This window comes from Pseudomonas sp. UME65 (assembly GCF_014170225.1).
GTDB classification, from domain to species: Bacteria; Pseudomonadota; Gammaproteobacteria; order Pseudomonadales; family Pseudomonadaceae; genus Aquipseudomonas; species Aquipseudomonas protegens.
Genome location: NZ_LZZQ01000004.1, coordinates 393382 through 446538 on the forward strand (window position 1 = coordinate 393382; position 53157 = coordinate 446538).

At 60.5% G+C, this 53157-nt stretch carries 61 protein-coding genes, 5 tRNA genes and 2 pseudogenes (1 of these 68 only partly in view); 49 read left to right on the top strand and 19 right to left on the bottom strand.

Features of this window, described 5'->3' with window-relative positions; genetic code table 11:
- The 12 genes from truA to A9971_RS02955 all read left to right on the top strand — a co-directional run.
- On the top strand, window positions 1-25 hold the final stretch of the coding sequence (truA, locus tag A9971_RS02900) for a tRNA pseudouridine(38-40) synthase TruA (protein WP_011060382.1). It extends 800 nt beyond the left edge of the window; 25 of the gene's 825 nt are visible here — the last part of the coding sequence; its start codon lies beyond the left edge, outside the window; its stop codon occupies window positions 23-25.
- Between the two features lie 61 nt (window positions 26-86).
- A complete protein-coding gene (locus A9971_RS02905; protein ID WP_011060383.1) occupies window positions 87-719 on the top strand; it encodes a phosphoribosylanthranilate isomerase in 633 nt (210 codons plus the stop codon).
- A 259-nt stretch (window positions 720-978) separates the two neighbouring features.
- Window positions 979-1899, top strand: coding sequence for an acetyl-CoA carboxylase, carboxyltransferase subunit beta (gene accD / locus A9971_RS02910; protein WP_019094939.1), 921 nt, complete (start codon window positions 979-981; stop codon window positions 1897-1899).
- Window positions 1896-3203 carry a bifunctional tetrahydrofolate synthase/dihydrofolate synthase gene (folC, locus tag A9971_RS02915; RefSeq protein WP_015634905.1) on the top strand — a complete coding sequence of 436 codons (1308 nt, stop codon included), beginning with the start codon at window positions 1896-1898 and terminating at the stop codon, window positions 3201-3203. Before accD ends, folC begins: the two co-directional genes overlap by 4 nt.
- Window positions 3187-3846 (top strand): SPOR domain-containing protein, encoded by a 660-nt coding sequence (locus A9971_RS02920; protein WP_015634906.1) that lies wholly within the window; start codon window positions 3187-3189, stop codon window positions 3844-3846. The genes folC and A9971_RS02920 overlap by 17 nt, the downstream gene beginning before the upstream one ends.
- A 98-nt stretch (window positions 3847-3944) precedes the next feature.
- Entirely contained in the window at window positions 3945-4502 is a 558-nt protein-coding gene (locus tag A9971_RS02925; protein ID WP_011060387.1) for a CvpA family protein, read from the top strand.
- A gap of 41 nt (window positions 4503-4543) precedes the next feature.
- The gene (gene purF, locus A9971_RS02930; protein ID WP_011060388.1) at window positions 4544-6049 is read left to right on the top strand and encodes an amidophosphoribosyltransferase; all 1506 of its coding nucleotides are present in this window, start codon (window positions 4544-4546) and stop codon (window positions 6047-6049) included.
- Window positions 6050-6085: 36 nt separating this feature from the next.
- Window positions 6086-7297 (top strand): O-succinylhomoserine sulfhydrylase, encoded by a 1212-nt coding sequence (locus tag A9971_RS02935; protein WP_015634907.1) that lies wholly within the window; start codon window positions 6086-6088, stop codon window positions 7295-7297.
- Window positions 7294-8070, top strand: coding sequence for an SDR family oxidoreductase (locus A9971_RS02940; RefSeq protein WP_072451526.1), 777 nt, complete (start codon window positions 7294-7296; stop codon window positions 8068-8070). The genes A9971_RS02935 and A9971_RS02940 overlap by 4 nt, the downstream gene beginning before the upstream one ends.
- A 154-nt stretch (window positions 8071-8224) precedes the next feature.
- Window positions 8225-8300 (top strand) — tRNA-Val (locus tag A9971_RS02945).
- Window positions 8301-8359: 59 nt separating this feature from the next.
- Window positions 8360-8436: transfer RNA gene (locus A9971_RS02950), tRNA-Asp, on the top strand.
- Window positions 8437-8538: 102 nt separating this feature from the next.
- Window positions 8539-8615: transfer RNA gene (locus tag A9971_RS02955), tRNA-Asp, on the top strand.
- Between the two features lie 8 nt (window positions 8616-8623).
- On the opposite strand, the gene A9971_RS02960 is transcribed toward A9971_RS02955, so the two are convergent.
- Window positions 8624-8809, bottom strand: coding sequence for a hypothetical protein (locus tag A9971_RS02960; RefSeq protein WP_183000827.1), 186 nt, complete (start codon window positions 8807-8809; stop codon window positions 8624-8626).
- Window positions 8810-8822: 13 nt separating this feature from the next.
- Window positions 8823-10106 (bottom strand): FAD-binding oxidoreductase, encoded by a 1284-nt coding sequence (locus A9971_RS02965; RefSeq protein ID WP_011060391.1) that lies wholly within the window; start codon window positions 10104-10106, stop codon window positions 8823-8825.
- Between the two features lie 187 nt (window positions 10107-10293).
- On the opposite strand from A9971_RS02965, the gene A9971_RS02970 reads away from it, so the two are divergent.
- A tRNA-Val gene (locus A9971_RS02970) sits at window positions 10294-10370 on the top strand.
- Between the two features lie 145 nt (window positions 10371-10515).
- Here the strand turns inward: A9971_RS02970 and catB are convergent.
- The 3 genes and pseudogenes from catB to A9971_RS02985 all read right to left on the bottom strand — a co-directional run bounded on the left by catB (window position 10516) and on the right by A9971_RS02985 (window position 13044).
- Window positions 10516-11151, bottom strand: a pseudogene (gene catB / locus A9971_RS02975) (type B chloramphenicol O-acetyltransferase).
- 142 nt (window positions 11152-11293) lie between these two features.
- The gene (prfH, locus tag A9971_RS02980; protein WP_041120596.1) at window positions 11294-11911 is read right to left on the bottom strand and encodes a peptide chain release factor H; all 618 of its coding nucleotides are present in this window, start codon (window positions 11909-11911) and stop codon (window positions 11294-11296) included.
- On the bottom strand, window positions 11911-13044 hold the full coding sequence (locus A9971_RS02985; RefSeq protein ID WP_015634911.1) for an RNA ligase RtcB family protein: 1134 nt from the start codon (window positions 13042-13044) through the stop codon (window positions 11911-11913). The genes prfH and A9971_RS02985 overlap by 1 nt, the downstream gene beginning before the upstream one ends.
- A 274-nt stretch (window positions 13045-13318) precedes the next feature.
- Between A9971_RS02985 and A9971_RS02990 the strand changes: the two genes are divergently transcribed.
- From A9971_RS02990 to A9971_RS03015, 6 genes are all read left to right on the top strand, one after another.
- Window positions 13319-13639, top strand: a complete 321-nt coding sequence (locus tag A9971_RS02990) for a helix-turn-helix domain-containing protein (RefSeq protein ID WP_011060395.1) — start codon at window positions 13319-13321, stop codon at window positions 13637-13639.
- 88 nt (window positions 13640-13727) lie between these two features.
- On the top strand, window positions 13728-14078 hold the full coding sequence (locus A9971_RS02995) for a hypothetical protein (RefSeq protein ID WP_077933738.1): 351 nt from the start codon (window positions 13728-13730) through the stop codon (window positions 14076-14078).
- A gap of 343 nt (window positions 14079-14421) precedes the next feature.
- A complete protein-coding gene (locus A9971_RS03000; RefSeq protein ID WP_011060397.1) occupies window positions 14422-15051 on the top strand; it encodes a lytic polysaccharide monooxygenase auxiliary activity family 9 protein in 630 nt (209 codons plus the stop codon).
- 45 nt (window positions 15052-15096) lie between these two features.
- Window positions 15097-16563, top strand: a complete 1467-nt coding sequence (locus A9971_RS03005; RefSeq protein ID WP_015634913.1) for a glycosyl hydrolase family 18 protein — start codon at window positions 15097-15099, stop codon at window positions 16561-16563.
- Window positions 16564-16726: 163 nt separating this feature from the next.
- The gene (locus tag A9971_RS03010) at window positions 16727-17188 is read left to right on the top strand and encodes a DUF2214 family protein (protein ID WP_041752738.1); all 462 of its coding nucleotides are present in this window, start codon (window positions 16727-16729) and stop codon (window positions 17186-17188) included.
- 79 nt (window positions 17189-17267) lie between these two features.
- Entirely contained in the window at window positions 17268-17708 is a 441-nt protein-coding gene (locus A9971_RS03015) for a VOC family protein (protein WP_053157365.1), read from the top strand.
- 238 nt (window positions 17709-17946) lie between these two features.
- On the opposite strand, the gene csrA is transcribed toward A9971_RS03015, so the two are convergent.
- Window positions 17947-18141: a carbon storage regulator CsrA gene (csrA, locus tag A9971_RS03020; protein WP_007920550.1), complete on the bottom strand. Its 195-nt coding sequence runs from the start codon at window positions 18139-18141 to the stop codon at window positions 17947-17949.
- Between the two features lie 265 nt (window positions 18142-18406).
- Here csrA and A9971_RS03025 point away from each other — a divergent pair, with 265 nt between their 5' ends.
- Window positions 18407-18757 carry a hypothetical protein gene (locus A9971_RS03025; RefSeq protein WP_011060401.1) on the top strand — a complete coding sequence of 117 codons (351 nt, stop codon included), beginning with the start codon at window positions 18407-18409 and terminating at the stop codon, window positions 18755-18757.
- A gap of 51 nt (window positions 18758-18808) precedes the next feature.
- On the opposite strand, the gene A9971_RS03030 is transcribed toward A9971_RS03025, so the two are convergent.
- From A9971_RS03030 to A9971_RS03040, 3 genes are all read right to left on the bottom strand, one after another.
- Entirely contained in the window at window positions 18809-19498 is a 690-nt protein-coding gene (locus tag A9971_RS03030) for an endonuclease (RefSeq protein ID WP_011060402.1), read from the bottom strand.
- A gap of 4 nt (window positions 19499-19502) precedes the next feature.
- Window positions 19503-19772: a DUF1654 domain-containing protein gene (locus A9971_RS03035; protein WP_183000828.1), complete on the bottom strand. Its 270-nt coding sequence runs from the start codon at window positions 19770-19772 to the stop codon at window positions 19503-19505.
- 187 nt (window positions 19773-19959) lie between these two features.
- Entirely contained in the window at window positions 19960-21048 is a 1089-nt protein-coding gene (locus tag A9971_RS03040) for an asparaginase (protein ID WP_011060404.1), read from the bottom strand.
- Between the two features lie 338 nt (window positions 21049-21386).
- Here A9971_RS03040 and A9971_RS03045 point away from each other — a divergent pair, with 338 nt between their 5' ends.
- The 8 genes from A9971_RS03045 (at window position 21387) to A9971_RS03080 (ending at window position 29086) form a co-directional block, all read left to right on the top strand.
- Complete coding sequence (locus tag A9971_RS03045; RefSeq protein ID WP_011060405.1) at window positions 21387-21836, top strand: hypothetical protein; 450 nt, start codon at window positions 21387-21389, stop codon at window positions 21834-21836.
- A gap of 272 nt (window positions 21837-22108) precedes the next feature.
- Complete coding sequence (locus tag A9971_RS03050) at window positions 22109-23065, top strand: sugar ABC transporter substrate-binding protein (protein ID WP_183000829.1); 957 nt, start codon at window positions 22109-22111, stop codon at window positions 23063-23065.
- A 57-nt stretch (window positions 23066-23122) separates the two neighbouring features.
- A complete protein-coding gene (locus tag A9971_RS03055) occupies window positions 23123-24676 on the top strand; it encodes a sugar ABC transporter ATP-binding protein (protein ID WP_183000830.1) in 1554 nt (517 codons plus the stop codon).
- Entirely contained in the window at window positions 24673-25647 is a 975-nt protein-coding gene (locus A9971_RS03060; protein WP_011060408.1) for an ABC transporter permease, read from the top strand. The genes A9971_RS03055 and A9971_RS03060 overlap by 4 nt, the downstream gene beginning before the upstream one ends.
- A gap of 3 nt (window positions 25648-25650) precedes the next feature.
- A complete protein-coding gene (locus tag A9971_RS03065; protein ID WP_011060409.1) occupies window positions 25651-26673 on the top strand; it encodes a LacI family DNA-binding transcriptional regulator in 1023 nt (340 codons plus the stop codon).
- Window positions 26674-26697: 24 nt separating this feature from the next.
- The gene (gene rbsK / locus A9971_RS03070; protein WP_183000831.1) at window positions 26698-27615 is read left to right on the top strand and encodes a ribokinase; all 918 of its coding nucleotides are present in this window, start codon (window positions 26698-26700) and stop codon (window positions 27613-27615) included.
- The gene (rbsD, locus tag A9971_RS03075) at window positions 27612-28016 is read left to right on the top strand and encodes a D-ribose pyranase (RefSeq protein ID WP_183000832.1); all 405 of its coding nucleotides are present in this window, start codon (window positions 27612-27614) and stop codon (window positions 28014-28016) included. The genes rbsK and rbsD overlap by 4 nt, the downstream gene beginning before the upstream one ends.
- 41 nt (window positions 28017-28057) lie before the next feature.
- Complete coding sequence (locus tag A9971_RS03080; RefSeq protein WP_011060412.1) at window positions 28058-29086, top strand: nucleoside hydrolase; 1029 nt, start codon at window positions 28058-28060, stop codon at window positions 29084-29086.
- A gap of 33 nt (window positions 29087-29119) precedes the next feature.
- Here A9971_RS03080 and A9971_RS03085 read toward each other — a convergent pair whose 3' ends face one another.
- Window positions 29120-29332, bottom strand: a complete 213-nt coding sequence (locus A9971_RS03085; RefSeq protein ID WP_011060413.1) for a hypothetical protein — start codon at window positions 29330-29332, stop codon at window positions 29120-29122.
- A gap of 165 nt (window positions 29333-29497) precedes the next feature.
- Between A9971_RS03085 and A9971_RS03090 the strand changes: the two genes are divergently transcribed.
- Complete coding sequence (locus tag A9971_RS03090) at window positions 29498-29803, top strand: hypothetical protein (RefSeq protein ID WP_053150270.1); 306 nt, start codon at window positions 29498-29500, stop codon at window positions 29801-29803.
- Between the two features lie 161 nt (window positions 29804-29964).
- A complete protein-coding gene (locus tag A9971_RS03095) occupies window positions 29965-30276 on the top strand; it encodes an I78 family peptidase inhibitor (RefSeq protein ID WP_053150273.1) in 312 nt (103 codons plus the stop codon).
- Window positions 30277-30346: 70 nt separating this feature from the next.
- Here the strand turns inward: A9971_RS03095 and A9971_RS03100 are convergent, their stop codons facing one another.
- Together A9971_RS03100 and A9971_RS03105 are read right to left on the bottom strand one after the other, a co-directional pair.
- A complete protein-coding gene (locus A9971_RS03100) occupies window positions 30347-30559 on the bottom strand; it encodes a cold-shock protein (RefSeq protein WP_003179963.1) in 213 nt (70 codons plus the stop codon).
- A 292-nt stretch (window positions 30560-30851) separates the two neighbouring features.
- Window positions 30852-31151: a hypothetical protein gene (locus A9971_RS03105; RefSeq protein ID WP_011060416.1), complete on the bottom strand. Its 300-nt coding sequence runs from the start codon at window positions 31149-31151 to the stop codon at window positions 30852-30854.
- A gap of 384 nt (window positions 31152-31535) precedes the next feature.
- On the opposite strand from A9971_RS03105, the gene thrS reads away from it, so the two are divergent.
- The 9 genes from thrS (at window position 31536) to A9971_RS03150 (ending at window position 39000) form a co-directional block, all read left to right on the top strand.
- Window positions 31536-33458, top strand: coding sequence for a threonine--tRNA ligase (gene thrS / locus A9971_RS03110; protein WP_011060417.1), 1923 nt, complete (start codon window positions 31536-31538; stop codon window positions 33456-33458).
- Window positions 33458-34009 (top strand): translation initiation factor IF-3, encoded by a 552-nt coding sequence (gene infC, locus A9971_RS03115; RefSeq protein ID WP_169893379.1) that lies wholly within the window; start codon window positions 33458-33460, stop codon window positions 34007-34009. Before thrS ends, infC begins: the two co-directional genes overlap by 1 nt.
- Window positions 34010-34069: 60 nt before the next feature.
- Window positions 34070-34264, top strand: a complete 195-nt coding sequence (gene rpmI, locus A9971_RS03120) for a 50S ribosomal protein L35 (protein WP_002553160.1) — start codon at window positions 34070-34072, stop codon at window positions 34262-34264.
- Between the two features lie 30 nt (window positions 34265-34294).
- Window positions 34295-34651 carry a 50S ribosomal protein L20 gene (gene rplT / locus A9971_RS03125; RefSeq protein ID WP_011060418.1) on the top strand — a complete coding sequence of 119 codons (357 nt, stop codon included), beginning with the start codon at window positions 34295-34297 and terminating at the stop codon, window positions 34649-34651.
- A 110-nt stretch (window positions 34652-34761) separates the two neighbouring features.
- Window positions 34762-35778, top strand: a complete 1017-nt coding sequence (gene pheS, locus A9971_RS03130; RefSeq protein WP_011060419.1) for a phenylalanine--tRNA ligase subunit alpha — start codon at window positions 34762-34764, stop codon at window positions 35776-35778.
- 35 nt (window positions 35779-35813) lie between these two features.
- Window positions 35814-38192: a phenylalanine--tRNA ligase subunit beta gene (gene pheT / locus A9971_RS03135; protein ID WP_183000833.1), complete on the top strand. Its 2379-nt coding sequence runs from the start codon at window positions 35814-35816 to the stop codon at window positions 38190-38192.
- A gap of 3 nt (window positions 38193-38195) precedes the next feature.
- On the top strand, window positions 38196-38498 hold the full coding sequence (ihfA, locus tag A9971_RS03140; protein WP_002553164.1) for an integration host factor subunit alpha: 303 nt from the start codon (window positions 38196-38198) through the stop codon (window positions 38496-38498).
- Window positions 38479-38835 (top strand): MerR family transcriptional regulator, encoded by a 357-nt coding sequence (locus A9971_RS03145; protein ID WP_007920509.1) that lies wholly within the window; start codon window positions 38479-38481, stop codon window positions 38833-38835. The genes ihfA and A9971_RS03145 overlap by 20 nt, the downstream gene beginning before the upstream one ends.
- An 88-nt stretch (window positions 38836-38923) precedes the next feature.
- A tRNA-Pro gene (locus A9971_RS03150) sits at window positions 38924-39000 on the top strand.
- Window positions 39001-39089: 89 nt separating this feature from the next.
- On the opposite strand, the pseudogene A9971_RS03155 reads toward A9971_RS03150, so the two are convergent.
- Window positions 39090-39372, bottom strand: a pseudogene (locus tag A9971_RS03155) (integrase); the annotation flags it as partial.
- 318 nt (window positions 39373-39690) lie between these two features.
- On the opposite strand from A9971_RS03155, the gene A9971_RS03160 reads away from it, so the two are divergent.
- From A9971_RS03160 to A9971_RS03175, 3 genes are all read left to right on the top strand, one after another.
- Complete coding sequence (locus A9971_RS03160; protein WP_141679899.1) at window positions 39691-40023, top strand: hypothetical protein; 333 nt, start codon at window positions 39691-39693, stop codon at window positions 40021-40023.
- 418 nt (window positions 40024-40441) lie between these two features.
- Entirely contained in the window at window positions 40442-40750 is a 309-nt protein-coding gene (locus A9971_RS03165; protein ID WP_065363492.1) for a DUF2513 domain-containing protein, read from the top strand.
- Between the two features lie 156 nt (window positions 40751-40906).
- Window positions 40907-42042 (top strand): IS3 family transposase gene (locus A9971_RS03175; protein WP_220803016.1). Its coding sequence is split into 2 segments (ribosomal slippage): window positions 40907-41159 and window positions 41159-42042, totalling 1137 coding nucleotides; the frame shifts between segments, so codons are not numbered across the junction.
- Window positions 42043-42325: 283 nt separating this feature from the next.
- Here the strand turns inward: A9971_RS03175 and A9971_RS03180 are convergent.
- The 3 genes from A9971_RS03180 to A9971_RS03190 form a co-directional block, all read right to left on the bottom strand.
- Entirely contained in the window at window positions 42326-42535 is a 210-nt protein-coding gene (locus A9971_RS03180; protein WP_011060426.1) for a hypothetical protein, read from the bottom strand.
- Between the two features lie 107 nt (window positions 42536-42642).
- Entirely contained in the window at window positions 42643-42927 is a 285-nt protein-coding gene (locus A9971_RS03185; protein WP_183000905.1) for a hypothetical protein, read from the bottom strand.
- 59 nt (window positions 42928-42986) lie between these two features.
- Window positions 42987-43715 (bottom strand): helix-turn-helix transcriptional regulator, encoded by a 729-nt coding sequence (locus tag A9971_RS03190; protein WP_011060427.1) that lies wholly within the window; start codon window positions 43713-43715, stop codon window positions 42987-42989.
- Window positions 43716-43824: 109 nt separating this feature from the next.
- On the opposite strand from A9971_RS03190, the gene A9971_RS03195 reads away from it, so the two are divergent.
- Entirely contained in the window at window positions 43825-43995 is a 171-nt protein-coding gene (locus tag A9971_RS03195) for a Com family DNA-binding transcriptional regulator (protein WP_072444854.1), read from the top strand.
- Window positions 43996-44239: 244 nt separating this feature from the next.
- Complete coding sequence (locus A9971_RS03200) at window positions 44240-45082, top strand: putidacin L1 family lectin-like bacteriocin (RefSeq protein ID WP_011060428.1); 843 nt, start codon at window positions 44240-44242, stop codon at window positions 45080-45082.
- 110 nt (window positions 45083-45192) lie between these two features.
- On the opposite strand, the gene A9971_RS03205 is transcribed toward A9971_RS03200, so the two are convergent.
- The gene (locus tag A9971_RS03205) at window positions 45193-45744 is read right to left on the bottom strand and encodes a GNAT family N-acetyltransferase (RefSeq protein WP_015634926.1); all 552 of its coding nucleotides are present in this window, start codon (window positions 45742-45744) and stop codon (window positions 45193-45195) included.
- 254 nt (window positions 45745-45998) lie between these two features.
- On the opposite strand from A9971_RS03205, the gene A9971_RS03210 reads away from it, so the two are divergent.
- The gene (locus A9971_RS03210) at window positions 45999-46919 is read left to right on the top strand and encodes a hypothetical protein (RefSeq protein ID WP_227454134.1); all 921 of its coding nucleotides are present in this window, start codon (window positions 45999-46001) and stop codon (window positions 46917-46919) included.
- A gap of 100 nt (window positions 46920-47019) precedes the next feature.
- Entirely contained in the window at window positions 47020-47718 is a 699-nt protein-coding gene (locus tag A9971_RS03215; RefSeq protein ID WP_183000906.1) for a pentapeptide repeat-containing protein, read from the top strand.
- On the opposite strand, the gene A9971_RS03220 is transcribed toward A9971_RS03215, so the two are convergent.
- Window positions 47719-48636, bottom strand: coding sequence for a LysR family transcriptional regulator (locus A9971_RS03220; protein ID WP_011060434.1), 918 nt, complete (start codon window positions 48634-48636; stop codon window positions 47719-47721).
- A 95-nt stretch (window positions 48637-48731) separates the two neighbouring features.
- Here A9971_RS03220 and A9971_RS03225 point away from each other — a divergent pair, with 95 nt between their 5' ends.
- From A9971_RS03225 to A9971_RS03235, 3 genes are all read left to right on the top strand, one after another.
- The gene (locus A9971_RS03225) at window positions 48732-49958 is read left to right on the top strand and encodes an MFS transporter (RefSeq protein WP_011060435.1); all 1227 of its coding nucleotides are present in this window, start codon (window positions 48732-48734) and stop codon (window positions 49956-49958) included.
- A 2-nt stretch (window positions 49959-49960) separates the two neighbouring features.
- A complete protein-coding gene (locus tag A9971_RS03230; RefSeq protein WP_011060436.1) occupies window positions 49961-50785 on the top strand; it encodes a hypothetical protein in 825 nt (274 codons plus the stop codon).
- A gap of 102 nt (window positions 50786-50887) precedes the next feature.
- Window positions 50888-52123 carry an MFS transporter gene (locus tag A9971_RS03235; RefSeq protein WP_011060437.1) on the top strand — a complete coding sequence of 412 codons (1236 nt, stop codon included), beginning with the start codon at window positions 50888-50890 and terminating at the stop codon, window positions 52121-52123.
- A 71-nt stretch (window positions 52124-52194) separates the two neighbouring features.
- On the opposite strand, the gene A9971_RS03240 is transcribed toward A9971_RS03235, so the two are convergent.
- A complete protein-coding gene (locus A9971_RS03240) occupies window positions 52195-53130 on the bottom strand; it encodes a LysR substrate-binding domain-containing protein (protein ID WP_011060438.1) in 936 nt (311 codons plus the stop codon).
- Window positions 53131-53157: the final 27 nt, after the last annotated feature.

The following is a 53157-nucleotide window of genomic DNA, read 5'->3' on the forward strand; positions in this document are numbered from 1 at the left end:
CGGATTCTCGGAACTTGACGGCTGACGCCCGGAAAAGCATTTGCTACCATCCGGGACTTTCCGGATTTGCCCCCGAGGTTCATGACATGCCAGCTGTTCGCAGCAAGATCTGCGGGATTACCCGCATAGAAGATGCGTTGGCAGCAGTGGCGGCGGGGGCCGATGCCATCGGCCTGGTGTTCTATGCCAAGAGCCCGCGGGCGGTGAATGTGCAGCAGGCGCGGGCAATCATCGCCGCCTTGCCGCCGTTCGTGACCAGCGTCGGCCTCTTCGTCAATGCCAGTCGTTGCGAGCTGGGGGAGATTCTCGACGCCGTACCGCTGGACTTGCTGCAGTTTCATGGCGATGAGTCGGCGGCTGATTGCGAGGGCTATCACCGGCCCTATATCAAGGCGTTGCGGGTCAAGGCCGGGGATGACATCGCGGCGGCCTGCCTGGCCTATCCGCGGGCCAGCGGGATTCTGCTGGATACCTATGTCGAAGGCGTGCCGGGTGGAACCGGCGAGGCGTTCGACTGGTCCCTGGTTCCTCAGGGGCTGAGCAAGCCGATCATTCTTGCCGGTGGCCTCACGCCAGATAACGTGGCGGCAGCCATCGCCCGGGTGCGCCCGTATGCGGTGGATGTCAGCGGCGGGGTGGAGCAGGGCAAGGGCATCAAGGACCCGGCAAAGATTCAGGCATTTATGCAGGCAGTGCGTCGCAGCAACGAGTCGATGTGACGGCTGGCAGTCTGCCGCCGTCCATAACACCACTGTACAAAACAGGCAGGCGTCGCCTTCAGGCGGGGTCGGAATCGAGTGGCAACCGCTCTGGAGTGGGTTGTCGGGATGGCTGAGGAAAGGTTCGTTGCAGGCAGGTCGAGCCCGGTGCTGACCGCGGCAGCGAACTGATCATCGCCGCACACATGAATTTAGCTCAAGGGCATACGCGGGGCTGCGAACCAGAGCGTTCGGGCCGCCGGTACTGGAGAAAGAAAGCATGAGCAACTGGTTAGTAGACAAACTGATCCCTTCGATCATGCGTTCCGAGGTGAAGAAAAGCTCGGTGCCTGAAGGTCTTTGGCACAAGTGCCCATCCTGCGAGGCGGTGCTCTATCGTCCGGAGCTGGAAAAGACCCTGGATGTTTGCCCCAAGTGCAACCACCACATGCGCATCGGTGCGCGTGCCCGTATCGATATCTTCCTCGACGCCGAAGGCCGTGCCGAACTGGGCGCTGACCTGGAGCCAGTGGACCGTCTGAAGTTCCGCGACGGCAAGAAGTACAAGGACCGCCTGACCGCTGCGCAGAAGCAGACCGGCGAGAAAGATGCGCTGATCTCCATGAGTGGCACCCTGCTGGGCATGCCGGTGGTGGTCTCGGCTTTCGAATTTTCCTTCATGGGGGGCTCCATGGGCGCCATCGTCGGCGAGCGTTTCGTGCGCGCCGCCAACTACGCCCTGGAAAACCGCTGCCCGATGATCTGCTTCTCCGCCTCCGGTGGTGCGCGGATGCAGGAAGCCCTGATCTCTCTGATGCAGATGGCCAAGACCTCCGCGGTACTGGCGCGCCTGCGTGAAGAAGGCATCCCGTTCATCTCCGTGTTGACCGACCCGGTCTACGGCGGCGTTTCCGCCAGCCTGGCGATGCTGGGCGACGTGATTGTCGCCGAGCCAAAAGCCCTGGTGGGCTTCGCCGGTCCTCGAGTGATCGAGCAGACCGTGCGGGAAAAACTGCCTGAAGGTTTCCAGCGCAGTGAGTTCCTGCTGGAGCATGGTGCGATCGACATGATCATCTCCCGTCAGGAACTGCGTCCGCGCCTGGGCAATCTGCTGGCCCAGCTGATGGGCCTGCCGACGCCGGAATTCGTCGCGGCGCCGGTCGAGCCGATCGTGGTGCCGCCGGCTCCAGCAAACCTATGACCCAACGTACCCTGGGCGAATGGCTCGCCTACCTCGAGCAGTTGCACCCCTCGGCCATCGACATGGGGCTGGCGCGCTCGCAGCAGGTAGCGTCCCAGATGGGACTGGGCAAGCCGGCGCCCCGGGTGGTCACTGTAACCGGTACCAATGGCAAGGGCTCTACCTGCGCTTTTGTCGCTTCCCTGCTGCGGGCCCAGGGCCTGCAGGTGGGGGTCTACAGTTCGCCGCACCTGCTGCGCTATAACGAGCGGGTGCAGATCAATGGCGTCGAGGCCACAGACGAGCAGTTGTGCGAAGCCTTTGCTGCGGTAGAGGCGGGGCGCGGCGAAGTCACCCTGACTTACTTCGAGATGGGCACTCTGGCAGCGTTCTGGCTGTTTCAGCAGGCGGCGCTGGATGCCGTGGTCCTGGAGGTGGGGTTGGGTGGCCGCCTGGATACGGTCAATCTGGTGGATGCCGACCTGGCGCTGGTGACCAGTATTGGTGTCGATCACATCGAATACCTGGGCGATTCCCGCGAATCCGTGGCCTTCGAGAAGGCCGGGATCTTTCGTCCTGGCGCTCCGGCGCTATGTGGCGACCTGGATCCGCCGCAACCCTTGCTGGACAAGGCGCGGGAGCTGGGCTGCCCGTTTTTCCTGCGGGGGCGGGACTTTGATCTTGGGGTCACTGACCAGCATTGGCAGTGGCGTGGCCTGGATGCCCAGGGCAAGCCGGTCGAGCTGCAAGACCTGCCATTGCTGGATCTGCCTATGGAAAATGCCGCTCTGGCGTTGCAGGCCTATCTGCTCACCGGTTTGCCATGGCAGCCGGAGCGGATCAGCGCGGCCTTGCGCCAGACCCGGGTTGCCGGGCGTCTGGATCGCCGGCAGGTCGACTGGCAGGGCAAGCGCCTGAACCTGCTGCTGGACGTCGGTCACAACCCCCATGCCGCCCAGTACCTGGCTGAGCGCCTGGCGCGCCGGCCTGTGCCGGGCAAGCGTCTGGCGGTGTTCGGGCTGCTGGCGGACAAGGATCTGGAGGGCGTGATTGGCTGCCTGAAAGGGGCGGTCCGGCACTGGGCGGTAGCGCCTCTGGATACGCCGCGGGCGCGCCCGGTGGAGGATTTGCAGCAGGCTCTGGAGAACCTTGGTGCTCCGGTAGCGTCCTATTCCAGTGTGGCTGCCGCGCTGGAAGCGCAATGCGCGCAAGCCACTGCAGATGACGAAATTCTGCTGTTCGGTTCTTTTTATTGTGTTGCCGAGGCGCTTGAGTGGCTCGCCCGGCGCTCCACGGAGGAAGCTGCACATGGCAATGCTGGATAACGTCTACAAGCAGCGAATGGTCGGAGCACTGGTGTTGGTGGCCTTGGCGGTGATCTTTCTGCCAATGCTGTTCTCGCGCGAGGATGAGCAGCGTCATGTGACGGTGGATGTGCCGTCGGCGCCGCAAGCCGCGGCCATGCCGCAGGTCCAGGTCGAGCCGGTAGTTGTGCCAGAGCCTCAGGTACTGCCCGAGGGCTCTGTGCCAGCCGACGAGCACGAGCCTGTGGTGCAGCAAGCGCCATCGACCCCGATCGCACCGGCCCCGGTGGTGGCTCCTGCTCCGACCGTGGCCAGCAAGCCTGCGCCTGTGGCCAAGCCTGCGCCGACACCGGCTCCGGTTCCGCCGCAGCCCGTGGCCAGTGCCAAGCCCGATACCAGCCAGAGCCGGGTCGATGCCAATGGCCTGTCCGTCAGTTGGTCGGTGCAACTGGCCAGTCTGTCGAGCCGTGAAAGCGCGGAAAACCTGCAGAAAACCCTGCGCAGCCAGGGTTATAACGCCTATATCCGTTCCGCCGAAGGCAAGAACCGGGTATTTGTCGGGCCGCTGATCGAGCGCGCCGAAGCTGATCGCCTGCGTGACCTGCTGGGGCGTCAGCATAATCTCAAGGGTTTCGTGGTGCGCTTCCAGCCAGAGCGTGGCTAAGGCTATCCGCTTGATTTTAAAAGCACAGTGAATCGCAGCTTACCGACAGCCAAGCGCTCTGTTAAAATGCGCCGCCTTATCCGTCTGTAGGCTGCACTGTGCCATTTACCTGGGTTGACTGGGCGATCGTTGCAATAATCGCCATCTCCGCTTTGATCAGCTTGAGCCGCGGTTTCGTCAAAGAAGCCTTGTCGTTGCTTACCTGGATCATCGCAGGAGTCGTTGCCTGGATGTTTGGTGGCTCACTGTCCGAGTACCTCGGCGGTTATATCGAAACTCCCTCGGCTCGCGTGATCGCGGGCTGCGCAATCATGTTTGTCGCCACCTTGCTGGTGGGGGCAATGGTCAACTATCTCATCGGCGAGTTGATTCGCGTCACCGGCCTCTCCGGGACCGATCGATTCCTCGGCATGGCCTTCGGCGCTGCGCGTGGCGCGCTGCTGGTGGTCGTGGCGATCGGGCTCCTGAGCCTGGGGCCGGTACAGCAGGATTCCTGGTGGCAACAGTCGCGACTGGTGCCACAATTTCTATTGGTTGCAGACTGGTCCAAGAACCTCATATTGGGGTGGAGCAGTCAGTGGCTGGCCAGCGGTATCAGCGTACCCGCTGATATACCGTTCAAGGAGCACCTCTTACCGGCCAAAACGCCTCAGTAAGATGGGTTCAGTTCAGTTTCATTAAGTAGGGGTTGCGTCGCATGTGTGGCATCGTCGGTATCGTCGGTAAGTCGAACGTCAATCAGGCGCTGTATGACGCGCTAACCGTCCTCCAGCACCGCGGCCAGGACGCTGCCGGTATCGTGACCAGCCATGATGGCCGGTTATTCCTGCGCAAGGACAACGGCCTGGTGCGTGATGTGTTCCAGCAGCGGCACATGCAGCGCCTGGTAGGCCATATGGGCATCGGCCATGTCCGCTATCCAACCGCGGGCAGCTCGACCTCGGCCGAGGCTCAGCCGTTCTACGTCAACTCGCCTTACGGCATCACCCTGGCGCACAACGGCAACCTGACCAATGTGGAGCAGTTGGCCAAGGAGATCTACGAGTCCGACCTGCGCCACGTCAACACCAACTCCGACTCTGAAGTGCTGCTCAACGTGTTCGCCCACGAGCTGGCCCAGCGCGGCAAGTTGCAGCCTACCGAGGAAGACGTGTTTGCCGCCGTCACCGACGTGCACAACCGTTGCGTGGGTGGCTACGCGGTGGTGGCCATGATCACCGGCTACGGCATTGTCGGTTTCCGTGACCCCCACGGTATCCGTCCGATCGTCTTCGGCCAGCGTCATACCGACGAAGGCGTGGAATACATGATCGCCTCGGAAAGCGTTTCCCTGGATGTGCTGGGTTTCACCCTGATTCGCGACCTGGCTCCGGGCGAAGCGGTCTACATCACTGAAGAGGGCAAGCTCTACACCCGCCAGTGCGCCACCAACCCGCAACTCACGCCGTGCATCTTCGAACACGTATATCTGGCCCGTCCGGATTCGATCATTGATGGCGTCTCGGTGTACAAGGCGCGCCTGCGCATGGGTGAGAAACTGGCAGAGAAGATCCTGCGCGAGCGTCCTGAGCACGATATCGACGTGGTGATCCCGATTCCGGATACCAGCCGCACTGCGGCGCTGGAGCTGGCGAACCATCTGGGGGTCAAGTTCCGCGAAGGTTTCGTCAAGAACCGTTACATCGGCCGTACCTTCATCATGCCGGGCCAGGCGGCGCGGAAGAAATCCGTACGCCAGAAGCTCAATGCGATCGAACTGGAATTTCGCGGCAAGAACGTGATGCTGGTGGACGACTCCATCGTCCGTGGCACCACTTGCAAGCAGATTATCCAGATGGCCCGTGAAGCGGGCGCGAAGAACGTCTACTTCTGCTCGGCTGCACCGGCCGTGCGTTACCCGAACGTGTATGGCATCGACATGCCGAGCGCCCACGAGTTGATCGCCCACAATCGTTCGACCCAGGACGTGGCAGACCTGATCGGCGCCGACTGGCTGATCTACCAGGACTTGCCGGACCTGATCGAGGCGGTCGGTGGTGGCAAGATCAAGATCGAGAACTTCGACTGCGCGGTGTTCGACGGCAAGTACGTTACCGGCGACGTCGACGAGGCCTACCTGAACAAGATCGAGAACGCTCGTAACGATGCGTCCAAGGCCAAGACCCAGGCGGTCAGCGCCATCATCGATCTGTACAACAACTGATCCGAGCATTTTAAGAAGACATTAGGAGTAGGCGGCATGAGTCAGGATTGGGATGCCGGTCGGCTGGACAGCGACCTTGAAGGCGTAGCGTTCGATACCCTGGCGGTGCGCGCCGGCCAACACCGCTCGCCGGAAGGCGAGCACGGTGACCCGATGTTCTTCACCTCCAGCTATGTGTTCCGCACGGCCGCCGATGCGGCGGCGCGGTTTGCTGGCGAAGTGCCGGGCAACGTCTATTCGCGCTACACCAACCCCACCGTGCGTTCCTTCGAAGAGCGCATCGCGGCGCTGGAAGGGGCAGAGCAGGCTGTGGCGACCGCCACTGGCATGGCGGCCATTCTCTCGGTGGTCATGAGCCTGTGCAGCGCCGGCGATCATGTGCTGGTGTCGCGCAGCGTGTTCGGCTCCACCATCAGCCTGTTCGAGAAGTACTTCAAGCGCTTTGGTGTTGAAGTCGATTACGTGCCCCTGGCGGACCTGTCCGGCTGGGATGCGGCGATCAAGAGCAATACCAGGCTGCTGTTCGTCGAGTCGCCCTCCAATCCGCTGGCCGAGCTGGTGGATATCGCCGCGTTGGCGGAGGTGGCCCATGCCAAGGGCGCAATGCTGGTGGTGGATAACTGTTTCTGCACTCCGGCCTTGCAGCAGCCGTTGAAGCTGGGGGCGGACGTGGTGGTGCATTCGGCGACCAAGTTCATCGACGGCCAGGGTCGTTGCATGGGCGGCGTGGTGGCCGGGCGCAGCGAGCAGATGAAAGAAGTGGTGGGTTTCCTGCGTACCGCCGGGCCGACCCTGAGCCCGTTCAACGCCTGGATCTTCCTCAAGGGCCTGGAAACCCTCAACCTGCGGATGCGTGCTCATTGTGCCAATGCCCTGGCCCTGGCTGAGTGGCTGGAGCAGCAGGAGGGCGTCGAGAAGGTGCACTACGCAGGCCTTGCCAGCCATCCGCAGCACGAGCTGGCCAAGCGTCAGCAGCGTGGTTTTGGCGCGGTGGTGAGTTTTGAGGTCAAGGGCGGCAAAGAGGGCGCCTGGCGCTTTATCGATGCCACGCGACTGATCTCCATTACCGCCAACCTCGGCGACAGCAAAACCACCATCACCCATCCGAGCACCACGTCCCACGGGCGCCTGGCGCCCCAGGAGCGTGAAGCGGCAGGCATTCGCGACAGCCTGATCCGCATCGCGGTGGGGCTGGAGGACGTGGTCGACCTGCAAGCCGACCTGGCTCGCGGCCTGGCAGCCTTGTGATCGAGTTGTCCACGCCCCAGGGCGGCGGCAACGGGCGTGTCGCGCTGGTGACCGGCGCGGCCCGGGGTATCGGTCTGGGTATCGCTGCCTGGCTGATCAGCGAAGGCTGGCAGGTGGTGTTGACCGACCTCGATCGTGAGCGTGGCTCCAAGGTGGCCAAGGTGCTGGGTGAAAGCGCCTGGTTCATCACCATGGACGTGGCCGATGAAGTGCAAGTGGCCCAGGGGGTGGCTGAGGTGCTGGGGCAGTTCGGGCGCCTCGACGCCCTGGTCTGCAATGCCGCTGTGGCTGACCCGCACAACATCACCCTGGAAAGCCTGGATCTGGCCTACTGGAATCGGGTCATGGCGGTGAACCTGGGCGGGCCGATGCTGCTGGCCAAGCACTGTGCGCCGTATTTGCGCGCCCATGGCGGCGCCATCGTCAATCTGGCCTCTACCCGCGCCAGGCAATCGGAGCCTGACAGCGAAGCCTACGCGGCGAGCAAGGGGGGGCTGCTGGCCTTGACTCATGCCCTGGCGATCAGCCTGGGGCCGGAGATTCGGGTCAATGCGGTAAGCCCCGGCTGGATCGATGCCCGGGATCCTGCGGCGCGTCGCGCAGAGCCGTTATCCGATGCCGATCATGCCCAGCATCCGGCAGGCAGGGTAGGGACGGTGGAAGATGTGGCCTCCATGGTGGCCTGGCTGCTGTCCCGCAATTCGGGCTTTGTCACCGGCCAGGAATTCGTGGTGGACGGTGGCATGACCAAGAAAATGATTTATCAGGAATAAGGGTGGTAGCGAGTTTGTGGCCGCAAGCCCAAGAGGAGCGCCTCTGGCTCTTGGTGCGAAGTTTCTGCTTGCTGCTGTTTTTGAAAAAAACTTCAAGCCTGCTATTGACTTAGCTTCGTTACCTGCGTAAATTTCGCGGCCTCAGCGAAGCAAAGGGTGATTAGCTCAGCCGGGAGAGCGTCTGCCTTACAAGCAGAATGTCGGCGGTTCGATCCCGTCATCACCCACCATTCCCTGAGTCTCTTTCGCAAGAAAGAGGGAAGCTTCCAAGGAAGCCTCCAACCGACGCGCAGCGGTAGTTCAGTCGGTTAGAATACCGGCCTGTCACGCCGGGGGTCGCGGGTTCGAGTCCCGTCCGCTGCGCCATATTTTCCAAGTCGGGTTCGCCTGGCTTGAGATTGAGGAAGCCTCGAAGCTCTTCAATCAGATGATTTAAACGGTTCACATGGACGCAAGTCCAAGCGATACGCAGCGGTAGTTCAGTCGGTTAGAATACCGGCCTGTCACGCCGGGGGTCGCGGGTTCGAGTCCCGTCCGCTGCGCCATATCAGCCTCAAGGATCACTGAACGCCTTGAAGCAACGAGACAAGCCAACAGCTTGTTTCGCATCGATAGCAAAGACCCTGGTCGCAAGACCGGGGTTTTTTGTTTTCGGGATTCGCTCTTTGGCAGCGTCTTTTGCTTGCTGCTGATCGAACACAAAAAAGCCGCCTGCTCGGCGGTTTTTTTGTGCTTGCAAGGAGGTTCGGCTTTCAGAAGCCGAGCTTGTCCCGAAGGCTGTAGTACCAAGCGCCCAGGGCGGTGAATGGCGTGCGCAGCAACTGGCCGCCGGGGAAGGGGTAGTGAGGCAGGTCGGCAAAGGCGTCAAAGCGCTCAGCCTGGCCGCGCAGGGCCTCCGCCAGGACTTTCCCGGCCAGGTGGGTGTAGGTCACGCCGTGGCCGCTGCAGCCCTGGGAGTAGTAGATATTGTCCCCCAGGCGCCCAACCTGGGGCAGGCGCGACAGCGTCAGCAGGAAGTTGCCGGTCCAGGCGTAATCGATCTTCACGTTCTGCAGTTGCGGGAAGGCCTTGAGCATCTTCGGTCGGATGATGGCCTCGATGTTCGCCGGGTCGCGGGCGCCATACACCACGCCGCCACCGAAAATCAGGCGCTTGTCGCCGGAGAGGCGGTAGTAGTCCAGCAGGTAGTTGCAGTCTTCGACGCAGTAATCCTGGGGCAACAGGCTGGCTGCCAGCTCATCGCTCAGGGGTTCGGTGGTGATGACCTGGGTTCCGCAAGGCATGGACTTGGCTGCCAGCTCCGGAACCAGATTGCCCAGGTAGGCATTGCCGGCAACGATGATGAATTTGGCGCGGACCTTTCCTTGGGGCGTGTGGACCACTGGATTGGCGCCGCGCTCGATGCGGATTGCCGGGGACTGCTCATAGAGGGTGCCGCCCAGCGACTCCACGGCAGCCGCTTCACCCAGTGCCAGGTTCAGTGGATGGATGTGGCCGCCGCTCATGTCGAGCATGCCGCCCTTGTATTGATCGCAGGCCACGATTTCGCGGATACGCCGCTCATCCAGCAATTCCAGCTGGGTGTGGCCGTAGCGCTCCCACAGGCGCTTCTGCGACTCCAGATGACCCATCTGCTTGCTGGTCAGCGCTGCGAATACACCGCCGTCCTTCAGATCGCACTGGATCTGGTATTTGGCCACCCGTTCACGAATGATCCGGCCACCCTCAAAGGCCATCTGCCCTAGCAGTTGTGCCTGCTTGGGGCCGACGCTGCGTTCGATCACGTCGATATCGCGGCTGTAGCTGTTGACGATCTGCCCGCCATTGCGCCCTGAAGCGCCAAAGCCGACCTTGGCGGCCTCCAGTACGGTCACACGAAAGCCGTTTTCCAGGAGGAACAGGGCGCTGGACAGGCCGGTATAACCCGCACCGATCACGCAGACATCGGTTTCAATCTCGCCTTGGAGCATCGGACGTTCCGGAGCCGCATTGGCCGATGCCGCGTAATAGGACTGTGGGTAGGGAATGTTCGCCATCCTGCGACCTCATGTGTTTAATATATTTTACGAGTGCGCCGATGCTACCTGAGTTGCAAATGAGCTGCCAGACAGAAGAAAAAACTTCTTCATCCCGCGAAAATTAAAAAATTCGCATATTCATAGGCTTAGCTGCAAAAAAGGTGTTGACACCCCTTTGGAATTCCGTAGAATGCCGCCTCACAGCAGGCACGTAGCTCAGTTGGTTAGAGCACCACCTTGACATGGTGGGGGTCGTTGGTTCGAGTCCAATCGCGCCTACCAAACAAAATCCGCTCTGCTGGGCGGTCTAGAAGGGGTTCACCGAAAGGTGAGCCCCTTTTTTTGTTTCTGGCCATTTTGATGGCTTTGCACGATCCGCCAAGAAGCCCACTGGCATTGCAGTGCTCGCTGCGATCTTGGCCAGTGATCAGTCGGGGCGGATGTGCTCCTGCCAATGTTCAAACAGCGCCTCGACATTGGCACTGGTCATCAGTGGCATCACTGCTTTCAACTGCTCGCTGCTCCAGTTCCACCACTGCATTTCCACAAGCATCTCGATACGCCGATCATCGAAGCGCTTGCGAATCGTCTTGGCGGGGTTACCGCCGATGATTGCGTAGGGCTCCACGTCCCGTGTCACCAGGGCTCGAGTGCCTATCACGGCGCCATCGCCGATCCTGATGCCCGGCATGACAATGGCTTCGGAACCGATCCAGACGTCATTGCCGATCACCGTGTCGCCTGCGGCTTGATATCCATTCTGCGCGCCCGCGAAGGCCGGTTCCTCGGGCATCCACTAGAGCGGAAAGGTGCTGATCCACTCGCTTCTATGCCCCTGGTTGCCGGCCATGATGAATGCGGCTCCCGAGCCGATTGAGCAGAAAGAGCCGATTATCAGCTTGTCCGCACCTTCCTCGTGGGGCAGGTAGCGCGCGCACTCATCGAAACTATGGCCGTGGTAGTAGCCTGAGTAGTAGCTGAAACGACCTACTCGAATATTCGGGTGGGTGACTTGCCGGTCAAGCGTGATGCCCTTGAAGGGGCTATCGAAGTAGTTGTTCATCGGGACTCTGCTCCATGTCTTCAGCGTCCTCTGCATTTGCCGCATCGGTCACAGGTTCAAGATCTTTTACGTATTGCCCTCTGTAGCCACCAACCTGGTTCGGGGAGCCGTCGTGACGATCGGCTTCCCGAACCAGGGCGGGTCAGTCCAGAGGGGTAAAGGCGCTACCACTGAAGGTGCGCACGGCATTGCCCCGTTCAACCCGGTGATGGGCGTCACGACGCTGCAAGCGCAGTTCCTGTACGGATTGCTCTTGCCGATCGGCAAGCCGTTGCTGGATCAGTAGACGAGCCAGGCGCTTGTTATCGTGCTGGCTGCGTTCGGACTGCACCTTGACGCTGATGCCGGTCGCTACATGGGTGGCGCGTACCGCGGAGTCGGTCTTGTTCACATGCTGCCCGCCGGGGCCGGAAGCGCGCATGGCCTCGAAGCGGATCTCGCCGCCTTCGGCTTCTTCAGGGGCGCTGAATGGCTGGCCGGCGAAATACCAGTTCTTGCGTCGATGTGCGGGCCGCAGAGGGCTTTTGCAGATCCACAGCAGGGTGCCTGTCCAGCGTCGAGCCAGGTTTGCGGCGTGCTCGCCATCCAGGCTGACCAGCACCGAGCGATGGGCGTCGCGAGCCTGGCTGGCAACCTGCTCGATGATGCCGAGGCGCACGTTCTGCGCTTCGGCTTCGTGATGCAGGCGGCGTAATGCGTGGGTTACTGCCAATTCGCATTCGGCAGGCCCTTGGGCGGAGGACAGCTGTAGCAACATCATCAGCAGCACCCCCGGCGTTTGTAGGTCAGTACCGGTTTGAGTCGGGCGATGATCTTCACCAGGCCGGCGTCGCGCAGGCTGCCCACCACGCTGTCGATGCTCTTGTAGGCTTCGGGAGCCTCTTCGTACATCAGGCCGCGGTCCTCGCAGATCACTCGGCTGCCCAGTTGGGTGCGCTTGAGTTGATCGAAGCTGAAGCGCGTTGCCAGCCGGCCCTTGCAGTCGCTGCGCAGCCACTTGCGCCCGGCGCCGTGCGCCAGGGAGTAGAGGCTGAACGATTGGGGGAGCGGTTGCACCAGGTAGCTGTAGTCGCCACGGGAGCCGGGAATCACCACCGGACCCTGGTCCGATGGCGTGGCGCCCTTGCGATGCAGCCAGCCCGATACGCCGTCGACCTGCGCCGCAGACACCAGGTTGTGATTGATATCCAGCAGCGGCTGGCCCTTGGCCCGCAGATTGTGCAGCAGGCGCTCGGCGATCAACCGTCGATTGGCCTCGGCAAAGCGCAAGGCCTGGTCGTGCTGCTCCAGGTACTGGGCGCCGGCGGTGCTGGTCATCAACAGGCCGTTGTGGCCGTGTTGGTCGACGTGGCTGCGCAAAATAGCTTCTCCCAGGCCTCGGGAGCCGCTGTGCACCAGCAGCAGCAAGGCTTTCGGGTCCAGTGCCAGCGCTTGCAGGGCGTCGGCGTCATGGACCTGATCGAGTTGTTGCAGTTCGGCGAAGTGGTTGCCGCCGCCGATGGTACCCAGGGAGTGCTCATGACCGCTGACGGGCAATGCCAGTTGCGCGCGTTGTTCATCCCACTGTTCATCCAGGGGCAGGTCGATATTGCCGATTTTCTTTTCCAGCTTGTCGAGGTTGAGGCGAGTGCTGGAGAGGTCGGTTTGCCACAGCGCCATGCCGCAGCCGATATCGTTGCCCACCAGCGCCGGGTAGGCCACTTCGGTGGAAAAAAATGCCGCGCCCACCGGATAGCCCCGGCCTGGATGCAGGTCGGGCATGCCGACGACCTGGCGCATGCCGGGCAGTTGTGCGGTGGTGTGCAGTTGCTGGAGCGCTTTGTCTTCGATCCAGGTGGTGTCGGAGGCGATCAGAGAGACGCCGTTCGACAAATGACGGATGCAAGTGTCCATGTCCAATTCCTGATTGGAAAAAAATATTCAGGTAGTGGCAGGACGAAGCGGGGGTTAAGCGAAGGCGCTAGCGGGTAGCGGTTGCAGCGTTTAAACCAGGCACGTCCTGCAAGGGGTGATCAGTTGTTGCATGGTGGATCTCCTTGGCAAAAGTGTGGAAAGGGCGCGCAGGTTAATCTTTTGCCCGGGGGCTGGCAATGGTGTGGGCAAACAAAGTGCACCTTCTGCGGCCGCTACGGTCGTAAAACCATCACCTTGTTGAATGAGGATGGTTATGCAGACCTTTGGTGAGCGCTTGAAAGAACAGCGCAAGGCGTTGGGGCTCTCCCAGCAGGAATTCGGTGCCATTGGCGGTGTTGAAGCCAACGCCCAGGGCCGTTACGAGAGCGGTGAGCGGGTGCCCAAATCGGATTACCTGATGGCCATCGGGCGCCACGGCGTTGACCTGCTTTATGTGTTGACCGGCGAGCGCTCGCGCTTGTCCGAGGGCAGCCTGAGCCTGGATGAAAGCACCATTATTCAGAACTACCGCCACCTCGGAGATGAGGACCAGGAGGCGATCGCCCAGCTGGCGTCCTCCCTGGCGGAGTGCTGAGTGGGTGCGGGGGAGTTTTTCTGCTGTTCGCGCGCCTTTTTAACGCGGCCTGAGCGATACTCTCGCGTTTTCAGGAGGAGGAGGCAGCATGCGGGTTTTGATGGCGGTAATGGTGGCGGCGCTATTGGCTGGCTGTGCGAGCTCTACCATGGATGAAGCTCGGGCCCGAACGCCCAACAAAACCCTGGCCTCGGCCAAGGCCGATCAACTGGTAGCGCAATGTGTGCAGTTCGCCTGGCAGGACGAGTCGGTCTTTGGTGTCGATGCCGCTGCCTATCTGCAACCGGGCAAGGCAGGGGGGTACACCGTGTATACCCGTTCCGCCGAGACTTTTGTCGATATCAAGGCCGATGCCGCGACGACCACCGTCCACTTTTATGCGGTTGCAGACAGCTATGTCTCGAAGCGTCGCCTGGCGGCGCTAGCGACCTGTCTGTAACGCAGAGGATAGTCACTGGCGTTGGTATTTGACGCTATCAGGTACAAACCCGGCATCGGCCGGGTTTTGTCATTTCTGGGGAAGGGTTTCCAGCTGGTCAGGCCAGCTGTTATTGGCGATCTGTGGAAACACCCAATAAGCCTGTAGCAAAGCGTGTAATACATTGCCTCTTCAAACTGTCAGTTGAAATAAGGAAGTCCAGGGATTAAGGGGGCTGGGGCGGACTTTTGTAAATTGTCCTGAATGGTTAGTTTTTGTGGTGATGAAAAAAGCAGGGAAAAGTGCGCTAAGTTGAGGGTGCTCAATAAGGAGCAGTAGTTAATTAATCAATGGAGTGAAAGATATGAATAAGCCACAGGCTCAACTAAAACATGGTCGCGTTGTTTCTCCGTCCAGCCGCGGTGCGGTAGCGGTAGAACTGGGGCTGCTGGGAACCTGGCAGGTCAATGAGATGGAAGGCGGGAAAAACTTTCCGGCCCTCGCCGCCGGTCCTTTCCCAAAGCCTTACGACAGCGATGTGGCCAGTGTCGCGCCACCCGCCGATGGTCATATTCTCAGTGGCGGCAAGGTTGATGATCGCGATTGCATCAACTTCACCAACGAGGAAATGTCGAAAAAGATCAACCGGCCCTTCACTTGGCCGCTGGTGAACGTGAACCCGGGCCAGGTGTTCCAGGTGCAGTGGGAATACACCGCACCTCACGTTACCCGGGGCTATAACTGGTTCATCACCAAGGACGGCTGGGACCCGAAACAGCGCATCAGTCGCGCCCAGCTGGAACCCCAGGCTTTTTATCAGGACTTCTACACCGAAGTGCCATTCGACAAGTTCGGTTCGGTATTGAAAGCCAAGACTCATCATGAAGTTGTGCTGCCCAAAAATAAAAAGGGCCACCATGTTGTAGTACTGGTGTGGATTGTTGCCAATACCGGCAATGGCTTTTATCAGGCTTTCGATCTGGACTTTAAATAAGTTTCAGGTAGTTAACATTTTCTGACAGTTCTGAAGGATTAGAACGTGGATAAGATCGATTTTGCATTAATCAAGAGTCAGGCCGCAGATGCTGCTTCCCTGATGCCGAGCATTGCCGGCAAGAAGGTGCTCATGGGCTTCTGGCACAACTGGGCTGCCGGTCACAGCGACGGCTACCAGCAGGGGCAATTCGCCAACCTGGATCTGGTGGACGTGCCCAAGGAATACAACGTGGTTGCAGTGGCCTTCATGAAGGGCAACGGTATTCCCACCTTCAAGCCCTACAACCTTTCGGACGCCGAGTTCCGGCGCCAGGTGGGCGTGCTCAACAGCCAGGGCCGGGCGGTATTGATCTCCCTGGGCGGCGCCGATGCCCATATCGAATTGCACAAGGGCAACGAACAGCCCCTGGCCAACGAAATCATCCGTCTGGTGGAAACCTACGGCTTCGATGGCCTGGATATCGACCTGGAGCAGAGCGCCATCGACTTTGCCGACAACAAGAGTGTGCTGCCTGCCGCCTTGAAGCTGGTGAAGGATCATTACGCCGGCCAGGGCAAGCACTTCATCATCAGCATGGCGCCTGAGTTTCCCTACCTGACCAGCAATGGCAAGTACGTGGCCTACCTGCAGGCCCTGGAAGGCTATTACGACTTTGTCGCGCCGCAGTTCTATAACCAGGGAGGCGACGGGCTCTGGGTGCAGGAGGCCAATGGCGGGCAGGGCGCCTGGATCGCCCAGAACAATGACGCGATGAAAGAGGATTTCCTCTACTACCTGAGCGAAAGCCTGGCCTCCGGTACCCGTGGTTTCACTCGCATTGCCGCGGACAAGCTGGTGATAGGCCTGCCAAGCAACGTCGATGCCGCGGCCACCGGCTATGTGATCGACCCGTCGGCGGTGAGCAATGCGTTCAAGCGCTTGCAGGGCGCCGGTCACGCCATCAAGGGGTTGATGACCTGGTCGGTGAACTGGGATGCCGGCATCAGTCGGCAGGGTGTGCCCTACAACTGGGAGTTTCGTCATCGCTATGCGCCGCTGATCCATGGCGATGGCGGTGAGCCGGAGCGCCCAGGTGCTCCTGGAAACCTGATGGTACTGGGCACCAGTCGCAGCAGCGTCAACCTGAGCTGGGGTGTTTCCGGTAGTGTGCGGCCGGTGGAGTTCTACACCTTGTACCGCGACGGCAATGCGGTCGCTCGCACCCCCTCTCCGGGCTTCGAGGATCAGGGGCTGAGTGCGGACACCCAATACAGCTATTTTGTGACCGCTACCGACACTCAGGGCCAGGAGTCGCTCCCCAGCCGTAGTGTGAGTGCCAGGACCGCAGGCGGTGCGGTCGATCCGAGCTTTCCCGAGTGGCGCACCAGCCAGCACTACCTCAGGGAGGATGGAGTGACTTACGAAGGCAATCGTTACCTGTGCCTTCAGGAGCACACCTCCAACCCGGGCTGGACGCCATCCGTAGCGTTCACCCTGTGGAGCAAGGTGCTGCAGGAGCGTCATGGCTGAGTTGTGACGGCCATTGATGAAGTTGAGTGGCCAGGCGGTTCTTGCGGAAGTTGTCGATCCGTGCGAGCCGCTTTTTTCGTTTCCGCTGGCCGGCAACAGCCCGGGTTATGAGCTATTACTGAGCTGCCCGGATGTGTCGATCAATCAAGCGGAGATGAGCTCGATGTTGCAGCAATGGTTGCTGGCGGCTGTGCATTTGCTGGCGTTTGCCAGTGCCTTTGCCGGGGTACTGGCGCGTGCTTCGGCATTGCGTCGCCTGAGCGGCGGCGCTGCGGCGCCCGGGCAGGTGTTGCGGGCCGACAATGTCTGGGGGCTGATGGCCGCGGTGTTGTTGATCACCGGGTTGTTGCGGGCTTTTGGCGGTTATGGCAAGGGTACGGAGTATTACCTGCACCAGCCGCTGTTCCATCTGAAGATGACGCTGTTCGTGATCATCCTGTTGCTGGAGGTCCTGCCGATGCTGACCTTGATCCGCTGGCGCATGGCCCTGGGGCGAGGGGTGGCGCCACAGATCGGGCGGGCGCTGCTGTTCGCCCGTATCAGCGATGTGCAGGCCCTGCTCATGGTGTTGATGGTCATCGCCGCCAGCGGCATGGCGCGTGGGGTGACCTGGGCTCAGTTGTAATCATTGGTAAGCGGGGCTGCACTGCGTGGCTGCTTGAGAGTAGGCTCGCGGCTCTATCAATGAGCAATGGAAGCCTTCGATGTTTCAAATGAATGACCTGGTGCCGGAGATGCTGGTCACCGACCTGCAGCGCAGTCTGGCCTTCTACTGCGATCTTCTGGGCTTCAAGGTGGAGTATCAGCGGCCGGAACACTTCTTTGCCTTCCTCTCCCTCAATGGTGCACAACTGATGCTGGAGCAGGATGACCAGCAGGAATCGGAGTGGCGCGTGGGGCCCTTGCAGGCTCCATTTGGCCGCGGCATGAACCTGTCCATCGAGTGCCCGGATATTCGCCAGTTGGCAGCCGCCCTGGCTCGGGCGGGCATTGCCTTGCGTCGAGAGATTCAGGAGTGCTGGTACCGTCACGACGAATTGCTGCACGGCGAGTTGAACCTGCTGGTACTCGACCCGGATGGTTACCTGCTGCGCTTTACCCAGGACCTGGGCTTCAAGCCTGTGGAGCCTGCAGCGGGCGCCTGACCGCCGCACCGGTGCGCCGCCTGCAATGCAGCGGCGGCGTGTGTCGGGAATCAACGGTCGGGCTCGCTATCGCGAAAGGGCGATAATCAGTGGTTGACGACAGTCTGATGGGCGGGAATCTGCTGTGGCTGCAACCGGGCGAGGGTGTGCGGGCCGTCTGCGGGGAAAAGCTCAAGGCAAACAAGACAGGCGCTGCGCCAGCCGTTGTGCGCGGGCAAAAGGCTGGTGCTCATGCTGTTCAGGGGGTTTCGCGTTTGTCCGGAGCGGTCAGGCCTGCCTGAATGCGTTGATAGATTTCTTCACGGTGTACCGCGACGTCTTTTGGCGCGTTGATACCAATGCGCACTTGCTGGCCGCTGACGCCGAGAATGGTGATCGTAATGTCGTCACCGATGTTTATGCTTTCACCGACTTTGCGGGTGAGTATCAGCATGATCTTCTCCTTGATAGCTTTGTAGGGCACCAGATTCAAACAGTGCAGAGGTCGGTCTTAGGTATAGATTAGTGCGAAGTTCCACTGAGTGGGTGCCTCTTTCTGACGCGCAGAAGATCTATTAATTCCCAAGGCGCAACTATACATAGGCAATAAATATCATTCTTCCTGTTTCGGTCCGATTTTGTGACGAGGTCTCTCGGGTCATGAGTGCTAAAATCGCCACCTCAGACTTTCTAGGGGTTAGGTTGTGCGCACAGTAGCGATGATGATGGCGGTATTGGCGTTGGCCGGTTGTGGGGAAGGCAAGCGGGTCGAAGCGAACAAGAGCACGGCGGTGGCAGTACAGACCCAGCCGGCCTCGACCGAGCCGCAATGGGATGTGCTGGTGGGCAGCCCGCTCCCCCTGGCGGTGAGTGACCTGACCGGCTGGCTGATCGAGCACGGGGTGATTTCCAATGTGGTGACCGTGGACGGCAAGCGTCTGGTCGTGGTCGGTCCGTTTGCTTCCCAGGCCGAGGCCGAGGCGAAGAAGAATGAAGTGACCGAAAAGCTGGTCAAGGCCAAGAAGCGTGACATCGAAGTCACGGTCATCGAGCATCAAGCCGCGCAGTAAGCCCGTTTCCATAGGCTCAATGATCGCCCGCCACCCGCGGGCGATCTGCGTTCAGCCACAAGCCTTGAGGTTGACTGCGCCGACGAATTCATTGCCGCGCCCCATCACGCAAGCCACGCTCTGATTGCGCTGGCGCTCCCAGGCCTGTACTGGATAGGTCTTGTTCCAGGCTTCGAAGAGCTGCCGATCCTGTTTGGAAAGGCGCAGGCCGTACTGCTTGCTCATGTAGAAGTAGGTGCGGGCGATCATCCCGCGAATCGAAGGGCGAGGCATGACCTTCTTGGCCTTGAAGTCGACCTGGGTCAGGCACGAACCGTACTGGCCCGATTGTTCCGGCAGCCAGCCGAAGCTGAAATTGCTGCGATCACCATTCACTTCGCCAATGCTCGGTACCAGATTGTGCAGGTCGGCCTCGGCGCGCTGATAGACCGAATCGGTGCGTGTGCAGTTCTTGCGACCGCCTTGTTGCCAGCACTGGCGCTGATGGCCGATCTGCCAGGCCGGCACTATATGCTCCCATTCAATGCGTTCGGCGCGTTTGGCGTTCTTGCGCGGAACATAGCCGCAGGCCGCCAGGTTCACCCGGTTGCCGTTGTATTTGCAGCCGCAATAGAACTCGGTGGATTGGGGGGCGTAGAGCTTCCAGGCGACTTTCTTGGCTTCGCTGAAGGTGCGGGGTGCATCGGCTTGGGCGGAACAGGCGAGAAACAGCAACAGCAGGGCAAAACAACGGACACTCATCGACTCAATCTTCCTTCGGCACGACCCAGAAAATCTGCACGCCGCCATCGTCGCGGTAGGCGAGGGTGACGTTGTCGTTTTCGGCGATCTCCTCCAGCAGGCGTTCCCACTCATCCTGTGGCTCATCGGCGAGGCGGAAGATCAGCGCTGCCTTGGCCTTTTGTGCGGTGGGAGAGTTGATGATTTTCTGGATGCGCACACCCAGGCGTTCGTAGGAGCTGAGGGGCGTTTGGGTCGTGGCCACGGAACATTCCTTATTAAGCTGTACGTACATACAGTATTTAACTGTAGGGCATTTCGCAACTGCTTAAAATTCAAGAAGTTCCTCTGACAACGCTTTATGCATTTGTCTCACGAGGAGAGCAGATTTTTTTGCATGGGGGAAAGGGGGGGAACCACCCGCCCGGGCGGGCGAGTGGTTGCAAGCATGCTCGACCGGGGCCGGTCGAGCAGAGGGGCTGTCAGTATTCCCAGAACATGCGTTGCAGTTCCTTGCTGTCCTGGGTCTTGGTCAGGGCGACCATGGCCAGGATGCGGGCTTTCTGCGGGTTCAGGTCATGAGCCACGACCCAGTCGTACTTGTCGTCAGGCTGTTCGGCGTTGCGCAGTACGAAGCCGCCGGCATTGACGTGGGAAGAACGAATGATCTGTACGCCATTCTTGCGCAGTTCCTGCAGGGCAGGGACCACACGGGAAGACACCGAGCCATTGCCGGTACCGGCGTGGATGATGGCTTTGGCGCCACCTTGGGCAAGGGCCTTGTAGGCGGTGTCGCTGACGTTGCCGTAGCCGTAGGCGATTTCTACGTCAGGCAGGCTCTTGATGTTCTTGATGTCGAATTCCGAATCCATGGTGTGGCGCTTGGCTGGCAGGCGGAACCAGTAGGATTTGCCTTCCACCACCATGCCCAGCGGGCCCCATGGGCTCTTGAAGGCTTCGGTCTTGATGTTGATCATCTTGCTGACATCGCGGCCGGACTGGATTTCATCGTTCATGGTCACCAGTACGCCTTTGCCGCGGGCGTTCTTGCTGCCGGCCACAGCCACAGCGTTGTACAGGTTGAGCATGCCGTCAGCCGACATTGCGGTACCCGGGCGCATGGAGCCGACTACAACGATTGGCTTGTCGGTCTTTTCCACCAGGTTGAGGAAGTAGGCGGTTTCTTCCAGGGTATCGGTACCGTGGGTGATGACGATGCCATCGACGTCCTTGCTGTCGGCCAGTTCGGCAACGCGGCGGCCCAGTTGCAGCAGGTTTTCGTTGGTGATGCTTTCCGAGGCGATCTGCATGACTTGCTCGCCACGCACGTTGGCCAGTTGGCTCAACTCGGGAATGCCGGCGATCAGTTGTTCGATGCCGACCTTGGCCGCCTGGTAGGTGGCGCTGTTGGCCGCGCTGGCGCCGGCGCCGGCGATGGTGCCGCCGGTGGCGAGAACCACGACGTTGGACAGTTTCTGTTGGGTTTCAGCTTCTTTGGCTTGCAGGGCTGCAGGTAGAAGCAGGAGGAGGGCCAAAGCGCCCGGGGCGAAGGATTTGAAGGCAGATTTCATTATTTTCTCTCTAGTAGTGAGACGGTGCTGATGCAGGTTCATCTAGAAACACCCCGGCGGCAGATCTGTATGCGCCGGGGCAGCGAGGGTGGAGCAGGATCTGTACCAGCGCTACCTTGGCTGGATGACTATTTTAAGTTACTGATTTATATCAATTTTATTTCTGTTTTTATGCGTAAGAAATCATGTGGCGTCCGGGTTTCCGAACGTTTTAACGGTGGCGCGTTCGGCAATCCGAAAATGCTCGTCACAAGTCCCGGGATGACTTCTCGCTCATCCATTAAAGATTGTTCTGCAGCGGTCGATGATCCTTCTAGGATTTTTCACCAGGAGTTCCCATGTCACTGTCAGTAGGATTTCCAGGGGCAGGAGCCATTCTGATCAATGGCAAGTCGCCCGCGACCATCGATGCGTTGAGTAATGCCGCCGCCGAACAGGCGTCTACGGCGTTGGGTACCGACGAGTCGGGCACTTTGCGGGTCGGCTCCAGCAAGCAGGCCGAACAGTCTGAAAGCGAAAGCCCAAGCGAAGACAAGCACGGCATCGTGGTAAAGATGCTGCTCAAGCGCATGCAGGAGCTGCAGCAGCAACTTCGCGAGCTGCAACAGCAACTGGCTGCCGCCCAGGCCGCCAACTACCCAACCCCTGAGGCCAAGCAGACGGCAGTGATGGCCATTCAAGGGCAAGTCGCCGATACCAACGGCGCGCTGGCGGAAGTCTCTGGCAACCTGGTCCGGGAGTTGGCCAAGGAGTCGTCTTCCGGTGGCCTGGTGAACACCACTGCCTGAATCATCAGCCTGTCCGGGAGCATTTTTCGGGCAGGTTTTTCTCCTCGTGGCCGGCTGCGGATGGCTACTCACTCTCTCTGATCGCACTTTGAACAGCGTTGACAAACGCTGGCGAGGTTCGCATAGTTCGTTTTACGCAAACGTTTGCGCGGCCTTCGGACAAGGATAATCGTCTATCTTTGCAAGGTTCGCCGTCGGCCAGTGGTGCTGCCTACCTGGCGGTTCCGTTTGACGAACGCTGCTCACAATAATCATAAGATCGGAGTGAACCCATGAAGCTGCCCTTTGCTGGACGTCTCCTCGCTGTCGCCGTTCTCGCCGCTGCATCCGCGGCCCTTCCTTTCTCCTCGGCTCAAGCCGATACCCCGCAGAAACCCAAGGTCGCCCTGGTCATGAAATCCTTGGCCAACGAGTTCTTCCTGACGATGGAAGATGGTGCCAAGGCCTATCAGAAAGAGCATTCCGCCGATTTCGACCTGGTGTCCAACGGCATCAAGGATGAAACCGATACCGCCAACCAGATCCGCATCGTCGAGCAGATGATCGTCTCCAAGGTCAACGCCCTGGTGATTGCCCCGGCTGACTCCAAGGCCATGGTTCCGGTGATCAAGAAGGCCGTGGACGCCGGGATCACGGTGATCAACATCGACAACCAGCTCGACCCCGGCGTGCTGAAGAGCAAGAACATCAGCGTGCCTTTCGTTGGCCCGGACAACCGCAAGGGCGCGCGTCTGGTGGGTGAGTACCTGGCCAAGCAGCTCAAGGCCGGTGACGAAGTGGGAATCATCGAAGGGGTTTCCACCACCACCAACGCACAGCAGCGCACCGCCGGCTTCAAGGATGCAATGGAAGCCGCGAAGATCAAGGTGGTGTCGCTGCAGTCGGGCGACTGGGAAATCGACGCCGGCAATCGTGTGGCCTCGGCCATGCTCAGCGAATACCCGAACCTCAAGGCATTGCTGGCCGGTAACGACAGCATGGCGGTGGGCGCGGTTTCGGCAGTCCGGGCTGCCGGCAAGGCAGGCAAGGTGCAGGTCGTGGGCTACGACAACATCAACGCCATCAAGCCGATGCTCAAGGATGGCCGGGTCCTGGCCACTGCCGATCAGTTCGCTGCCAAGCAGGCGGTGTTCGGTATCGAGACCGCGCTGAAGATCCTCAAGGGCGAGAAAGTCGACAGCGGCACCAATGGCGTGATCGAAACTCCGGTTGAACTGGTCACTCAGTAGTCATTGCGGCGGTACAACGGCGCTCGCCCGGTTGGGCGGGCGCATGGAGAGTTTCCTATGTCAGTTTCTGCTGCCAACGCTGTCCTATCGGTCAGCGGTATCGGCAAGACTTATGCGCAACCGGTGTTGACCGGCATCGACCTGACGCTGTTGCGCGGTGAAGTGCTGGCGCTCACCGGCGAGAACGGTGCCGGCAAGAGCACCCTGTCGAAGATCATCGGTGGCTTGGTCAGCCCCACCACAGGGCACATGCAGTTCAATGGCCAGGATTATCGTCCGGGCAGTCGCGCCCAGGCCGAGGATCTGGGCATTCGCATGGTGATGCAGGAGCTCAACCTGCTGCCGACCCTGTCGGTGGCCGAGAACCTGTTCCTCGACAACCTGCCCAGCAGTGGTGGCTGGATCAGCCGCCGGCAATTGCGCAAGGCGGCGATCGAGGCCATGGCCCAGGTCGGTCTGGATGCCATCGACCCCGACACCCTGGTGGGCGAGCTGGGCATCGGCCACCAGCAGATGGTGGAGATCGCCCGTAACCTGATCGGCGACTGCCATGTGCTGATTCTCGATGAGCCCACCGCCATGCTCACGTCCCGCGAGGTAGAAATGCTCTTCGAGCAGATCACCCGCCTGCAGGCCCGCGGCGTGTCGATCATCTATATCTCCCATCGCCTGGAAGAGCTGGCCCGGGTTGCCCAGCGCATCGCGGTATTGCGTGACGGCTGCCTGGTCTGTGTCGAGCCGATGGCCAACTACAACAGCGAGCAACTGGTGAACCTGATGGTGGGCCGCGAGCTGGGCGAGCACATCGACCTGGGCGAGCGCCGGATCGGCGCGCCGGCCTTGACGGTGAGCAACCTCAGCCGCTCGGACAAAGTCCGCGATGTGTCCTTCGAGGTCCGCAGTGGCGAGATCTTCGGAATTTCCGGGTTGATCGGGGCAGGGCGCACCGAGCTGCTGCGCCTGATCTTCGGTGCCGATGTCGCCGACAGCGGCACCATCGCCCTGGGCACCCCGGCGCGCCCGGTGAGCATCCGCTCGCCAGTGGATGCGGTGGCCAACGGCATCGCCCTGATTACCGAGGACCGCAAGGGTGAGGGGCTGCTGTTGACCCAGTCCATCAGCGCCAATATCGCCCTGGGCAACATGCCGGCGATTTCCAGCAGCGGCCTGGTCAATGGCCAGGACGAGGAGCATCTGGCGCAGCGCCAGATCGACGCCATGCGTATCCGCAGCTCCAGCCCGGCGCAACTGGTCAGCGAGCTGTCCGGTGGCAACCAGCAGAAGGTGGTGATCGGCCGCTGGCTGGAACGCGACTGTTCGGTGCTGCTGTTCGATGAGCCGACCCGTGGCATCGATGTCGGTGCCAAGTTCGATATCTACGGCCTGTTGGGGGAGTTGACCCGGCAGGGCAAGGCCCTTGTGGTGGTGTCCAGCGACCTGCGCGAGCTGATGCTGATCTGCGATCGCATCGGCGTGCTCTCGGCCGGGCGGCTGATCGATACCTTCGAGCGCGACAGCTGGACCCAGGATGAACTGCTTGCCGCGGCATTTGCCGGCTATCAAAAACGAGATGCGCTGATCGATGAAGCGGCGCCTAGGAATGCATCATGAAAACTGCAGCAAGCGGCAAGCGAGGCGGCCACTACTACGGCCTCGGCACTTACCTGGGGTTGGCGGGGGCGCTGCTGGGGATGATCGTGCTGTTCTCCCTACTCAGCAGTCATTTTCTGTCCTATGACACCTTCAGTACCCTGGCCAACCAGATTCCCGACCTGATGGTGCTGGCGGTGGGCATGACCTTCGTCCTGATCATCGGTGGCATCGACCTGTCCGTGGGCTCGGTACTGGCCCTGGCGGCGTCGACCGTCAGCGTGGCGATTCTCGGCTGGGGCTGGAGCGTGGTGCCCGCGGCGTTGCTGGGCATGGCTTGCGCGGCGCTGGCTGGAACGGTGACCGGTTCGATCACCGTGGCCTGGCGCATTCCTTCGTTCATCGTGTCTCTGGGGGTACTGGAAATGGCCCGCGGCGTGGCCTACCAGATGACGGGCTCACGCACCGCCTACATCGGTGACGCCTTCGCCTGGTTGTCGAATCCGATTGCCTTCGGCATTTCGCCGTCGTTTATCATTGCCCTGCTGATTATTTTCCTGGCCCAGGCGGTGCTGACTCGCACCGTGTTCGGTCGCTACCTGATCGGCATCGGTACCAACGAAGAGGCAGTGCGTCTGGCGGGGATCAACCCCAAACCCTACAAGATCCTGGTCTTCAGCCTGATGGGGTTGCTGGCAGGTATCGCTGCACTGTTTCAGATTTCTCGCCTGGAAGCGGCAGACCCGAACGCGGGCTCCGGTCTGGAGTTGCAAGTCATCGCTGCGGTGGTGATCGGCGGCACCAGCCTGATGGGCGGGCGCGGTTCGGTGATCAGTACCTTCTTTGGCGTCTTGATTATTTCCGTGCTGGCTGCGGGCCTGGCGCAAATCGGCGCATCCGAACCGACCAAGCGCATCATCACTGGTGCGGTCATCGTGATTGCCGTGGTGCTGGACACTTATCGCAGCCAGCGCGCCAATCGGCGGGTTTGATTCATGGCAACAATCAAGGATGTGGCGGCGCTGGCGGGGATTTCCTACACCACGGTGTCCCATGTGCTGAACAAGACGCGGCCAGTCAGTGAGGAAGTTCGGGTCAAGGTCGAGGCCGCTATCGCGCGCCTGGACTATGTGCCCAGCGCGGTGGCGCGTTCGCTGAAGGCCAAGACCACGGCTACCATCGGCTTGCTGGTACCCAACAGCCTCAACCCGTACTTCGCCGAATTGGCTCGGGGGATCGAGGATTATTGCGAACGCAACGGCTACTGCGTGATCCTCTGCAACTCCGACGACAACCCGCAGAAGCAGCGCAACTACCTGCGAGTATTACTGGAAAAACGTATCGACGGGTTGATTGTCACCTCGGCCGGTGGCGACAGCGGCCTGGCCCAGGGGCTGGCCGGCGTGCGCACGCCGATGGTGATTGTCGACCGTGGGCTGGAAGGGGTGAACGCCGACCTGGTGCGTATCGACCACCAGCACGGTGCCTACCTGGCCACCCGACACCTGCTGGAGCTGGGGCATCGGGACATTGCCTGCATCGGCGGCCCGGGCAATACCAGTGTGGCGCAGATGCGCCTGGCGGGATTCCAGCAGGCGCTGCGTGAGGCCGGTGTCGAGGCGCCTGCCGAGCGCATCCTGGAAAGTGATTTCAGTAGCACTGGTGGTTATCGCGCAGCCGCGCAGTTGCTCGATGGCGGACAGCCGCCGAGCGCGATTTTCGCTGGCAACGACATGATGGGCATCGGGGTGCTGCGCGCGGCAGCGGAGCGCAATATCCGCGTGCCCAGCGAGCTTTCGGTGATCGGCTTCGACGACATCCTCATGAGCCGGTACGTCTACCCGGCGCTGACCACGGTCGGCCAGTCGATCCTGCAACTGGGGGAAACCGCGGCAGAGTTGCTGCTGCGGCGGATCGCCTGCCGGGAGCTGCCGGTCGACCAGCGCATCGTTACGCCGAATATCGTCTTGCGGGAGTCGACGGCGCCGCTGGGTGGCGCTTTCGCCGAATACCGCTGAACCCAACTGATTGAGTACCGATGTATGTCAGCAAAAGTAGTGGTAGTGGGTAGCCTCAACATGGACCTGGTGACTCGGGCTGAGCGCCTGCCCCGAGGGGGCGAGACGCTGATTGGCAAATCCTTCGCCACGGTATCCGGTGGCAAGGGCGCCAATCAGGCGGTGGCTGCGGCCAGGCTGGGAGCGCAGGTGTCGATGGTCGGCTGTGTCGGCGACGATGCCTATGGCGAGCAACTGCGAGGTGCCTTGCTGGCCGAGCAGATCGATTGCCAGGCGGTGAGTGTGGTCGAAGGCTCCAGTGGGGTGGCGCTGATCGTGGTGGATGACAGTAGCCAGAATGCGATTGTCATTGTCGCCGGCGGCAATGGCCAGCTCACTCCCGAGAAGGTCGCCGGGTTCGATGGGGTGCTGCAGGATGGGCAAGTCATCATCTGCCAGCTTGAAGTGCCGCTGGCGACTGTGGGCTACACCCTCAAGCGCGGGCGCGAACTGGGCAAGACGGTGATCCTCAATCCGGCGCCGGCCAGTGGCCCGCTGCCGGCGCAGTGGTATGGCGCGATCGACTACCTGATTCCCAACGAGAGCGAGGCTTCGGCCTTGAGCGGGGTAGCGGTGGGCTCCCTGGAGAGCGCTGAAGTGGCTGCCAGTCGCTTGATCGCTGCGGGTGCTGGCAAGGTGATCATCACCCTCGGTGCACAAGGCTCGCTGTTTGCCGATGGCCAGCGTTTCGAGCATTTCCCGGCGCCCAGGGTCAAGGCAATCGATACCACGGCGGCCGGGGACACCTTTGTCGGCGGATTTGCCGCGGCCCTGGCTGCCGGCAAGAGCGAAGCCGAGGCCATCCGCTTTGGCCAGGTGGCTGCGGCGCTGTCGGTGACGCGCGCCGGTGCGCAACCTTCCATTCCCACGCTGTCCGACGTTCAGGCGTTTATCCCTTCATGAAAAAGACACCTTTGCTCAACATTGCCCTGTCACGCTTGATCGCGTCCCTGGGCCACGGCGATATCGTGGTGATCGGCGATGCCGGCCTGCCGGCGCCCCCGGGCGTGGAGTTGATCGACCTGGCGCTGACCCACGGCGTTCCCGACTTTCTCACTACCTTGAAGGTGTTGCTCAGCGAGATGCAGGTGGAGCGTCATGTGCTGGCCGAAGAAATTCTGCTCAAGCAGCCTACGCCGCTGGCGGCGCTTGAAGGCATGACCGCCGGTGGTGAGCTGGGGCAGCGGCAGCTCATGAGCCACGAGGATTTCAAGGTGCTCAGCCGCCAGGCCCGTGCGGTGATCCGCACCGGGGAGTGCCAGCCGTATTGCAATATCGCCCTGATTGCCGGGGTGACCTTCTAGGCCGCTGTCGGGCCTTTTCCATCTTGCACAAGGAGTGCGCCATGCGCCGCTATGCTCAGTTGTTTCACCACTGGTTCCGGAGTCTGCTGCTTTTGTCTCTGCTCACTGCTACCGGCGCTCAGGCGGCGGAAAAAATCGATCTGATCATCGACACCGATCCGGGGGCCGACGATGTGGTAGCCCTGCTGTTCGCCCTGGCTTCTCCCGAGGAGCTGCAGATCCGCGCCCTGACCACGGTGGCGGGCAACGTGCGGTTGGACAAGACCTCGCGCAATGCGCGTCTGGCCCGTGAGTGGGCGGGGCGCGAGGAGGTGCCGGTATACGCCGGAGCGCCCAAGCCGCTGCTGCGTACCCCCATCTATGCCGAGAATATCCATGGCAAGGAAGGCATTTCCGGGGTGACGGTGCACGAGCCCAAGGCGCCTCTGGCCAAGGGCAATGCGATCAACTACCTGATCGATACGCTGCGGGCGGCCAAGCCCCACAGCATCACCATCGCCATGCTCGGCCCGCAGACCAACCTGGCGCTGGCGCTGATCCAGGCACCGGACATCACCCAGGGCATCAAGGAGGTGGTGGTCATGGGCGGTGCGCACTTCAACGGTGGCAACATCACGCCGGTGGCCGAGTTCAACCTGTTCGCCGACCCCCAGGCGGCCGAAGTGGTGCTCAAGAGCGGCGTCAAACTGACCTATCTGCCGCTGGACGTGACCCACAAGGTGCTGACCAGCGATGCGCGGCTGCAGAAGATCGCGGCGTTGAACAACAACGCCAGCAAGGTGGTGGGGGACATCCTCAACGAGTACGTCAAGGGTGACATGGAGCACTACGGTATTCCCGGCGGCCCGGTGCATGACGCTACAGTGATTGCCTACCTGCTCAAGCCCGAGCTGTTCACCGGTCGTCAAGCCAATATGGTCATCGACAGCCGCGAGGGGCCGACCTTCGGCCAGACCATCGTCGATTGGTACGACGGCCTGAAGCAGGAAAAGAACGTGTTCTGGGTTGAGAACGGCGATGCCCAGGGTTTCTTCGACTTGCTCACCGAGCGCCTGGCGCGTCTCAAGTAAACCTTGCCCCCGCAGGTACCTGCCTGCGGGGTTCTATTCCCGTTCCGGGTCCTGTACGCCCAGGTGGTCGGCCGGGTATTTCTCGAAGACTTGTTCAATGAAGGCTCGGGCGGACTGGGTGCCCAGTTCCTTGACCAGCAGGTCTATGCCAATGATCGCCAGCTCCTCCGGGCTCCCTGGGCTGTAGGAGCATTGGCCCTGGGGCCATTTGGCTTTGATGTCGGCGTCGATACTCACGGTGGCCATGAAAGTCTCACGAATTCGGATAAGGCGGGCGCCAGGGCAGGGCTCTGGGCGGGTAGTTGCTGCGTCGCAGAGTTAACCATGTTGCCGGGCGTTTGGCACTCCGACTTAGGCATCAGGCGAGTGCTGTGCGACACTGCGGCTTTTCCTGTGCTCAAGGAAGCCTCCGTGCAAATCGATTTGAACCAGCCTGATGCCCTGACCCTGGAGTCGGTGCGTCAGCTGCTGGCGTCTGCCAGCGACAACGTGCATACCCAGTTGCGCGTGAGCAAAACCGGAATTGCCTATATCTCTTCGGGGGTAGTGGGCGGTGCCGAGATAGAAGGTTTGCTGTTTCGCCTGGAAACCTGGGCGGCCGGCTCCGGGTATGTCGGCAAGGTGGCTGCCGCCGACGAGGTCTGGGTGATGCAGATCTTCAATGCGCTCAAACAGAACTGGCCCAAGCCGGCGTTCGACTACATCGACATCTATTGAGCGTCGTTCATATCCGGTGACGATTGTCCCGTGAAAGAGTGGCACCGGCTGAGGCAGACTTGCCCGCTGTTCACCTGATACGGCAAATGGCCATTTGTTTTGAAACCAAAAGCCAAATCGGCTGTCGCACGATCTCTGCTTAATTTTGAAAAGGAGGCTTCATGCCTTGGAAGCTCGCTTCATTCGGAACCTTGTTGGCCGCTCTCGTCCTTGGTGGGTGCAGCACTGCCGGGTCGACAAAGGAGCCTGTGGCCGCTGAGTCCGGGCACACTCGTTGTGAAGCATCGGCCGCCGAATTCGCCGTCGGCAAGAAGGCTTCTCCCGAGTTGCTCGAGCAGGCCCGTACACGCGCAGGCGCGCAGTACGCACGGTTCCTCAAGCCCAACGACATGATCACCCTGGAGTACCGCTCGGATCGCCTGAACCTGAACACTGATGCCGGCCTGGTGGTGACCCGGGTCAACTGTGGTTGAGGCTGAGGCCTTTGGATCACGCATAAAAAACCCCGTCACATGGACGGGGTTTTTTTAGCTCGCTGAGAAATTACTCAGGGCGAACTTGTGCAGCTTGCATACCCTTTTGGCCTTTCTCAGCCACGAAGGAAACGGTCTGGCCTTCTTTCAGGCTTTTGAAACCGTCGCTTTCAATAGCTTTGAAGTGTACGAACAGGTCGTCACCGCCACCTTGAGGAGTGATGAAGCCGAAGCCTTTTTCATCGTTGAACCATTTTACGGTGCCGGTTTGGCGATTAGACATGGTGTATCTCCAAGAAACATATATTTTCAGTAGTGCTGTGCTGCTCAGGCCAACTGGGCACACCGAGCTATCATAGTCGAAATGTTCGGCTTGGGAGCCCCCCAGAGGCGCTCTTTGCCCGATGTACCTGTGTATTTTGCCATCTGAGTTGGCTGCAGGCCCCGGTTTAAGGGGCTTTGGCGTAAAACAGAGGGTAATAAAAAAACCCGTAAAAGCTGCGTAAATTGTGAAAAAGACCGCGTTTCAGGCTCTGTGGCGAGCACTGGCGCAGCCTGTTCCGGGCATCAGCAGCTTATTTGACCACCCGGCAAGCAGCGATGGCGTCCAGTGCTCGGGTTCGCAGATCTGCGCTGGGTTGCTTGGTTTTGCTCATCAGCTCCTTGATCTCCTCGGTGGTGAATTTTTCATTTAGCTTGTCGGCGCCGCAGGCACAGTGCTTTTCGGCGCTCTTGGCGTCGATGTTCTGGCTGGCCGCCGCGGTGCAGTCCTTCATGTAGTCGGCGCGTGCTCCGGCAGGCCATGCCGCCTGTGCACTCAAAGGCAGTAGCAGGGTGAGCGGTGCGGCAAGGGCGAGCAGTTTGATAAGGCGCATGAGTCGGGTTCTCCTGAAGTCGGTAGCAAGGACGACGATTCTCCGGTTATTTGAGGCTCGACGTACATCTCAAGTTCACTTTCAACAATAAAAGACTGTAAACCAGGCTCGCGATAATTTGCTGCACGGCGATTGCGATGTATCTGTGCTAGCATGCCCGGCTTCGGTGTTTTCAAGCTTTGGGCCTTTTCTAGCCCTTGCCGTCTATGCCTCATTAATCTTGATGTGAACCCCAGTCACTCTGGTTCGGTTTTTCGGTTGGCCGCAAGGCTCTTGCCACTGTGAGGCAGGCGTTCGTAGTAGAACGGCCGGACTGAATCGCGTACTGGCTCATCCCAACCCACGTGACCTTTGGTAGGGGTCACCACTAGGAGAGGAGGCGCCATGCCCACTATTACTCTTCCCGACGGCAGTCAACGTTCATTCGATCACGCAGTATCCGTAGCCGAGGTCGCCGCTTCCATTGGCGCGGGCCTGGCCAAGGCCACATTGGCTGGCAAGGTCAACGGCAAGCTGGTCGACGCCTGCGACGTGATCGACGGCGATGCAACCCTGCAAATCATCACGCCAAAGGACGAAGAGGGGCTGGAGATCATTCGCCACTCTTGCGCTCACTTGGTGGGGCATGCGGTCAAGCAGTTGTATCCGACCGCGAAAATGGTCATCGGTCCGGTCATCGATGAAGGCTTCTATTACGACATCGCCTATGAGCGTCCTTTCACGCCTGAGGATATGGCCGCCATCGAGCAGCGCATGCAGCAGCTGATCGAGAAGGACTACGACGTGATCAAGAAGGTCACGCCGCGCGCCGAAGTGATCGAGGTGTTCAAGGCCCGCGGCGAGGACTACAAGCTGCGTTTGGTCGAAGACATGCCGAACGAGCAGGCGATGGGCCTGTACTACCACGAAGAATATGTCGACATGTGCCGCGGTCCGCACGTGCCGAACACGCGTTTCCTGAAGTCCTTCAAGCTGACCAAGTTGTCCGGTGCCTACTGGCGCGGTGATGCCAAGAACGAGCAGTTGCAGCGGATCTACGGTACTGCCTGGGCGGACAAGAAGCAGCTCGCTGCCTACATCCAGCGTATCGAAGAGGCCGAGAAGCGCGATCATCGCAAGATCGGCAAGCGCCTGGGCCTGTTCCATACCCAGGAAGAAGCGCCGGGCATGGTGTTCTGGCACCCTAATGGCTGGACCCTGTACCAGGTGCTCGAGCAGTACATGCGCAAGGTGCAGCGTGACAACGGTTACCTGGAGATCAAGACTCCGCAGGTGGTTGACCGCAGCCTCTGGGAAAAATCCGGGCACTGGGCCAACTATGCCGAGAACATGTTCACCACCGAGTCGGAAAGCCGCGACTACGCAATCAAGCCGATGAACTGCCCTTGCCACGTGCAGGTGTTCAATCAGGGCCTGAAGAGCTACCGCGAGCTGCCCATGCGCCTGGCCGAGTTCGGTGCCTGCCACCGTAATGAACCCTCGGGCGCTCTGCACGGCATCATGCGTGTGCGTGGCTTCACTCAGGATGATGCTCACATCTTCTGTACTGAAGACCAGATGCAGGCCGAGTCTGCGGCGTTCATCAAGCTGACCATGGATGTCTATGCCGACTTCGGCTTCAAGGACATCGAGATGAAGCTGTCCACTCGCCCTGAAAAGCGCGTGGGCTCCGATGATCTGTGGGACCGTGCGGAAAGCGCACTGGCAGCTGCGCTGGATAGCGCCGGCCTGCCATACGACCTGCAGCCGGGCGAGGGCGCATTCTACGGTCCGAAGATCGAGTTCTCGCTGAAGGACTGCCTGGGTCGTGTCTGGCAGTGCGGTACCTTGCAGTTGGACTTCAACCTGCCGATCCGTCTGGGTGCCGAGTACGTTTCCGAAGACAACAGCCGTAAGCATCCGGTGATGTTGCACCGGGCGATCCTCGGTTCCTTCGAGCGTTTTGTCGGGATTCTGATCGAGCATTACGAGGGCGCATTCCCTGCGTGGCTGGCTCCGACTCAGGCCGTGGTGATGAATATCACTGATAAACAGGCAGATTTTGCCCTCGAAGTGGAAAAAACACTCAATCAAAGCGGATTTCGTGCCAAGTCCGACTTGAGAAATGAAAAGATCGGCTTTAAAATCCGCGAGCATACTTTGCTCAAGGTTCCCTATCTCTTGGTTATTGGAGATCGGGAGGTCGAGATGCAGACTGTCGCTGTGCGTACCCGTGAAGGTGAAGACCTGGGCTCGATGCCTGTCGCCCAATTCTCGGCGTTCCTCGCACAAGCGGTTTCCCGGCGTGGTCGCCAAGATTCGGAGTAATTATTATTAAGCGTGATATGAGACAAGATAAACGAGCTGCACCGAAAGCCCCGATCAACGAGAATATCTCGGCACGCGAGGTTCGGTTAATTGGCGCTGACGGCGAGCAGATTGGCATCGTCTCGATTGATGAAGCGCTTCGTATAGCTGAAGAAGCCAAGCTGGATCTGGTGGAAATTTCCGCCGACGCAGTCCCACCTGTTTGCCGGGTGATGGATTACGGCAAGTCGATCTTCGAAAAGAAGAAGCAGATTGCTGCTGCGAAGAAGAACCAGAAGCAGATTCAGGTTAAAGAAATCAAGTTTCGTCCAGGGACGGAGGAAGGGGATTACCAGGTAAAACTGCGCAACCTGGTACGTTTCCTGAGTGACGGGGACAGGGCCAAGGTATCCTTGCGATTCCGCGGCCGTGAGATGGCCCACCAGGAGCTGGGGATGGAACTCCTCAAGCGGGTTGAAGCTGACCTGCAAGAGTACGGTTCGGTCGAACAGCATCCTAAGATGGAAGGACGCCAGCTGATCATGGTCATCGCCCCGAAAAAGAAGAAGTAATCAACAGGGCACGGCAGGCCTTCTGATTATGTTTATCAACTGAATGCGGAGTATCCGAACATGCCAAAGATGAAAACCAAAAGTGGTGCTGCTAAGCGGTTTCTGAAAACTGCTAACGGTATCAAGCACAAGCACGCTTTCAAGAGCCACATCCTGACCAAAATGTCGACCAAGCGTAAGCGTCAACTGCGCGGTAGCAGCTTGCTGCATCCGTCTGACGTGGCAAAAGTCGAGCGCATGCTGCGCCTTCGTTAATTTTTGGATCAAGAATAGAGGAAGTAACTCATGGCTCGTGTAAAGCGTGGCGTCATTGCCCGTAAACGTCACAAAAAAATTCTGAAACTTGCTAAAGGCTACTACGGCGCTCGCTCGCGCGTATTCCGTGTTGCCAAGCAAGCGGTAATCAAGGCAGGCCAATACGCCTACCGTGACCGTCGTCAGAAAAAACGTCAGTTCCGCGCTCTGTGGATTGCTCGTATCAACGCTGGTGCTCGTAATAACGGCCTGTCGTACAGCCGTCTGATCGCTGGCCTGAAAAAGGCGTCCATCGAGATCGACCGTAAGGTTCTGGCTGATCTGGCAGTGAACGAAAAAGCGGCGTTTGCTGCGATTGTCGAGAAAGCTAAAGCCACCTTGGCTTAAGTACCCCCGACAGTCATCCGGGCTCACCTTTCGTGAGCCCAGATGTTAAACGTCATAAATAGGGGAAGAGCCTTCAAGCTCTTCCCCTATTTTGTATCTGGAGTCTGTACATGGAAAACCTGGATGCGCTGGTTTCTCAAGCACTTGAGGCCGTGCAACACGCTGAAGACATCAATGCCCTGGAACAGATCCGGGTTCACTTCCTTGGCAAGAAGGGCGAGCTGACTCAGGTGATGAAGACCCTGGGCAACCTGCCTGCCGAAGAGCGTCCGCAAGTCGGTGCGCTGATCAACGTTGCCAAGGAGCGTGTAACAGAGGTTCTCAATGCTCGCAAAGCGGCTTTCGAGGAGGCGGAACTCAGCGCCAAGCTCGCCGCCGAGTGCATTGACGTCACTCTGCCGGGCCGTGGCCAGACCTCGGGCGGTCTGCACCCGATTACGCGGACCCTGGAGCGTATCGAACAGTTCTTCACTCATATTGGCTACGGCATCGCCGAAGGCCCTGAGGTTGAAGACGACTATCACAACTTTGAAGCGCTCAACATCCCAGGCCACCACCCGGCCCGGTCGATGCATGACACCTTCTATTTCAACGCGAACATGTTGTTGCGCACCCATACCTCACCGGTACAGGTCCGCACCATGGAGTCGCAGCAGCCGCCGATTCGCATTGTCTGCCCAGGCCGTGTGTACCGTAGCGACTCCGATATCACTCACTCGCCGATGTTTCACCAGGTCGAAGGCCTGCTGGTCGATCGTGACATCAATTTTGCCGACCTGAAGGGCACGATCGAAGAGTTCCTGCGGGTGTTCTTCGAGAAGGAACTGGCGGTGCGTTTCCGTCCTTCGTACTTCCCGTTCACCGAGCCTTCCGCCGAAGTCGATATGGAATGCGTGATGTGCAGCGGTAAAGGCTGCCGGGTCTGCAAGCAGACTGGCTGGCTGGAAGTCATGGGATGCGGCATGGTTCATCCGAATGTGCTGCGTATGTCCGGGATCGATCCGGAAGAGTTCCAAGGCTTTGCCTTCGGCATGGGCGCCGAGCGTCTGGCCATGCTGCGTTACGGTGTCAATGACTTGCGCCTGTTCTTCGACAACGACTTGCGGTTCCTTGCGCAATTTCGCTAGTCGCGCGTCCGTAACGAATCTATTAGGAGAGCAGGATGAAATTCAGTGAACAATGGCTGCGCGGCTGGGTTAGCCCGCAGGTAAGTCGTGACGAGCTGGTAGCCCGTCTATCGATGGCCGGTCTTGAGGTCGACAGCGTAACGCCGGCCGCCGGTGATTTCAGTGGCGTGGTAGTGGGCGAGGTGTTGAGCACCGAGCAACACCCGGATGCCGACAAGCTGCGCGTTTGCCAGGTCAGTAATGGTTCGGAGACCTTCCAGGTTGTCTGCGGCGCGCCGAACGTGCGCCCGGGCCTGAAGGTCCCGTTCGCCATGATCGGTGCCCAGTTGCCGGGCGACTTCAAGATCAAGAAGGCCAAGCTGCGTGGAGTGGAATCCAACGGCATGCTGTGCTCCCAGGCTGAGCTGCAAATCGGTGAGGGCAATGACGGCCTCATGGAGTTGCCGGTCGATGCGCCGGTGGGTGAGGACGTTCGCACCTACCTGAGCCTGGACGATGCCAGCATCGAGGTCGATCTGACCCCTAACCGCGGGGACTGCCTGTCCCTGGCCGGCATGGCCCGTGAAGTGGGTGCCTTGTACGCGGCCAAGGTGCAGCGTCCGGAAGTGCCGGCGATTCCTGCGGCGCATGACGAAGTGCGTCCAGTGGAAGTGCTGGCTCCGGCTGCCTGCCCACGTTACCTGGGGCGTGTCGTCCGCAATGTCGACCTGTCCAAGCCTACTCCGCTGTGGATGGTCGAGCGCCTGCGTCGCGCCGATGTGCGCAGTATCGATGCTGCAGTGGACATCACCAACTACGTGATGCTCGAACTGGGCCAGCCGCTGCATGCCTTCGATCTCGCCGAGATCAATGGCGGCATCCGTGTACGAATGGCTGAAGAGGGCGAGAAGCTGGTATTGCTCGACGGTCAGGAAGTGACCCTGCGCAGCGATACCCTGGTGATTGCCGACCATACCCGAGCCCTGGCGATTGCCGGCGTGATGGGGGGGGAGCACAGTGGTGTCACCGCCAATACCCGTGACGTATTTCTGGAAAGTGCCTTCTTCGACCAGATCGCGGTTGCTGGCAAGGCGCGTTCCTATGGCCTGCATACCGATGCTTCCCATCGCTATGAGCGTGGTGTGGACTGGCAGCTTGCTCGCGAAGCCATGGAGCGGGCTACTGGCTTGCTGCTGGAAATCACGGGCGGCGACGCGGGGCCGATCATTGAAACGCTCAGCGAGCAGCATCTGCCATCCGTTGCGCCTGTCACCTTGCGCGCTGAACGCATCACTCAGATGCTGGGCATGGAAATCGACGGCCTCGAGGTAGAGCGTTTGCTCACCGCCCTGGGCCTGACTGTAACTGCCGATGGGGCAGGGCAGTGGCGTATTGAGGTGCCGAGCCATCGCTTCGATATCAGTCTTGAGGTTGACCTGATCGAAGAGCTGGCACGTCTTTATGGTTACAACCGTCTTCCGGTTCGCTATCCGCAGGCTCGTCTGGCGCCTCAGGCCAAGGCCGAGGCCGAGGGTGACCTGCCTGCTCTGCGTCGTTTGCTGGTTGCTCGTGGCTATCAGGAAGCGATCACCTACAGCTTCATCGATCCGAAGCTGTTTGAACTGTTCAACCCAGGCGTCGAACCGCTGTTGCTGGCCAATCCGATTTCGGCCGACATGGCAGCCATGCGTTCCTCTCTGTGGCCGGGCCTGGTCAAGGCGCTTCAGCACAACCTGAACCGTCAGCAGGATCGTGTCCGCATGTTTGAAAGCGGTCTGCGTTTTGTTGGTCAGCTGGAAGGTTTGAAGCAGCAGCCGATGCTGGCAGGTGTTGTATGTGGCAGCCGCTTGCCTGAAGGCTGGGCGCAAGGTCGCGATGGCGTGGACTTCTTCGACGTCAAGGCGGATGTCGAAGCGGTACTGGGTTTTGCCGGTGCTCTTGATGCATTCACCTTTGTGCCGGGCAAGCATCCAGCGCTTCATCCTGGTCAGACGGCTCGCATCGAGCGTGATGGTCGTGAAGTCGGTTTCCTGGGGGCCATTCACCCAGAGCTGGCGAAGAATCTCGGCTTGGACCGCCCTGTCTATGTGTTTGAACTGGTCCTGAGTGAAGTGGCTCAAGGGCGTTTGCCGAAGTTCCATGAGCTGTCGCGCTTCCCGGAAGTGCGTCGCGACCTGGCATTGCTGGCGGATCGTGACGTGGCGGCCAGCGCCGTTATGGACGTAATCCGTGAAAATGCAGGTGAGTGGCTGACAGACCTAAGGCTGTTTGACGTCTATCAGGGTAAAGGCATTGATCCGCATAGAAAAAGCCTTGCCGTCGGCTTGACCTGGCAGCATCCATCGCGCACTCTTAACGACGATGAGGTGAACTCTACGACGCAAAATATCCTCACCTCGCTCGAACAAAGGTTGAACGCCACGTTAAGGAAGTGACGTATGGGGGCTCTGACGAAAGCTGAAATGGCCGAACGTCTCTACGAAGAGCTAGGCCTGAATAAACGCGAGGCCAAGGAATTGGTCGAGCTATTCTTTGAAGAAATCAGGCACGCTCTCGAAGATAACGAACAGGTCAAATTGTCCGGTTTCGGTAACTTCGACCTTCGGGATAAACGCCAGCGTCCTGGCCGCAACCCGAAAACGGGTGAAGAAATCCCGATCACGGCGCGCCGTGTGGTCACCTTTCGTCCAGGGCAGAAGTTGAAGGCCCGAGTTGAGGCTTATGCTGGAACCAAGTCATAACGACGAGCTCCCGGTCATTCCGGGCAAGCGCTACTTCACCATCGGTGAGGTCAGTGAGCTCTGTGCGGTCAAACCGCATGTGCTGCGTTATTGGGAGCAGGAGTTTCCTCAACTCAACCCCGTCAAGCGCCGCGGAAATCGTCGGTATTATCAGCGCCAGGATGTGCTGATGATCCGGCAGATCCGCGCGTTGCTTTATGACCAGGGGTTCACCATCGGCGGGGCGCGTCTGCGTCTTTCCGGTGATGAGGCCAAAGACGATACGACCCAGTACAAGCAACTGATCCGTCAGATGATCTCTGAGCTGGAAGATGTGCTTGTGGTGCTAAAAAAGTAATTCTCTGTTTTAAATACTTCCACTTTTCAAAAGCTTGCGGTATATTCCTCAACGTTTCCTGAGAAGTGAAACAGATTTCACGCCTAGTCGGGGCGTAGCGCAGTCCGGTAGCGCACTAGCATGGGGTGCTAGGGGTCGAGTGTTCGAATCACTCCGTCCCGACCATATTTTCTGATGGAAATCAGACAGTTAAGCCGATCATCTAGATCGGCTTTTTTGTGCCTGCGCAAAACCCTCGCAATAATCGCGCAAAACTATTCGGTAATTTCGCTGATATTTAGGTCTGGAATTGCTGCTGACCATACGATCTCGGCGTGGTCTCGCTGGTAGTTTTTTGGTCATCGTCTCGCTGGAGTGGCCGGCGATCTTCTGACCATCCTTTCCGGCTTTCTGATACAGGTGCAGTGACAGCGCCCGCACTTCATGGAAGCCCGGCATTTCCTCCTCTTTCCATCCCTTATAGCAACCCGCCGCTTCCCGGGCCTCTTTGAAGGCCCGCGTCAAATATCGTTCTTCGACCTGCGTCCAGTGTTCCTTCAACGTCGTCAGCCCGTGCACTCTGACCTCACATGCTTGTGGAGAGGTGCGATCGATGCGATAGGACGTCGGCGCCGAGAACGTTATCGGTAGAGTGAGATTTGTAGGAATGGGAATAGCACACGAAATACTGGTTGCATGTACAGTATTTTGTTGAGATAGTGATCCTACTCCTCGTGTTCCAAAGTAGTGAAAGCCAGCTTGCTGCTGGTACTGAGCTCTTGGATCGAGTGAAAGCCCTGAGCTTCTAGCCATCGCCTTTGAGCGACATGAATGCGGAATTTCCCGCAGCCAATCATTCCATTCAAAGGTAACAAAATGAACGCAGTAACTATGGGTAAGCACTTCACTACACTGCTCCCGAACGGGATTGTGGAGATTGTATCGGCAGCACAAAACACTGGTGGTCTGATCATCCAGACCGGTCTGATCGCCCCCTCGAGCGGTACCGTTGATCTATATGTAGGGCCGACCGGTTCTTCCCTTGCCGATTCAGCAATCATCTTCTCCGGCAACGGTTCTCATATCACGAATAGCAACTCGGAGGTTGTTATGCCATACCCGATTCGCATCCCTGCGGGCAAAGCGCTGTGGACATACTCGTCTACTCCGGGTGGCGCAATCGCATTGACATGGGATTTGCTGGCTTAACGGTGCCACCTGATCCATAAGCCTGGATGAAATAGAAAAGCCCGGACCTGTACCGGGCTTTTTTGTGCCTCTGAGGAAAGCCGCTACCGAAGTGGACGTTTCCCCGGATGTCTTTCGGATTCCCTGCGGCGAGCGCAGCCTCACGGAAGGCCTGGCTACTGATAAGCCGGCAAGTGCAGTACAACGGAAAAACACTGGCAGCCCGCGCACCCTACCTCACCATGCTGTCGGGGTGGCGCGAGACTGGTCCTGGCGAGGTCGATGCAACGGGGCGTCGGCGCTGAGAAGGTCTTTGGCCGACAGCGCAGGAAGACGCGCGCACCTATTCAGGCCCTGGCATCCGCCGGGGCGTTTTCGTTTATGCGCAAGTGCGATAACCTCGGCGTGGCCATTTGGCATTATCTGCAGAGGGATATGAATGCGCAGGAATAAAGATATCGCGTTGCAGTTGCTGAACATCTTGGCTGAAGAACCTGGCGGGTTCGCCATCCAGCGCTACGAACTGCGCCAGGAGTTTGTCAACAGCGCTTTGAGTTCAGGCCTCGGCATTTCAGACCTGCGGAGGGTGGCCGACTATCATCTTCACATTCTCGAAACGGCAGGCTTCGTAAAATTAACCAAAGATGAAGAGATAAAAGGGTGGTCCCAATCCGATTACTTTCAAATGACTTGGGCAGGACATGACTATCTAGAGTGCAACTCTCCTGGGTACATCCCCGAAAAGTGACCATCTGTTGAAGTTTTCAAGTTTGCCCTCCGACATTGCGCGGCGCTTTATGTTTTGTGAAGTGAACACAGCTAGGGTGGGCCTGGACGCGGTATTTGGACTGCCCCCGGTACGATAGACATCCCCGGCCTACGCTTTGAGCATAGGAGGAAGTCTATGAGCACCCAGCGATTCACCCCGGAATTCAAGGCCGAAGCCGTCAGGCAGATCATCGAACGCGGATACTCAGTGGCAGAAATTGCCGCACGCCTCGGCGTCTCTACTCACAGCCTCTACAAATGGGTAAAGGCCGTCACTCCCGACAAGTCGGAGAAGCAAGCCAGCGAACTACTGGAAGCCAAGAGCGAAATCTTGCGACTGCGGGCCCAGATGCGTCGCCTTGAAGAGGAGCGGGATATTTTAAAAAAAGCCGCGCGGTACTTTGCCAGGGAGCCCGAGTGAAGTACCGCTTCATGAACGAGCATCGCCATCAGCACGCAATTACCACAATGTGCAAAGTACTGCGGATTGCTCGTGCTGGGTTCTATCAATGGCTGCACAAGCCCGTTTCCGACCGCGATCAGGACAATCACCGACTGCTCCAGTTGATTCGCAGTTCCTACGCGGCAAGTCGCGGTGTTTATGGCGCACGACGTGTCTTTGGCGATCTTCGGGAAGCGGGCGAAACCTGCGGTAAGCACCGTGTTGCTCGTTTGATGCGCACGCACAAGATCAAGGCACTGCGTGGCTACAAGGCCCCCCGGCCGATCACCGGGCGGCCTTCAATCATCGCTCCCAACCATCTCAATCGGGAGTTCACCGTCGACGCCCCCAATAAGGCGTGGGTGACCGACATTACCTACATTCGAACCTGGCAAGGCTGGCTGTACTTGGCAGTGGTAGTGGATCTGTATGCGCGCAAGGTGGTTGGCTGGTCTATGAAGCCAACGCTGGCTCGCGAACTTGCCTTGGACGCCTTGCTTATGGCGCTTTGGCGGCGAAAACCGAAAACGCGCGTCATCGTACATTCCGATCAGGGCAGCCAATACGGTAGCGATGACTGGAAGCGTTTCTGCGCTGCCAACAACCTGGAGCCCAGCATGAGCCGACGTGGAAATTGCTGGGACAATGCGGTAGCCGAGACCTTTTTCAGCAGCTTGAAGAAAGAGCGCATCCGCAAACGCATCTACAAAACCCGAGACTTGGCCCGGGCCGACTTATTCGACTACATCGAGGTTTTCTACAACCGAACCCGTCGCCATAGCCACTTGGGTGGCGTCAGCCCCGAGGCCTTTGAAAGCGCCTTGTTATGAGGCTGGGAAATGTCTATTGGAATGGGGGTAGTCCACGTCAGATTTACTGTGTTCATAGTTGTGGACTGAATCCGCGTTCGTGGAATTCAATTTTTCTGCGCGGTTGATTGGGTTCCCAAGGGGTAGCTGTGACCGGGTTCCAATCTGGGGCTTGGTGCCCGGATTGATGAGCGGGTTCGGCCTGGCTTGCTAGGTTATCGGCTCGATGGGGGGAGGGCGCACGGTTGGCAACTACTCCTGCCACGCCCATGACTTGGCACTTGTTACGGCTGGATCACGCAGACTAGTGGAGGGTGGCAATGCGCCGGTTTTCGCCAATCCTGATTCGGTCCAGCGCTCGGTTGAGTGCGTCCAGGGCATTGAGCAAGGCTTGTGCCTCGGTTTCCCGACCCTGACCCCAGAGGCGCTCGGCCATCTTGTTCAAGGCCTGGATGGAGCGCTCGATATCGGCGGCAGTGACTGCCTTGGCATCCTCCGGCTCTTTTCTAGGCATGGGCTGAGGCCTCGATTGTGGTTTGTTGGCGAACTGGATGATGGGTTTGCCAGTGTTCGATGGAGGGCTGTTTCCGGTTTGGTCTGGCGAGATTCATGGAAGGCCTGTCACTGACGACATTTCAAGGCCGCGGCTTGTATGTCGGAGGCGCTACCGACGTTGACGACGCTCATGCTGTCGGCGCCAAGTTCGGCTGCTTTATTGAAGGCCATATTCAGCGCGTCCCCATTGGAGGAGCCCTTCACGGTAAATGCCGTCAGAACCTTGCAGGCCTGTGCCGAGGGGGCCGTCACCAGATCGACCTGCCTTCCTGCTTCCGTCAGTTGTGTGGTGCAAGCCGAGACCGAAGCCGCAGCGACGACAAGCAAGACAAGGCCACGCAGATTACGCATCACTGAACACTCCTGTCGACGAGGTTGTCGGCCTATCCCGGCCAGCCAGCCCCGGGCAATCATCGCGAGTACATCGCCCACCAGAACACATGGCCCAGGATCGAGATCTGCTGTTCCTGGATTTCGGCGAAGCTATAGTCTTCGTCCGGATGTTCATCCCGATTGAAGCTGCGCAGGCGCAGCCCGACCGGCAAACGGTAAACCTGCTTCACGCGCAACTGGCCATTGTGGTTGAGTGCATACATCTCCCCATCGACTACATCCTTCAGGGCATTCCTGCCGACGTTCACGCCAACGGTTGCGCCGTCGCGCAGCACCGGGACCATGCTGTTGCCGCTGACCGACACGCACTTGGCGTTGTTGAACTGCACGCCGTTCTGACGCAGATCTTTCTTGAAGAAGCGCAGCCGGGCGGTATCGCTTTCTTCGATGACAAACCGGCCCGAGCCTGCAGCCAGCTCCACCTCGTGAAGAAAGGGGACGTAGACCTCGTTGTCATCGAGCGGGGTCGCATCGTCCCAGGTCTCGATATCGTCCAAATGCACGCTTGGCTGGGTGCGTGCCGATGCGGTATCCGCGGCCTTGAGCATTTCTCCAACGCCTTCAGCGAGCCACATGGAGGAAACGCCGCATACCGAGGCAATCTGGGCGACAAAGGCCGTGGCCTTCGATTTGCCACGTTCCAGGTCGGAGATTGAGGTTTGGGTCAGGCCGGCACGTTCAGCGAGCTCTGTTTGATTGAGCTGGGCGTGGCGACGAGCTGTTTTGAGTCGATCTTTAAATTCCATCCGCCCAGTATTACGGGGGTTCCCATAAGCTTGCAAATGGGTATTCCTATATTGTACTATATGGGTGTTCCCGTAAGGGCGTCAGGCAGATAATCAAATGGATTTGCAGATGTTAAAAGAATGCAGATGTGGAAGTTGCAATCGACTTCTCGCTCGAGTGGGCGAGTTTACTGAGCTCCAGATCAAATGTTCCCGCTGTGGAACCTTGAATCATGTAAAGGCCGCGAGTCTCGAGCTATCGCCAGGAGCGGCCAGGTGTGACAGCGGCGTCGGTCATTGAGCCTGTGTTGCAACGGCTCGTCCGGGCCAGAGGCCCGAACTGCTGTTGCATGACGGTTCCAGGCCGCGCGTAGCGCTTTCGCAGTCATTATTGGAATGGGTGGAGCTCTCACGCCGTGGCGGTCATCACTGCGCGTTGAAGCTATCGCCCCCTTCGTGAAAGCCAAGAGCTTCGATTTCCTCGCCTTTGAGCGACATGCAGGCGGAATCCTCCGCATCCATCATTCGACTCAATAGGTAACAACATGGCTTGGATTCGATACGACTTTACCGATAACGGCTCTTCTGTGCTGCCGGCTCGCTACTACATGGCGCCGAACCAGTATCTTCAATCCCCCAACAAGCGCTTCAAGCTGCTCTTCCAGCCCGATGGCAACCTGGCACTGTATGACGGCGCCCAGTTGGCATGGGTGGCTGACCAGAACACGCCGTTCACCAACGTGAGCAAGGGCAACAAGAAAGATCCGATGATGGTCTTCATGAACTACGGCTTTGTCCTGGATGACCCGCTGCGTGGCCGTATCTGGTCGACCACTCCGAGTGACCCCACCATGGGTTCGCGCGAAGATGCCTCGCTGCGTGCGTTCACCCAGCTTCAGGACGACGGGAACATCGTCACTGTCGACACCATCCCGCACTGGTATGCGCCCAATGGTCGTGTATTCACCCCGGCGGTGGGTACGGCAATGATCATCAGCGGTCCGGCCGAGCTGGTACCGGGCCAGCTCTACAGCGCTGGCGATCACGCTCTGGTCTTCCAGGGCGATGGCAACCTGGTGGTGTACGGGCCGAACTGGAGCGTGGTCTGGGCGACCTATACCCAGAACAAAGGTGGTGTGCGCTGCGTCATGCAGGCAGACGGCAACCTGGTGATCTACGCCGCGAACAATGCGGTCGTCTGGCAGAGCGGCACGGCTGGTCACCCCGGCGCAACCATCCGCCTGCAGGCCAACGGCAGTTTCACGATAGTGACCGAACGGCCGATCTGGGCCCGCTTCGGCTATACCCCGACCATCAAGCCGCCGCGTGTGTTCTACCCCGATCACAAGTGGAAAACCGGTAGCTACACCTGGGACAACGTGTTCTAACGGCCTGCAAGAGGCCCCGCGACGATGCGGGGCTTCTACAGGCTTCACTCAAGGGCCCGGCAGGCTTGTTCTGCCGGGCTCTGCCCATTGGTGGCGCAGATTGAACGGGGTCACGAACGGGCAAGCGACAGCTGGCCTTCAAAGGCCGTGCGTTCAACCTTGAAAAACAGATTCTCCTGAGTACCGCCATTCACCTGCTTCAGGACGGTGTGCGACAACTGCCCGCCGATTTTCTCCATGGCTCGCTGTGAGCGGATATTCGAACCCGCAACATGGAACCAGACGGTGTCGACCCACTGAAAGGCGTGCCCGAGCATCAGGTACTTGAGTTCCTTGTTGGCACTGCCCCCCCATTTTTCGCGCGCCAGAAAGGTGTAGCCGATGGCAACTTCACGCTGGTCCTCGTTGAACTCGTAGTAGCGGGAGCTGCCTGCAACCTTGCCGCTGTCGCGGTCGATCACGATCAGGGTGCTCTTGGCCGCCAGTGCGTCGTCGTACCATTGGCGAAATACCGGCTCCTGATAGCGGGTCGAGCTTTGGTGCTGAGCCCAGATCAAGGGATCGCAGGCGACGCCATACAGCGCCGCGAAGTCCACGGCCTCAAGTGGGCGCAGTTCAAGTGATTCACCAACGAGCAGGGGCGAGAGGGGCAGCGATTGCATCAGTGATCTCCAAAGGACGAATGCATCTGTTTCGTTGCGCGAGGCTTGCTGGATGAGCAATATGCTCCGGTTGCATCACGGCTACGCGGGAGCCGGAACCTTAACAAGGCTCTGGCAGGCCTGAATAGCGCGGCACGGCTGCTGTTGGCCGCGAGTATCCCTGATCGGCCTGTGGCGCATCACCTGGTCAACCCCGCGCAATACTCAACAAGCGCGCAATCGCTCTGAGCACATCAATGGATGGCAACGCGACGATGAAATACCCCATTAGCCTGTTGGCATGCACGCTCTTACTGGCCTCGCCCGCGTGGGCGCAGGGCAAGCGGGTGATTCCCGGTAGCGAGCAGGTCGAGGCGGGTTATCTCTCGTCGCAATTGTTGCTGAAGCCCTGTACGGACGTGACGACGCTGGGCTTCAGCGCGGACGACAGCGCCCTGCACGATGCCGCCGCCGCGCGCCAGGCCTTGCCTGCGGGAACCTGCAACGACGCAGCGCTGGTGGAGAAACTGTTCAAGGCGCGCTTTGTGCAGTACGGCTCGATCACGCAGGTGTTCACCCCCTGGCAATTGGCACGGCAGGTCGATAGGCAGAACCGCGCCATCAGCCGTTGCCCGGATACCCGATGCCTGGGCCGCGAGCTGGATGCAGTGATTGCCGCGCTGGCGCCGGTGTATCTCGGCGCCCGCCGGGCCTGGCCCAGGGGCAAGGGGCTGTGCGCCAGCGAGCCGGTGGACAGCCCGGCGAACCAGGCCCTGGCGGTTCTGGGCGCCGACACCCGTCAGCAGATCAATGCGCAATGCGCGCAGGAGGGGGTGATTGCCACAACCTGCCACGGCCCCCATGGCCAATTGCTGTTCTTGAGCTGTGGCATGAGCGGCAATCAGGTCAACTCAAGCCAATGGCTTTATCGTGCCGGCAAGGCACACGCCGAGCCGCTGTTCGCCGTCGAGGATGGCCCCCTGGGCGTACTGGCGACTTCCTGCAACGGCATGCCCGACCTGATGACCAGTGCACGGGTCAGTGCCGGAGAGCACAACGACACCTTCTACCGGTACGACGGCAAGGCCTATCAGCAGGTGTATTCCTACATCAGCACCTTTGTCGGTATCGATGCCAACGGCAATGACCTGGCCATCGCCCAGGCCGGCGCACTGGCCAAGGTCGCGTGCCGCTAGGGGGCGCGCATTGCTCACAGCGCGCGGCAAAGATCAAGATTGACCTCCCTGGCCGACGCCCAGAAGATGCGGCCCTTCGTATCCAGTCTCGGGAGAGGGCATGCAGGCTCATGACGCTTACTTCACTATCGACGCCGAGGCGCTGCAGGACCGCTCGCTGGCCGAGCTGGCCGCCGGGCAGCCGCTGCCGCTGCGCTGCGCAGGGCTGGACCTGAGCGGCCAGGACCTGTCCCGCATCAGCCTGCCCGGGGCCTTGTTCGAACGCTGCCTGCTGACCGGCGCCGATCTCACCGCGGCCAACCTGATCAATACCCGCTGGACCAGCTGCCGCGGCGGCCAGGCCAACCTGCGTTCTGCAGTGCTTACCGATGCCCGTTTCGAACGCTGTGACCTGAACAACACGCAATGGCAGCGCAGCAAGGTGGCCCATGCAAGCTTCGACGGCTGCAAGCTCACCGGCGCCCACTTCGGCGACGTGTCGGCCCTGGGCCTGAGCTTTTCCGACTGCCTGCTCAACAGCGCCATGCTCTCGGGTATCTCGTTCTACAAGTCGCAGTTGCACAACATCGATTTCAGCGAAGCCGACCTGACCTACTGCGACTTTCGCAAGGCGGTGTTTGTCGACGGCGGCAGCCTGTCCATGGCCCGGGTCAACAATGCCCGCTTCGATGACGCCGACCTGCGCGAAGCCAGCCTGCATGGGCTGCGCCTGGTGGATGCCAAGCTGTTCAAGGGGGCGATCATTTCCCGCAGCCAGGCCGGCATGCTCCTGGCCGGGCTGGGCCTGACCGTGCTCTGACTAGAGCCCGGCCGCTGCGGGTTGGGCCTGCAGCAATTCGTCGAGCACCCCCATGAAGGCTTCCACCAACTGGCTGCGGCCCTGCTTGCGGGTCAGTACCAGCAACTGGGCGGTGGCGCTGGGGTCGGCGAGGGGGCGGTAAGTCACGCCTTTTTTCGCCAGGGTCTGGGTGCAGCGGGGCACCAGGGCAATGCCCTGGCCGGCGGCGACCAGGGCGATGATCGAGGTGATCTGCCGGCCGCTGGGGCCCGGGCGCAATGGCAGGCCGTTGCGTCGGTAGAGTTGTTCGATGGCTTCGTTGAGCCCCGAGCCGTAGTCGGCGGGAAACAGGATCAGCGGATGCTCGCTAAGCTCGGCCAGAGTCACTTGCGCCTGCGCGGCCAGGGGGCTGTCGCTGGAGATCGCCGCCACCAGCGGTTCGTCCCCCAGGGACAGGGACTGGATATCGCTCTGCTCGCTCGGCGGTTGCATGCGGCTCATGCCGATGTCGATGCGCCCGTCGACAATCTGCGACCACTGGCTGACCGAAGCACCTTCCACCAGGGTCAATTGCACGTCCGGGAAGCGCTGGGCGAAGGCCTGGATCGCCTGGCTGAACAGGTCCGAGAGGGCGATGGAACTGGCGTAGCCCAGGGCCAGTTGCCCGGCGCAACCTGCAGCCAGCTTGCCGGCCATGACCTGGGCCAGGTCCACCTGTTCCAGCACGGCCCGGGCGTACGGCAGGAAATGCCGGCCCTGGGCGGTGAGGGTCACGGTGCGGCTGGTGCGGTCGAACAGGCGAAACCCCAGTTCGGTTTCCAGGGCCGAAATCTGCCGGGTCAGCGGCGGTTGCGCCAGGTGCAGGCGCAGGGCGGCGCGACCAAAATGCAGCTCTTCGGCGACCGTCAGAAAATAACGCAACTTGCGTAGATCGAGCATCCTGTTCCCTGGGTATTGATCGGTCGGAATTCGGTATTGGTCTTGGCTTGGCGACGTATTTTATAAAGGCCTTTGGTCATAAAACGAGAGGTTTCATGAATTCGCGTCAGCATTGTGCGCGCATCGCCCTGTTTCTGTGTGGTTGTGCGGCATTTCTCAACCTGTATGCGACCCAGGGCATTCTCCAGGAATTTGCCCAGAGCTTTCAGGTGAGCATCCGGGAAGCCGGCTGGAGCATCACCGTCACCACCCTGGCGGTGGCCCTCACTGCGCCCTTTGTCAGCCGCTTTACCGGGCGTTTCGATCAGCGCCGGGTGATTGTGGTGGCCGCGCTGTTGCTGGCGGTGCCGGCGGGGCTGGCGGCCTATGCCGGCAGTTTTACCCAGCTGCTGGTCTGGCGCCTGGTGGAGGGCATGCTGATCCCGGTGGTGTTCGCCACCAGCGTGGCCTACATCGGCGACCGCTGGAGCGGCGGCACCGTGACCGAAGTCACCAGCCTGTATGTCGCCGGCACCGTGCTGGGCGGCTTTGCCGGGCGTTTTGTCACCGGTTTCATGACCGAATACGTGGGCTGGCGCGAAGCCTTTGCCTTGCTCGCGGGCCTGAGCCTGCTGATCGGGGTGGCCATTCATTTGCTGCTGCCGGCCAACCCGCCCCTGACCGCGCCCCGGGCATCCGGCGGCCTCAGCGCCCTGCGCGAGCTGTGCCGGCGGCCCTTGCTGGCGGCCTACGGCGTGGGCTTCTGCGTGCTGTTCTCGCAAGTGGCCACCTTTACCTACGCCGGGCTCTACCTGAGCCAGGCGCCGTTCGACCTGGGGGCTGCTGCCCTGGGCGCGATCTACAGCGTGTTCCTGCTGGCCCTGGTGGTGATCCCCATCGCCGGGCGCCTGAGCAAGTCGCGGCCCCAGGCCGAGCTGCTGGTGGCCGCGGCGTTGCTCGGGGTCTGCGGTTCGGCCCTGACCCTGCTGCCGTCGCTGTGGCTGATCGTGCTGGGCCTGGCCCTGAGTTCCACCGGAGTGTTCCTGGCCCAGGCCGCCGCCAACTCCTTTACCACCGCCACCGCCCGCCACAACAAGGCCGGCGCCGTGGGCCTGTACCTGACCTGCTACTACCTGGGCGGCAGTTTTGGCGCCGTGGTCCCGGCCCTGCTCTGGAGCCACTGGGGCTGGCAGGGCTGCGTGGCGCTGATCGTGCTGTTCCAACTGCTGTCGCTGCTGATTGCCTGGGGCGGCTGGAAGCCCCTCGAACCCCAAACCCCGGTCGCGGCTCGCGAACCGTCCAACCCGATAGATTCATCATCCAACAAGGAATACGTGAGGTGACCATGAATAACGTACTGACCCGGCAGAGCCAGTTGCTGAAGATTGTCGAACCTGTGTTGAACGACATGCCGGCCAGTGTCTTGAAGCATGCGCTGTTCGAGGCGTTCTGGAGCGAAGAGGGCGCCCTGGTGGACATCGAGCACGCCTTCGAGAAGCTCACCTCCCGTCGCCACGAGCCGGCGGTGCTGCGCAAGTTCTTCGCCAGCTGGTCGAAGACCAACAACTCCGCCACCAGTGTGTCCGGGCTGGCCAACCGCATCACCTTGCTGGCCCGCTCCGGGCAGGGCTCGGAAGCCGCCGACGGCCTGTACCGGGCCTGCGGCAGCCTGCAGCGGATCACCGATGAAGACCTGGGCGCCCTGGGCAATACCCTGCATTCGGACCTGTTCTACAACATGGCCACGCCGATCTGCGGCGATGACCAGTGGCTGCTCAAGGAAAACTGCCTGCCCTCGGCCCAGGGCTTCAAGGACTGGACGGATTTTCGCCGCCTGCGTGACCGCGACCTGCTGCAGGGCCTGCTGACCACCCTGATCCACGAGGTCTACACCCACGGCGAAGTGGAGTTCATCCACCCGCTGTACAAGCAGTGGTTCGTCCGCGACATGGGGGTGCCGGCAGAGAAGGCGCGCACCACCGTGGCCTGGGTCACGGTGCACACCGGCGGCACCGAGAGCAATCACTTCGCCCATGCGGTGGCGGCGGTCAACGAGTTCGTCGATGCCATGCAGGTGCGGGTCGACCCGCAGGCCGCGCGGGAAATCTTCGCCGAATACCTGCAGCGCAAGGCTCGGGTAATGCGCGACTGTGCCCAGCTGTTGCGTTGATGGCTCCGGCCCGGCCCCGGCAACGGGGCTTGTGGCTGACCCAGGCTCGCCTATCCTGTTGCTGATTGACCCTTCCTTTTCATTTTGCAGCCTGCCTCGACAATGAATGACCTGAAACATCACGCCTCCCCGGAGGCATTGCCGGCGTCCGATGTGTCGGTGCGCCGCCGTTCCCTGGTGGCCGGTTGCGGCGCCCACGCGGTGCATGACGGCCTGACTGACGTGATCTATGTACTGCTGCCGATCTGGCAGGCGCAGTTCGCCATGAGCTACGCCCAGATCGGCCTGCTGCGCGGCGCCTATTCCGGGATGATGGCCGGCTTCCAGTTGCTGGCCAGCCGTGGAGCCAAGCGCTGGGGGCGCGAGCGCCTGCTGGTGGGTGGCACTGCCCTGGCCGGGCTGGCCTACCTGCTGGCGGGGCAGGCCGGGGGGCTGGGGGTGCTGCTCCTGGCGCTGCTGCTGGGCGGCCTGGGGGCCAGTACCCAGCACCCGCTGGCGTCCTCGATCATCACCGACACCCACGAGGCTGGCGGCGGGGTCAAGGAAGCGCTGTCCCAGTACAACTTCGCCGGGGACATCGGCAAGACCCTGATTCCCGGGTTGGTGGGGCTGCTGCTGACCGTGATCAGCTGGCGTGCCAGCGTGACCCTGATCGGCCTCCTGGGGCTGGCCGCTGCGCTGGCGCTGTGGTGGCTGATCCCGTCCCGGGCGGCGACCCTGGCCATGCAGGAAAAGGCGCCGAAGACGGTCAAGGGCCAGGGCTCGGTCGGCGGCCTGCGGGCACTGATCCTCACCGGCACCCTGGACAGTGCGGTACGCATGGGTTTCCTGACCTTCCTGCCGTTCCTGCTCAAGGCCAAGGGCGCCGGCACCGCCGGTATCGGCCTGGCCCTGACCCTGCTGTTCGTCGGTGGCGCTTTCGGCAAGCTGCTGTGCGGTTACCTCGGGGCGCGCATCGGCATGATGAAGACCGTGTGGATCACCGAGTTCACCACCGCCAGCCTGATCGTGCTGGCGGTGTTCCTGCCCTATGTGGGGTTGATGGTGATGCTGCCGCTGCTGGGGCTGGCGCTGAACGGCACCTCGTCGGTGCTCTATGGCGCGGTGCCGGACCTGGCGGGGGCGGGCAAGCGCGAGCAGGCGTTCTCGCTGTTCTACACCGGCACCATCGGCGGCGGGGCACTGGCGCCGGTGCTGTTCGGCAGCCTCGGCGACGTCACCGGGATTCCCCTGGCGGTGATGGCCCTGGCCGCGACCCTGTTGCTGACCCTGCCGCTGTCCTGGTACGTGCAGCGTGGCCTGGACGCCGACGCCCGGTCCTTGCCCAGCCCCGGCTGAGGTCCCGCCAATGCATTGAAAGCGCAGGCCCGGAGCGGGATGGTCCGGGCCTGCTGCTTGCTGGTGGAGCGCTAGCCGCGCAGGCGCCATTCGGGCCCCGCGGCAGGGGCCGGCAGCGGCGCTGCCAGGGTCCTGGCCAGTTCGACGAAGCGCTCCAGGCAGCGCGACCCCAGGGGCGTGCGCCAACTGACCGTCTGTTCCAGCACATAGGGCTCGGCCAGCGGCACATAGACCACCCCGGGACGCTGCAGGGTCGCGGTGTAGTCGGGCACCACGGCCACCCCGCGCTCCGCCGCCACCAGGGACACCAGGGTGGTCATCTGTGACGCCGTGGGCCCCAGGCGCGGGATGATCCCGCTGTGGGCGCAGAGGTCCTCCAGGGCGGTGTTCAGGGCCGATCCGTAGGCGCTGGGAAAGGTCACGAAGGATTCCCCCGCCAGTTCGCAAAACCCCAGGCTGCTCCTGCCGGCGAAAGCGCTGCGCGACGGCACCGCCACCACCAGGGAATCGCGCGAACTCACCAGCGACTGCAAACCGTGGGCCGGCAAGTTGGGCGCCCCCCAGCCAAAGCCGATATCCAGGCTGCCATCGATCAACTGCTGGCGCTGGCTGGCGGTGGACACCTCGCGAAACGCCAGCTCCACCTCCGGCAGGCTGCGGCTGGTGTTGCGGATCATCTCGGAGAAAGCGTTGGACAGGGGAATCGAGCTGGCATAGCCGATGACGATACGGCCGATGGCGCCATGGGCGATCTTGCGCGCGGTGGCCTCGGCCTCGCCGACGGCACTGATCACCCCCCGGGCCTGCTGCAGGAACAGTTCGCCCTCCGGGGTCAGGCACACGGTGCGGGTCGAGCGTTCGAACAGGCGGATGCCCAGGCGCGCCTCCAGGGCGGCGATATGCCGGGTCAGCGGCGGTTGGGCGATCCGCAGGCGCAGGGCGGCGCGGCCGAAGTGCAATTCATCGGCAACGGTGACGAAATAACGCAGACGACGGAGCTCTAGCATTTCTTGTTTTTCCAGTATCAATCACGA

Excerpts from the sequence above, each read along its gene's own strand:
- A9971_RS03060 (WP_011060408.1), top strand. The coding sequence starts at position 24,673 with ATGAAAACTGCAGCAAGCGGCAAGCGAGGCGGCCACTACTACGGCCTC.
- A9971_RS03145 (WP_007920509.1), top strand. The coding sequence starts at position 38,479 with ATGCTGGAACCAAGTCATAACGACGAGCTCCCGGTCATTCCGGGCAAG.
- A9971_RS03200 (WP_011060428.1), top strand. The coding sequence starts at position 44,240 with ATGGCTTGGATTCGATACGACTTTACCGATAACGGCTCTTCTGTGCTG.
- prfH (WP_041120596.1), bottom strand. The coding sequence starts at position 11,911 with ATGATGTTGCTACAGCTGTCCTCCGCCCAAGGGCCTGCCGAATGCGAA.
- A9971_RS03045 (WP_011060405.1), top strand. The coding sequence starts at position 21,387 with ATGTCACTGTCAGTAGGATTTCCAGGGGCAGGAGCCATTCTGATCAAT.
- accD (WP_019094939.1), top strand. The coding sequence starts at position 979 with ATGAGCAACTGGTTAGTAGACAAACTGATCCCTTCGATCATGCGTTCC.
- rpmI (WP_002553160.1), top strand. The coding sequence starts at position 34,070 with ATGCCAAAGATGAAAACCAAAAGTGGTGCTGCTAAGCGGTTTCTGAAA.
- folC (WP_015634905.1), top strand. The coding sequence starts at position 1,896 with ATGACCCAACGTACCCTGGGCGAATGGCTCGCCTACCTCGAGCAGTTG.
- A9971_RS03230 (WP_011060436.1), top strand. The coding sequence starts at position 49,961 with ATGAATAACGTACTGACCCGGCAGAGCCAGTTGCTGAAGATTGTCGAA.
- A9971_RS03025 (WP_011060401.1), top strand. The coding sequence starts at position 18,407 with ATGATGATGGCGGTATTGGCGTTGGCCGGTTGTGGGGAAGGCAAGCGG.
- A9971_RS02990 (WP_011060395.1), top strand. The coding sequence starts at position 13,319 with ATGCAGACCTTTGGTGAGCGCTTGAAAGAACAGCGCAAGGCGTTGGGG.
- A9971_RS03165 (WP_065363492.1), top strand. The coding sequence starts at position 40,442 with ATGCGCAGGAATAAAGATATCGCGTTGCAGTTGCTGAACATCTTGGCT.
- A9971_RS03235 (WP_011060437.1), top strand. The coding sequence starts at position 50,888 with ATGAATGACCTGAAACATCACGCCTCCCCGGAGGCATTGCCGGCGTCC.
- A9971_RS03105 (WP_011060416.1), bottom strand. The coding sequence starts at position 31,151 with ATGCGCCTTATCAAACTGCTCGCCCTTGCCGCACCGCTCACCCTGCTA.
- rbsK (WP_183000831.1), top strand. The coding sequence starts at position 26,698 with ATGTCAGCAAAAGTAGTGGTAGTGGGTAGCCTCAACATGGACCTGGTG.
- A9971_RS03080 (WP_011060412.1), top strand. The coding sequence starts at position 28,058 with ATGCGCCGCTATGCTCAGTTGTTTCACCACTGGTTCCGGAGTCTGCTG.
- A9971_RS03210 (WP_227454134.1), top strand. The coding sequence starts at position 45,999 with ATGAAATACCCCATTAGCCTGTTGGCATGCACGCTCTTACTGGCCTCG.
- A9971_RS03010 (WP_041752738.1), top strand. The coding sequence starts at position 16,727 with ATGTTGCAGCAATGGTTGCTGGCGGCTGTGCATTTGCTGGCGTTTGCC.
- A9971_RS03225 (WP_011060435.1), top strand. The coding sequence starts at position 48,732 with ATGAATTCGCGTCAGCATTGTGCGCGCATCGCCCTGTTTCTGTGTGGT.
- thrS (WP_011060417.1), top strand. The coding sequence starts at position 31,536 with ATGCCCACTATTACTCTTCCCGACGGCAGTCAACGTTCATTCGATCAC.
- A9971_RS02905 (WP_011060383.1), top strand. The coding sequence starts at position 87 with ATGCCAGCTGTTCGCAGCAAGATCTGCGGGATTACCCGCATAGAAGAT.
- A9971_RS03000 (WP_011060397.1), top strand. The coding sequence starts at position 14,422 with ATGAATAAGCCACAGGCTCAACTAAAACATGGTCGCGTTGTTTCTCCG.
- A9971_RS03015 (WP_053157365.1), top strand. The coding sequence starts at position 17,268 with ATGTTTCAAATGAATGACCTGGTGCCGGAGATGCTGGTCACCGACCTG.
- A9971_RS03065 (WP_011060409.1), top strand. The coding sequence starts at position 25,651 with ATGGCAACAATCAAGGATGTGGCGGCGCTGGCGGGGATTTCCTACACC.
- A9971_RS03035 (WP_183000828.1), bottom strand. The coding sequence starts at position 19,772 with ATGTACGTACAGCTTAATAAGGAATGTTCCGTGGCCACGACCCAAACG.
- A9971_RS03040 (WP_011060404.1), bottom strand. The coding sequence starts at position 21,048 with ATGAAATCTGCCTTCAAATCCTTCGCCCCGGGCGCTTTGGCCCTCCTC.
- A9971_RS03160 (WP_141679899.1), top strand. The coding sequence starts at position 39,691 with ATGAACGCAGTAACTATGGGTAAGCACTTCACTACACTGCTCCCGAAC.
- A9971_RS03050 (WP_183000829.1), top strand. The coding sequence starts at position 22,109 with ATGAAGCTGCCCTTTGCTGGACGTCTCCTCGCTGTCGCCGTTCTCGCC.
- A9971_RS03220 (WP_011060434.1), bottom strand. The coding sequence starts at position 48,636 with ATGCTCGATCTACGCAAGTTGCGTTATTTTCTGACGGTCGCCGAAGAG.
- A9971_RS02965 (WP_011060391.1), bottom strand. The coding sequence starts at position 10,106 with ATGGCGAACATTCCCTACCCACAGTCCTATTACGCGGCATCGGCCAAT.
- rplT (WP_011060418.1), top strand. The coding sequence starts at position 34,295 with ATGGCTCGTGTAAAGCGTGGCGTCATTGCCCGTAAACGTCACAAAAAA.
- purF (WP_011060388.1), top strand. The coding sequence starts at position 4,544 with ATGTGTGGCATCGTCGGTATCGTCGGTAAGTCGAACGTCAATCAGGCG.
- csrA (WP_007920550.1), bottom strand. The coding sequence starts at position 18,141 with ATGCTGATACTCACCCGCAAAGTCGGTGAAAGCATAAACATCGGTGAC.
- A9971_RS02985 (WP_015634911.1), bottom strand. The coding sequence starts at position 13,044 with ATGGACACTTGCATCCGTCATTTGTCGAACGGCGTCTCTCTGATCGCC.
- A9971_RS03180 (WP_011060426.1), bottom strand. The coding sequence starts at position 42,535 with ATGCCTAGAAAAGAGCCGGAGGATGCCAAGGCAGTCACTGCCGCCGAT.
- A9971_RS03185 (WP_183000905.1), bottom strand. The coding sequence starts at position 42,927 with ATGCGTAATCTGCGTGGCCTTGTCTTGCTTGTCGTCGCTGCGGCTTCG.
- rbsD (WP_183000832.1), top strand. The coding sequence starts at position 27,612 with ATGAAAAAGACACCTTTGCTCAACATTGCCCTGTCACGCTTGATCGCG.
- A9971_RS02935 (WP_015634907.1), top strand. The coding sequence starts at position 6,086 with ATGAGTCAGGATTGGGATGCCGGTCGGCTGGACAGCGACCTTGAAGGC.
- pheS (WP_011060419.1), top strand. The coding sequence starts at position 34,762 with ATGGAAAACCTGGATGCGCTGGTTTCTCAAGCACTTGAGGCCGTGCAA.
- A9971_RS03095 (WP_053150273.1), top strand. The coding sequence starts at position 29,965 with ATGCCTTGGAAGCTCGCTTCATTCGGAACCTTGTTGGCCGCTCTCGTC.
- A9971_RS03100 (WP_003179963.1), bottom strand. The coding sequence starts at position 30,559 with ATGTCTAATCGCCAAACCGGCACCGTAAAATGGTTCAACGATGAAAAA.
- A9971_RS03055 (WP_183000830.1), top strand. The coding sequence starts at position 23,123 with ATGTCAGTTTCTGCTGCCAACGCTGTCCTATCGGTCAGCGGTATCGGC.
- A9971_RS03190 (WP_011060427.1), bottom strand. The coding sequence starts at position 43,715 with ATGGAATTTAAAGATCGACTCAAAACAGCTCGTCGCCACGCCCAGCTC.
- A9971_RS03030 (WP_011060402.1), bottom strand. The coding sequence starts at position 19,498 with ATGAGTGTCCGTTGTTTTGCCCTGCTGTTGCTGTTTCTCGCCTGTTCC.
- A9971_RS03195 (WP_072444854.1), top strand. The coding sequence starts at position 43,825 with ATGTTAAAAGAATGCAGATGTGGAAGTTGCAATCGACTTCTCGCTCGA.
- ihfA (WP_002553164.1), top strand. The coding sequence starts at position 38,196 with ATGGGGGCTCTGACGAAAGCTGAAATGGCCGAACGTCTCTACGAAGAG.
- A9971_RS03215 (WP_183000906.1), top strand. The coding sequence starts at position 47,020 with ATGCAGGCTCATGACGCTTACTTCACTATCGACGCCGAGGCGCTGCAG.
- A9971_RS02920 (WP_015634906.1), top strand. The coding sequence starts at position 3,187 with ATGGCAATGCTGGATAACGTCTACAAGCAGCGAATGGTCGGAGCACTG.
- A9971_RS02995 (WP_077933738.1), top strand. The coding sequence starts at position 13,728 with ATGCGGGTTTTGATGGCGGTAATGGTGGCGGCGCTATTGGCTGGCTGT.
- A9971_RS03240 (WP_011060438.1), bottom strand. The coding sequence starts at position 53,130 with ATGCTAGAGCTCCGTCGTCTGCGTTATTTCGTCACCGTTGCCGATGAA.
- A9971_RS03205 (WP_015634926.1), bottom strand. The coding sequence starts at position 45,744 with ATGCAATCGCTGCCCCTCTCGCCCCTGCTCGTTGGTGAATCACTTGAA.
- A9971_RS03085 (WP_011060413.1), bottom strand. The coding sequence starts at position 29,332 with ATGGCCACCGTGAGTATCGACGCCGACATCAAAGCCAAATGGCCCCAG.
- pheT (WP_183000833.1), top strand. The coding sequence starts at position 35,814 with ATGAAATTCAGTGAACAATGGCTGCGCGGCTGGGTTAGCCCGCAGGTA.